At 38.6% G+C, this 57,671-nt stretch carries 50 protein-coding genes and 2 pseudogenes (1 of these 52 running past the window's edge); 39 read left to right on the plus strand and 13 right to left on the minus strand.

Annotation, left to right across the window (positions count from 1 at the left end; translation table 11 throughout):
• The 3 genes from L656_RS0102940 to L656_RS0102950 form a co-directional block, all read left to right on the plus strand.
• The coding region (locus L656_RS0102940; RefSeq protein WP_024598146.1) for an ATP-dependent DNA helicase at nt 1-1,309 on the plus strand (1,309 nt) is incomplete at its 5' end.
• A gap of 9 nt (nt 1,310-1,318) precedes the next feature.
• Nucleotides 1,319-2,020, plus strand: a complete 702-nt coding sequence (gene tsaB / locus L656_RS0102945; RefSeq protein ID WP_024598147.1) for a tRNA (adenosine(37)-N6)-threonylcarbamoyltransferase complex dimerization subunit type 1 TsaB — start codon at nt 1,319-1,321, stop codon at nt 2,018-2,020.
• A gap of 68 nt (nt 2,021-2,088) precedes the next feature.
• A complete protein-coding gene (locus tag L656_RS0102950; RefSeq protein ID WP_024598148.1) occupies nt 2,089-2,418 on the plus strand; it encodes a hypothetical protein in 330 nt (109 codons plus the stop codon).
• Nucleotides 2,419-2,513: 95 nt separating this feature from the next.
• On the opposite strand, the pseudogene L656_RS01000000121850 reads toward L656_RS0102950, so the two are convergent.
• Nucleotides 2,514-3,807: pseudogene (locus tag L656_RS01000000121850) on the minus strand (alkaline phosphatase).
• Between the two features lie 414 nt (nt 3,808-4,221).
• On the opposite strand from L656_RS01000000121850, the gene L656_RS0102960 reads away from it, so the two are divergent.
• The 3 genes from L656_RS0102960 to rnd all read left to right on the plus strand — a co-directional run bounded on the left by L656_RS0102960 (nt 4,222) and on the right by rnd (nt 8,023).
• Entirely contained in the window at nt 4,222-5,073 is an 852-nt protein-coding gene (locus L656_RS0102960; protein WP_024598149.1) for an alpha/beta hydrolase, read from the plus strand.
• Between the two features lie 115 nt (nt 5,074-5,188).
• Nucleotides 5,189-6,841, plus strand: coding sequence for a long-chain-fatty-acid--CoA ligase FadD (gene fadD, locus L656_RS0102965; protein WP_024598150.1), 1,653 nt, complete (start codon nt 5,189-5,191; stop codon nt 6,839-6,841).
• A 51-nt stretch (nt 6,842-6,892) separates the two neighbouring features.
• Nucleotides 6,893-8,023, plus strand: coding sequence for a ribonuclease D (rnd, locus tag L656_RS0102970; protein ID WP_024598151.1), 1,131 nt, complete (start codon nt 6,893-6,895; stop codon nt 8,021-8,023).
• 316 nt (nt 8,024-8,339) lie between these two features.
• Here rnd and minE read toward each other — a convergent pair whose 3' ends face one another.
• The 3 genes from minE to minC are packed head-to-tail and all read right to left on the minus strand — an operon-like array spanning nt 8,340 to nt 10,124.
• On the minus strand, nt 8,340-8,603 hold the full coding sequence (gene minE / locus L656_RS0102975) for a cell division topological specificity factor MinE (protein ID WP_004334706.1): 264 nt from the start codon (nt 8,601-8,603) through the stop codon (nt 8,340-8,342).
• A 1-nt stretch (nt 8,604) separates the two neighbouring features.
• Entirely contained in the window at nt 8,605-9,414 is an 810-nt protein-coding gene (gene minD / locus L656_RS0102980) for a septum site-determining protein MinD (RefSeq protein WP_007583272.1), read from the minus strand.
• Nucleotides 9,415-9,419: 5 nt separating this feature from the next.
• The gene (minC, locus tag L656_RS0102985; RefSeq protein ID WP_024598152.1) at nt 9,420-10,124 is read right to left on the minus strand and encodes a septum site-determining protein MinC; all 705 of its coding nucleotides are present in this window, start codon (nt 10,122-10,124) and stop codon (nt 9,420-9,422) included.
• Nucleotides 10,125-10,279: 155 nt separating this feature from the next.
• On the opposite strand from minC, the gene L656_RS0102990 reads away from it, so the two are divergent.
• Nucleotides 10,280-10,567 (plus strand): YcgL domain-containing protein, encoded by a 288-nt coding sequence (locus L656_RS0102990; RefSeq protein ID WP_024598153.1) that lies wholly within the window; start codon nt 10,280-10,282, stop codon nt 10,565-10,567.
• The gene (locus L656_RS0102995) at nt 10,560-11,576 is read left to right on the plus strand and encodes a lytic murein transglycosylase (protein WP_024598154.1); all 1,017 of its coding nucleotides are present in this window, start codon (nt 10,560-10,562) and stop codon (nt 11,574-11,576) included. The genes L656_RS0102990 and L656_RS0102995 overlap by 8 nt, the downstream gene beginning before the upstream one ends.
• Nucleotides 11,577-11,616: 40 nt before the next feature.
• Here the strand turns inward: L656_RS0102995 and L656_RS0103000 are convergent, their stop codons facing one another.
• Complete coding sequence (locus L656_RS0103000) at nt 11,617-12,162, minus strand: GbsR/MarR family transcriptional regulator (protein WP_024598155.1); 546 nt, start codon at nt 12,160-12,162, stop codon at nt 11,617-11,619.
• 203 nt (nt 12,163-12,365) lie between these two features.
• On the opposite strand from L656_RS0103000, the gene adhP reads away from it, so the two are divergent.
• Nucleotides 12,366-13,376 carry an alcohol dehydrogenase AdhP gene (adhP, locus tag L656_RS0103005; protein WP_024598156.1) on the plus strand — a complete coding sequence of 337 codons (1,011 nt, stop codon included), beginning with the start codon at nt 12,366-12,368 and terminating at the stop codon, nt 13,374-13,376.
• Between the two features lie 267 nt (nt 13,377-13,643).
• On the opposite strand, the gene L656_RS0103010 is transcribed toward adhP, so the two are convergent.
• Nucleotides 13,644-16,064 carry a TonB-dependent receptor gene (locus L656_RS0103010; RefSeq protein WP_024598157.1) on the minus strand — a complete coding sequence of 807 codons (2,421 nt, stop codon included), beginning with the start codon at nt 16,062-16,064 and terminating at the stop codon, nt 13,644-13,646.
• A gap of 247 nt (nt 16,065-16,311) precedes the next feature.
• Nucleotides 16,312-17,583 carry a Xaa-Pro dipeptidase gene (locus L656_RS0103015; RefSeq protein WP_024598158.1) on the minus strand — a complete coding sequence of 424 codons (1,272 nt, stop codon included), beginning with the start codon at nt 17,581-17,583 and terminating at the stop codon, nt 16,312-16,314.
• Between the two features lie 154 nt (nt 17,584-17,737).
• On the opposite strand from L656_RS0103015, the gene L656_RS0103020 reads away from it, so the two are divergent.
• The 20 genes and pseudogenes from L656_RS0103020 (at nt 17,738) to L656_RS1000000123420 (ending at nt 45,072) form a co-directional block, all read left to right on the plus strand.
• Nucleotides 17,738-19,579 (plus strand): DUF885 domain-containing protein, encoded by a 1,842-nt coding sequence (locus L656_RS0103020; RefSeq protein ID WP_024598159.1) that lies wholly within the window; start codon nt 17,738-17,740, stop codon nt 19,577-19,579.
• A 97-nt stretch (nt 19,580-19,676) separates the two neighbouring features.
• The gene (locus L656_RS0103030; protein WP_024598160.1) at nt 19,677-20,189 is read left to right on the plus strand and encodes a YcgN family cysteine cluster protein; all 513 of its coding nucleotides are present in this window, start codon (nt 19,677-19,679) and stop codon (nt 20,187-20,189) included.
• Nucleotides 20,189-20,707 (plus strand): RNA methyltransferase, encoded by a 519-nt coding sequence (locus L656_RS0103035; RefSeq protein ID WP_024598161.1) that lies wholly within the window; start codon nt 20,189-20,191, stop codon nt 20,705-20,707. Before L656_RS0103030 ends, L656_RS0103035 begins: the two co-directional genes overlap by 1 nt.
• A gap of 70 nt (nt 20,708-20,777) precedes the next feature.
• A complete protein-coding gene (locus L656_RS0103040) occupies nt 20,778-21,671 on the plus strand; it encodes a substrate-binding periplasmic protein (protein ID WP_024598162.1) in 894 nt (297 codons plus the stop codon).
• 85 nt (nt 21,672-21,756) lie between these two features.
• The gene (locus tag L656_RS0103045) at nt 21,757-23,013 is read left to right on the plus strand and encodes a sugar MFS transporter (RefSeq protein WP_024598163.1); all 1,257 of its coding nucleotides are present in this window, start codon (nt 21,757-21,759) and stop codon (nt 23,011-23,013) included.
• 257 nt (nt 23,014-23,270) lie between these two features.
• Nucleotides 23,271-25,156 (plus strand): annotated as a pseudogene (locus L656_RS01000000121855) (methyl-accepting chemotaxis protein).
• A gap of 5 nt (nt 25,157-25,161) precedes the next feature.
• A complete protein-coding gene (locus tag L656_RS0103055; protein WP_024598164.1) occupies nt 25,162-26,244 on the plus strand; it encodes a GGDEF domain-containing protein in 1,083 nt (360 codons plus the stop codon).
• A 13-nt stretch (nt 26,245-26,257) separates the two neighbouring features.
• Nucleotides 26,258-26,872: a DsbA family protein gene (locus tag L656_RS0103060; RefSeq protein WP_024598165.1), complete on the plus strand. Its 615-nt coding sequence runs from the start codon at nt 26,258-26,260 to the stop codon at nt 26,870-26,872.
• Nucleotides 26,873-27,113: 241 nt separating this feature from the next.
• Nucleotides 27,114-27,866 (plus strand): DUF3450 domain-containing protein, encoded by a 753-nt coding sequence (locus L656_RS0103070; protein ID WP_024598166.1) that lies wholly within the window; start codon nt 27,114-27,116, stop codon nt 27,864-27,866.
• Nucleotides 27,867-27,876: 10 nt separating this feature from the next.
• Nucleotides 27,877-29,256, plus strand: a complete 1,380-nt coding sequence (locus L656_RS0103075; RefSeq protein WP_024598167.1) for a MotA/TolQ/ExbB proton channel family protein — start codon at nt 27,877-27,879, stop codon at nt 29,254-29,256.
• Between the two features lie 3 nt (nt 29,257-29,259).
• Complete coding sequence (locus tag L656_RS0103080) at nt 29,260-29,787, plus strand: MotA/TolQ/ExbB proton channel family protein (protein WP_024591043.1); 528 nt, start codon at nt 29,260-29,262, stop codon at nt 29,785-29,787.
• Nucleotides 29,788-29,841: 54 nt separating this feature from the next.
• Complete coding sequence (locus L656_RS0103085; protein ID WP_024591042.1) at nt 29,842-30,252, plus strand: ExbD/TolR family protein; 411 nt, start codon at nt 29,842-29,844, stop codon at nt 30,250-30,252.
• Nucleotides 30,253-30,261: 9 nt separating this feature from the next.
• A complete protein-coding gene (locus L656_RS0103090) occupies nt 30,262-30,867 on the plus strand; it encodes an energy transducer TonB (RefSeq protein WP_024598168.1) in 606 nt (201 codons plus the stop codon).
• 45 nt (nt 30,868-30,912) lie between these two features.
• Entirely contained in the window at nt 30,913-32,241 is a 1,329-nt protein-coding gene (locus tag L656_RS0103095; protein WP_024598169.1) for a tetratricopeptide repeat protein, read from the plus strand.
• Between the two features lie 284 nt (nt 32,242-32,525).
• Nucleotides 32,526-36,614: a hypothetical protein gene (locus tag L656_RS0103100; protein WP_024598170.1), complete on the plus strand. Its 4,089-nt coding sequence runs from the start codon at nt 32,526-32,528 to the stop codon at nt 36,612-36,614.
• A 64-nt stretch (nt 36,615-36,678) separates the two neighbouring features.
• Complete coding sequence (locus L656_RS0103105) at nt 36,679-39,381, plus strand: TonB-dependent receptor domain-containing protein (protein WP_024598171.1); 2,703 nt, start codon at nt 36,679-36,681, stop codon at nt 39,379-39,381.
• An 817-nt stretch (nt 39,382-40,198) separates the two neighbouring features.
• A complete protein-coding gene (gene ltrA / locus L656_RS0103115) occupies nt 40,199-41,473 on the plus strand; it encodes a group II intron reverse transcriptase/maturase (RefSeq protein WP_024598172.1) in 1,275 nt (424 codons plus the stop codon).
• Between the two features lie 231 nt (nt 41,474-41,704).
• Entirely contained in the window at nt 41,705-42,844 is a 1,140-nt protein-coding gene (asd, locus tag L656_RS0103120; protein WP_024598173.1) for an aspartate-semialdehyde dehydrogenase, read from the plus strand.
• 339 nt (nt 42,845-43,183) lie between these two features.
• The gene (locus L656_RS1000000123415; RefSeq protein WP_241763415.1) at nt 43,184-43,885 is read left to right on the plus strand and encodes a hypothetical protein; all 702 of its coding nucleotides are present in this window, start codon (nt 43,184-43,186) and stop codon (nt 43,883-43,885) included.
• Nucleotides 43,886-43,926: 41 nt separating this feature from the next.
• On the plus strand, nt 43,927-45,072 hold the full coding sequence (locus L656_RS1000000123420; RefSeq protein ID WP_241763416.1) for a putative bifunctional diguanylate cyclase/phosphodiesterase: 1,146 nt from the start codon (nt 43,927-43,929) through the stop codon (nt 45,070-45,072).
• 233 nt (nt 45,073-45,305) lie between these two features.
• Here the strand turns inward: L656_RS1000000123420 and L656_RS0103130 are convergent, their stop codons facing one another.
• Nucleotides 45,306-46,481, minus strand: a complete 1,176-nt coding sequence (locus tag L656_RS0103130; protein ID WP_024598174.1) for a GGDEF domain-containing protein — start codon at nt 46,479-46,481, stop codon at nt 45,306-45,308.
• 489 nt (nt 46,482-46,970) lie between these two features.
• Between L656_RS0103130 and L656_RS0103140 the strand changes: the two genes are divergently transcribed.
• Nucleotides 46,971-48,095: a DUF748 domain-containing protein gene (locus L656_RS0103140; protein WP_024598175.1), complete on the plus strand. Its 1,125-nt coding sequence runs from the start codon at nt 46,971-46,973 to the stop codon at nt 48,093-48,095.
• An 87-nt stretch (nt 48,096-48,182) separates the two neighbouring features.
• On the opposite strand, the gene L656_RS0103145 is transcribed toward L656_RS0103140, so the two are convergent.
• The gene (locus L656_RS0103145; protein WP_007583228.1) at nt 48,183-48,992 is read right to left on the minus strand and encodes an ion transporter; all 810 of its coding nucleotides are present in this window, start codon (nt 48,990-48,992) and stop codon (nt 48,183-48,185) included.
• 100 nt (nt 48,993-49,092) lie between these two features.
• Here L656_RS0103145 and L656_RS0103150 point away from each other — a divergent pair, with 100 nt between their 5' ends.
• The 5 genes from L656_RS0103150 to L656_RS0103170 all read left to right on the plus strand — a co-directional run bounded on the left by L656_RS0103150 (nt 49,093) and on the right by L656_RS0103170 (nt 51,289).
• The gene (locus L656_RS0103150) at nt 49,093-49,305 is read left to right on the plus strand and encodes a hypothetical protein (protein ID WP_024598176.1); all 213 of its coding nucleotides are present in this window, start codon (nt 49,093-49,095) and stop codon (nt 49,303-49,305) included.
• Between the two features lie 15 nt (nt 49,306-49,320).
• Nucleotides 49,321-49,602: a hypothetical protein gene (locus tag L656_RS0103155; RefSeq protein ID WP_007583225.1), complete on the plus strand. Its 282-nt coding sequence runs from the start codon at nt 49,321-49,323 to the stop codon at nt 49,600-49,602.
• A 68-nt stretch (nt 49,603-49,670) separates the two neighbouring features.
• A complete protein-coding gene (locus L656_RS0103160; protein ID WP_007583223.1) occupies nt 49,671-49,862 on the plus strand; it encodes a YwbE family protein in 192 nt (63 codons plus the stop codon).
• Nucleotides 49,862-50,380, plus strand: a complete 519-nt coding sequence (locus L656_RS0103165) for a DUF4240 domain-containing protein (protein ID WP_024598177.1) — start codon at nt 49,862-49,864, stop codon at nt 50,378-50,380. Before L656_RS0103160 ends, L656_RS0103165 begins: the two co-directional genes overlap by 1 nt.
• 447 nt (nt 50,381-50,827) lie before the next feature.
• A complete protein-coding gene (locus L656_RS0103170) occupies nt 50,828-51,289 on the plus strand; it encodes a hypothetical protein (RefSeq protein WP_010552920.1) in 462 nt (153 codons plus the stop codon).
• A 20-nt stretch (nt 51,290-51,309) separates the two neighbouring features.
• Here L656_RS0103170 and L656_RS0103175 read toward each other — a convergent pair whose 3' ends face one another.
• From L656_RS0103175 to L656_RS0103185, 3 genes are all read right to left on the minus strand, one after another.
• Nucleotides 51,310-52,569, minus strand: a complete 1,260-nt coding sequence (locus L656_RS0103175; RefSeq protein ID WP_024598178.1) for a Y-family DNA polymerase — start codon at nt 52,567-52,569, stop codon at nt 51,310-51,312.
• On the minus strand, nt 52,557-52,970 hold the full coding sequence (locus L656_RS0103180; protein WP_004334808.1) for a S24 family peptidase: 414 nt from the start codon (nt 52,968-52,970) through the stop codon (nt 52,557-52,559). The genes L656_RS0103175 and L656_RS0103180 overlap by 13 nt, the downstream gene beginning before the upstream one ends.
• 81 nt (nt 52,971-53,051) lie before the next feature.
• Nucleotides 53,052-53,471: a MarR family winged helix-turn-helix transcriptional regulator gene (locus tag L656_RS0103185; protein ID WP_024597583.1), complete on the minus strand. Its 420-nt coding sequence runs from the start codon at nt 53,469-53,471 to the stop codon at nt 53,052-53,054.
• A gap of 204 nt (nt 53,472-53,675) precedes the next feature.
• On the opposite strand from L656_RS0103185, the gene L656_RS0103190 reads away from it, so the two are divergent.
• The 3 genes from L656_RS0103190 (at nt 53,676) to L656_RS0103200 (ending at nt 56,847) form a co-directional block, all read left to right on the plus strand.
• A complete protein-coding gene (locus L656_RS0103190) occupies nt 53,676-54,419 on the plus strand; it encodes a siderophore-interacting protein (protein WP_024597584.1) in 744 nt (247 codons plus the stop codon).
• Nucleotides 54,420-54,560: 141 nt separating this feature from the next.
• The gene (locus tag L656_RS0103195) at nt 54,561-55,550 is read left to right on the plus strand and encodes an LLM class flavin-dependent oxidoreductase (protein WP_024597585.1); all 990 of its coding nucleotides are present in this window, start codon (nt 54,561-54,563) and stop codon (nt 55,548-55,550) included.
• Nucleotides 55,551-55,833: 283 nt separating this feature from the next.
• Nucleotides 55,834-56,847 carry a patatin-like phospholipase family protein gene (locus L656_RS0103200; protein WP_024598179.1) on the plus strand — a complete coding sequence of 338 codons (1,014 nt, stop codon included), beginning with the start codon at nt 55,834-55,836 and terminating at the stop codon, nt 56,845-56,847.
• 200 nt (nt 56,848-57,047) lie between these two features.
• Here L656_RS0103200 and L656_RS0103205 read toward each other — a convergent pair whose 3' ends face one another.
• Nucleotides 57,048-57,479, minus strand: a complete 432-nt coding sequence (locus L656_RS0103205; RefSeq protein WP_024598180.1) for an Lrp/AsnC family transcriptional regulator — start codon at nt 57,477-57,479, stop codon at nt 57,048-57,050.
• Between the two features lie 172 nt (nt 57,480-57,651).
• Here L656_RS0103205 and L656_RS0103210 point away from each other — a divergent pair, with 172 nt between their 5' ends.
• Nucleotides 57,652-57,671, plus strand: partial view of an ornithine cyclodeaminase gene (locus L656_RS0103210; RefSeq protein WP_024598181.1) — the beginning only. 1,054 nt of this gene lie beyond the right edge of the window; only the first 20 of its 1,074 coding nucleotides appear in the window; the start codon lies at nt 57,652-57,654; its stop codon lies beyond the right edge, outside the window.

Genomic DNA, 57,671 nt, shown 5'->3' on the forward strand with positions numbered 1-57,671 from the left:
TTTGTTTTTTGCCGATATGGCTGTAAAAGAAAGTGGCTTTGCTGAGCTAATGCCAAAAGCAGATGCTTATATATTTGATGAAGCGCATCAGTTAAGTGAAATTGCCAGTGATTATTTTGGTGAGAGTGTAAGCACTAAAAAGCTGGTGGATTTAATCAATGATTTACGTGCTATATATAGAGCCGAAATACCCGATATGCTACAACTTGGTAAAAGTTTAAATAAGCTTGAGACGAGCGTTGCTGATTTACGATTGCAGTTTGGTGTTGATGGCAGTAGAGGCGATTGGCGAGAAAAGCTAAGCGATAAACAAATATGTGCGGCGCTCCACCGCGTCATTAGTGATTTAGACTTTGTCTATCAAGTACTCAAACTCTGTTTGGATAGAAGCGATAAAATAGAGCACCCGTTTGAGCGAGCATTGGCATTTAAAGGGCAGTTAGAACGGGTTTTTGATACGGCTCAAACTGGTTTTAGTTACTGGTATGAAACAACGCGCCGTTATTTAACTATTAATATAACACCATTAAATGTATCAGCTAAATTTGCTCAAATGATGCAAGACACAGGCGCAGGCTTTGTATTTACATCGGCAACACTTTCGGTCGACAACAAACTAGAGCACTTTAATGCAAGCCTTGGTTTAAAACCAAAGCAAAGCATGATGGTAGATAGTCCGTTTGATTACCCTAATCAGGCGCTGCTGTGTTTACCGCGTTACTTACCCGAATCGCACGCTGATAATATGCCGCACGCAATTGTAAAACTCACGCTTGAGCTTATAAAATCAGCACAAGGGCGTTGTTTTGTATTATTTACGAGCTATCGAATGATGCACTTGGTGGCCGAAGGGCTCACTACACAAATAGACTACCCAGTTTATATGCAGGGGCAAATGTCTAAGCGTATTATTTTAGAGAAATTTACCCGCCATGGTAATGCGGTATTACTCGGCACGGCTTCTTTTTGGGAAGGCGTTGATGTACGCGGCAGCACGTTAAGCTGTGTTATTATAGACAAATTGCCATTTGCAGCTCCTGACGATCCATTGCTACAAGCTAAAATGCAAGATTGCCAAATGCAGGGAAAAGACCCTTTTTCACACATACAATTACCGCAGGCTGTTATTGCGCTAAAACAAGGTGTAGGGCGTTTAATTCGAGATAGTAAAGACAAAGGCGTACTTGTAATATGCGATAATCGCTTAGTTACACGCCAATATGGCCAAGTATTTTTGAAAAGCTTACCGCCGATGCGCCGCACGCGAAGCTTAGAAGATGCCAATACATTTTTAAAACAAATTAACTAGAGTACTAAAATGATCAAAAGTAATATTCTTGCCCTTGATGCTTCAACAGAAGCACTTTCAATTGTTTTACATTTTCAGGGCCAAACGTTTCATCATTTTGAAGAATGTCCGCAGCAACATAGCCAAAAAATACTTCCACTTGTGGATGAGCTATTAACTAAAGCAAACTGTAAATTAAAAGACTTAGATGTCATTGGTTTTGGACAAGGCCCGGGCAGTTTTACTGGTGTACGTATTAGTGTAGCTATAGCGCAAGGTTTAGCGTATTCAACTAATTTGCCGCTTGTAGGTGTGTCTACTTTGGCTATTATGGCGCAACAAGCGTTTGAACAAAATGGTAGCCTTAGTGTTTACCCAAGCATAGATGCCCGCATGGGGGAGATATACTTTGCACATTACCAAGTGCAAAATAATCTAATGCTTTTAGTTAACCAAGAATGCGTTATAAAACCTGATTTACTAAATAATGACTATATAGCGACCACTGAGCCATCTGTAGCTGTGGGCACGGGCTTTAAAACCTATCCTGATGCGCTAAATGACTTTGAAAATGTGACAATTAATACTGATATTACATTGCCTGATGCGCGTTATATGTTAGCGCATGTTGAAGCCGCGCTTTTAGCGGGTGACGTTGTAAAAGCGAGTGACGCTCAACCTAAATATGTGCGAGATACGGTAACGTGGAAAAAGCTACCAGGGCGTGAGTAATCATATTATTTGCAAATTGGTTGTTTTTAAATCATAATTTTATGCAATATTAAGGTTGGAGACGCGTAATGACGCTGCCTATTGGTTCAGGTTTTTTTACCGGAGATATTCCGGGTAGGGTTAGCCCTGCTAAAGTTGTTACTAATAAACCACAGAGTTTATTAGACCAGCCGGCTGCTCAAAAAACGAATACCGATTATGTAAAAAGCAGTGTCGAGGGTGTCGAACTAGCTAATCAACTGTTTAAAAGCAGTGCTAAAAGCAATGAATACAGCCAAACAATTTACGATCAACCGACAGCTCAAGTAAGTAAAGCGATTTCTACTTATACTGAATTTGCTAATTTAGAACGCAGAGCCGAAGTACAAAATTTAATAGGCGTTGATATATATGCTTAAAGCTTAATTGAGCGTTTTAGATAAATACAGCGATAAAATTCAATAAAAAGCCCGAACATGTGTTCGGGCTTTTTGTGTTCAAAACGAGGTGAAACTTACTGCTCAATAAAGCCAATCAGCTTATCTGCAATATCAGTATTATTTTGTGAGCCGATAAATTGCTCACTGCCTTTGCCATAGGCAAATACTTGAACGTCTACAGCGGTGTGTCCGCCAGTTGTCCAGCCAGTAAAGCTTGCATCACTAATAATACTTTTAACAGCTAAATTAAGCGCTTTTTCGCCCATTTTTTTAGCTTGCTCAAGTTTGATTTTGTTTTCAGTTGTAAATTCAATATTGGTGTTAGCAGTCCATACTGGTTTTAAGTCTTTAGACTCCATAAGTCTGTCTGTTAACTTACTAGCCGTTGCCTTAACACCTTTAATTACGTCTGTTTCCCATTTAAATTGGCCATGCGAACCAATTGTTAAGCCGCCCGTTGAGTGATCGGCTGTAACTACAAGTATAGTGTCTTTATTTTTATCAACATACGCTTTTGCTTTTTCGATTGATTTAGCAAAGTCGTCCATTTCAGCCATCGCACACGCTATATCGTTAGAGTGACCACACCAATCAATTTGGCTGCCCTCAATCATCACAAAAAAGCCTTCTTCGTTCTGGTTATCTAGTAAACCAAGCGCTTTAGATGTTAACTGGGTAAGGCGAGTTGGATTCATATCAAGGGCAAATGGCAAGCCTTTGCTTGCATACAAACCTATGGCAGGNAGGTATTTGTGTAATTTGTCCCAGATTATTAATATCGTCACCGTATTGGTAACCTGCCGCTTTAAATTCTTCAACTAAATTACGGTCGTCACGAATAAAATATTTAGTACCGCCACCTAGCATTAAATCAACAGGTAATTTACCAGCAATCTTATTATCAATATAATCGTTGGCAATATCATCGTAGTTGTAACGAGATTCATTGTGAGCTGTAAAGCTAGCAGGTGTTGCATGGTTTATTTGTGACGTTACAACAAGCGCAGTTGTCATACCGCGCTCTTTTGCCATTTCAAGCATGGTTTTAACTGGCTTTTTATCTGTATCTACAGCAACTGCACCATTATAACTTTTATGGCCGCTACTAAGCGCTGTAGCACCCGCTGCGCTGTCTGTTACATAAGTATGGTCATCAGGGTAGGTGTGAGCCATGCCTTTTAAAATAGTGTCAAAAACCGTGCCTTCTACTTCTTTTGTTGCAGGGTCATCTTTAAAATAGCGATAAGCCGTGGTGTAAGCCGGACCCATGCCGTCACCAATCATATAAATTACATTTTTAGGTGCTGATTCTGCGTAAGCACCAGAAGCGGTGCATAAAAGTGCCAATAAGCTGATCTGTTTTTTCATGGTTGTACCTTATGAGTGTACCTTATTTAATAGCCGCTGATATTGTATACAGATAGGATGATAAATAAATGAATATCTGAGATATTTATAATTTATACTTTGATTTTATATACATAGAATTATAGTTAACGCTGTTAGTTCTATTTATTTAAATTATACTAGTTATAAGTTAAGTATATACAATGCCGTCACTTTTAAATTGTTCAAAATACATACAGAGCAAGCTTATTAAAAACGGTTAGTTTGTTGTTTTTATTTTAAGTTATTAATAATGTTATGTTTAATTATTATGCTTTGCTTATTTTGTCATCACGAAGATAATTAAATCGTGAATTTGGCACCATTTTCTAAGTTAGTGGTCTGACAACTTGTATGCTATAAATAATGATGCTCTAAATTAATAAAGGACTTACCGTGCAGCCATTTAATATTGAAACCAATAATTTAAATATCCATGGCTTAAAAGTAGGTTCAGGGAACGAAATAGTAATAGCGTTGCATGGGTGGTTAGACAACTGCCATAGCTTTATGCCAATGTTAAACAACGTTAACCCAAAGCACACGTGGTACTGTATTGACTTCGTTGGGCACGGTTTATCATCTTGGCGAAGTGATGATGCACACTATTATTTTGTTGATTATATTGATGATGTGTACCAACTTATAAATGCCCTTGGTGTTAAAAAAGTACATTTAGTAGGTCATTCCATGGGCGCTATGGTTGCAGGACTTTTTGCTAGCTGCTTTAGCGATTATGTAGAGTCTGTTACCTTTATTGAGGGAATTGGTTGTGTTACAACCCCTAGTGAAGGTGTGTGTGAACAGTTACAAAGTGCAGTACTAAATAGAGCGCGTTTAAAAAATAAAAAGTCGAGAATTTATAAGTCGAAAGAACTTATTTATGAAGCTCGTGCTCAAACAACCGATTTGAATAGCGAGCTTATTAAGCTCTTAATGCAACGAAATATTAAACAGGTTTCAGATGGTTTTGCGCTAACAACAGATCCAAAGCTCAAAAATCACTCAGGTTTTAGGTTTGATGAAGCGCAATGTATTGGTGCAATAAAAGATTTAATTGCACCATGTCAATTAATTTTAGGTAACGAAGGTTATTCGTTTGTAAAACAAAATTTGGCAAAGTATATTAGTTATTACAATAGCTTGAAGGTCATTAATGTAGATGGTGGGCATCATTGCCACATGCAAAGCAGTGAACACTGTTTTGAGCATATTCAAGACTTTATGCTGCAAAATGGTGCATGTTAATTGTAAATATGTGTTAAATGTGGGATTATTCCTGCATTAGAGTATTTGCTCAATTGTTAAAGCGCCTTACTTAGATTAAGGTTAATAAAAATATAATTATAAACAGGGGCTAAGAGTGGAAAAAATCTGGCTTAAGCGCTACCCAGAGGGTATGCCTGAAACAATCGATCCTGAGCATTACAACTCGTTACTCGAAGTGTTCGAAAAAAGTTTTAGTGACTACACCGATTTACCTGCATTTACGAATATGGGTAAAACGATGTCTTACGATGAAATAGATACAGCAACAAAAAAAGTTGCTTCCTATATTCAAAATGACTTAGGTCTCAAAAAAGGCGACAAAGTTGCCGTAATGATGCCTAACTTACTACAAACACCAGTCACAATTTTAGGTGTTTTACGTGCAGGTTGTGTCGTTGTTAATGTTAACCCTCTCTACACTGTGCGTGAATTAGAGCATCAGCTAAAAGACTCTGACACTACTGCTATTTTCATCCTAGCAAACTTTGCTGACACACTTGAAAAGTCACTTGCCCATACTGATGTTAAACATATTGTAGTAACGCAAGTAGGCGACATGGTAGGCGGGCTTAAAAAGCACATAGTTAATTTTGTTGTGAAGCACATTAAAAAAATGGTGCCAAAGTTCAACTTGCCTAACACAATTAAATTTTCAGACGTTTTAGCTGCAGATGAAGCTAAATATACACGTCCTGAAATGAGCTTGTCTGATCTTGCTTTTTTACAGTACACCGGTGGTACAACAGGTGTATCTAAAGGAGCAATGCTGAGCCATGGCAATATGGTTGGTAACCTTGAGCAAGTTTCAGGTTGTTTAGACAAAGTGTTAAACCGTGGTGAAGAAGTTGTTGTTACTGCACTGCCTCTTTATCATATATTTGCTTTAACAGCTAACTGCCTAACGTTTATGAAGTACGGCGGTTTAAACATATTAATTACAAACCCACGAGATATGCCAGGGTTTGTTAAAGAGCTGGGTCAACACAATTTCACAGCTATTACCGGTGTTAATACATTATTTAATGGTTTATTAAACACACCAGGTTTTGCTGAACTTGATTTTAGCCATTTAAAAATGTCTTTAGGCGGCGGTATGGCCGTTCAACGTCCTGTTGCTGAAAAATGGCAAAAAGTGACGGGGTCAAAACTGATGGAAGGTTATGGCCTTACAGAATGTTCTCCTTTAGTTACTATTAGCCCTTTTGACTTGAAAGCATATAATGGCTCTATTGGTTTACCTGCACCGAACACTGATATTAAATTAGTTTTAGATAATGGCGAAGAAGCCGCTAAAGGTGAACCTGGCGAGCTTTGTGTTAAAGGCCCGCAAGTCATGGTTGGCTATTACAAACGACCAGATGCAACCGCTGAATGTTTAAAAGATGGCTGGTTTGCTACAGGTGATATTGCGACTTATGATGACGAAGGTTTCTTCTTTATTGTAGATCGTAAAAAAGACATGATCATTGTATCTGGCTTTAATGTTTTCCCTAATGAGATTGAAGAAGTAGTGGCTATGCACGAAGGTGTGCTTGAAGTAGCAGCTATTGGTATTCCTCACGATGTAAGTGGTGAACAAGTTAAAGTTTTTGTTGTGAAAAAAGACCCTTCTTTAACTGAAAAAGATATAATAAGTCACTGTCGTGATAATTTAACTAATTACAAGGTCCCCAAACTGGTAGAGTTTAGGGATGAGTTACCTAAAACTAACGTAGGTAAGATACTCCGAAGAGCCTTGAAAGATTAGCAACCTATAAAAAAGCCGACATATGTCGGCTTTTTTATTGTAGGAGATTAAGTGCAATACCAATTGATCGAAACCCAAAATCAACTTAATACTTTTGTTGAACAAATAAAAAATAAGCCTATTTTAGCTATTGATACTGAGTTTATGCGTCGTCGCACTTTGTATCCAGAAGTTGCACTTATCCAAGTTTTTGATGGTGAGCATTTAGCGCTTATTGACCCATTAGCTGAACTTTCACTATTTGATTTTTGGGAAATACTTAAAGATCCTGCTGTTTTAAAAGTACTGCATTCTCCTTCTGAAGATATTGAAGTTTTTCAAAAATACGCAGGGTTCGTTCCAGCTCCATTATTTGATACACAATTTGCGTTGCAGTTACTCGGTGAAGGTAACTGTATGGGCTTTGCTCTTATGGTAAAAGAACTGCAAGGTATTGAAATAGATAAAAGCGAGTCACGCACTAACTGGCTGCAACGTCCGTTAACAAAAAAACAATTAGACTACGCTGCTGCTGATACTTTTTACTTATTACCGTGTTTTGAGCAGATCATCGACCGTATCAATGCGGCTGGTTTCTTTGACATTGTAATAAACGAAAGTGAATTGATTGCAAAAAAACGTGCATTTCAAACACCCGACGAGCTTTTATATAAAGATATTAAAAATGCATGGCAACTTAAACCGCACGAATTAGCGGTGTTAAAAGAGCTTGCTGTATGGCGAAGAAATAAAGCTATCAAGAAAAATTTGGCGCTTAATTTTGTGTTAAAAGAACATAACATGACTGAAATTGCCAAACGTGGTCCTTCAAGTTTAAACGCTCTACGTCAAATTCCAGGAGTTGAAGCAATTGAAGTTAATCGCTCTGGTGTAGACATAATAAAGTGTATTGAAGTTGCCAAAGCAGTTCCTGATGCTCAGCATCCTGATGTACTTAAGCGCTTAATTGATTTTCCTACTTATAAAAAAGTAGCAAAAGATATAAAACAAAAAATCACTAAAGTAGCTAAAGAGCACAATATACCTGAAGATGTTATGGCCTCTAAAAAGCAGGTAAATCAATTGATTAGTTGGAATTGGAAGCTAACTAATGAGCAAAAACAGAGTCATATAAAGCCAGATTTACTTAGTTCTTGGCGATATACCTATGTTAAAGACGCTTTAAAAGAATGGGATACTTAAGGCTAAATGTTTTCTTTAACTGTGTAATACTTATACCAATCCGCAATAATACTTAATCATTTTGCGGCGCTAAACGTGTCGTTACCTGTGTTAAAAAAATCTCTTTTAGAACAACTAAATAGCGATTTTTTTGCCTAGCTATCAACACGTTTTTCGATCCTCAAAATAGATCACTTAATTAAGCGAATTGGTATTATCTATAGTTTTTGTGTTACATAGTTAAAAAGTTTTAGTTGCACGAAGGGGATTAAAACGTAGGTATTTAGAAAGTTATTGCGAAAATAAAGAGGGCGCTTATAAAGCGCCCTTTCTTCAATTACTTCTTTTCTTCATCAGGTAGTGTAACGTTTAGCTCAAGTACGGCTAAATCGTCTTCGTTCTGATCAAACTGAACCTGAACTGCATCGGTACTTACGTTCACGTATTTACGGATCACATCTAAAATGTCTTGTTTTAATTGTGGTAAGTAATCCGGCGTTCCTCGTTGAGAACGCTCGTGCGCGACAATGATCTGCAATCGCTCTTTTGCTAGTGACGCACTGTTTTTCTTTTCTGAGCGGAAGTAGTCAAGTAAAGACACGTTAACCTCCAAAAATCCGTTTAAATAAGCCTTTTTTCTCAACGTCTAAGAAGCGAAAATCGACGGTTTCACCTAGTAAGCGGTTAATTGCATCAGAATAAGCTTGGCCTGCATCAGATTCTGTATCCAATATAACAGGTTGGCCTGAGTTTGAAGCACTTAATACAGCTTGCGATTCAGGAATAACACCTAATAGTGGGATTGACAAAATATCTTGCACATCTTCTACCGATAGCATTTCACCTTTTTCAACACGACTAGGATTATAGCGTGTTAATAGTAAGTGTTCTTTAATGTTTTCTAGGCCTTCTTCAGCACGTTTTGATTTGCTGTGTAAAATACCTAAAATACGATCCGAATCTCGAACTGACGACACTTCTGGATTTGTTGTCACAATTGCTTCGTCAGCAAAGTACATTGCCATCATAGCGCCAGCTTCTATACCTGCTGGTGAATCACATACAATGTAATCAAAGTCTTCTTTTAATTCGTTTAGTACGCGTTCAACACCTTCACGTGTTAATGCGTCTTTATCACGAGTTTGTGAAGCGGGTAGTAAAAATAATTTATCTACACGTTTATCTTTAATAAGCGCTTGGTTAAGGTTTGCCTCACCATTTATTACGTTTACAAAGTCATAAACAACACGGCGTTCACAACCCATAATTAAATCTAAGTTACGTAAACCAATATCAAAGTCGATAATAACTGTTTTATAGCCTTTTAACGCTAAGCCTGTGCCAATTGCAGCACTTGATGTTGTTTTACCAACACCGCCTTTACCAGAGGTAACGACAATTACTTTTGCCATGAGATTTATCCTTTAACCAAAGCTGAAATTTCTAATGATTCGTCTTTTTGTTGTATTTGCACCGCATTTCCCCAATGTTCACCTTGTAGTGAATCACTGATCCAGTAGTTACCATCTATTGAAACCAATTCGGCTTCAAGTTTTTGGCAAAAAATGTGTGCTTTTTTAAAACCTTTTGCGCCTGCAATAGCGCGACCGCGTAACGTGCCATAAATATGTACATTACCATCGGCAATTACTTCAGCGCCGTGACTTACTGCACCAAGTACTATTAAATCACGGTCTTTTGCATAAACTTGTTGGCCAGAACGAACGGTGCCGCTAATAATCTGAGCCGGCAAATGCACTGTTTTTTCTACAATAGACGTATTAGCCTCTTGTTTAACAGGTTCGCTCTTAACGTCTTGTGAATAGTTTAAAACAGATAAACCAGCCGCTTTAGCTTGGGCATGTTGTTCATCAGAACCATTACACACACCAACCGCATTAAAGCTCATACGTTCAATCAACGATTTTAAGTGCACAAAATCGAGTGGGCTGTTTTTAACTTCAAGTAAGTTAACAACAATAGGAGCACCCTCAAAAAATCTAGGTGCTTGGGCTATTTTTATATACAACTGTTCTGCTAGAAGGGCTATATCAGTACTATATAGGTGCAAAACTGATAACGTAAAAAGATTCCCTTTTAACTCAAAAATTTGGTCCGACATACACGCTCAATTGAATTGTCTGATTAAAAATCAATGTTAGATAAACGTAGGCTGAATAAGGCCTTTATTGAAATTTCTAATCTAAATTTTCTAACTTATTATTACTCTCATGTTATAGTGTGCGGCATTGTTAAGCAAGAATTTATAGGGTCATAATGCTCACTGCTGTATATAAAAGTAAGAAAAAAGCGGATACCTTCTTATTTGTTGAAAAAAGAGATGATTTTAGTAAAGTTCCGGAACCTTTAATGACCATGTTTGGTCAACCTCATTACGTTATGATCATAAACTTAGCAAAACGTGAACGTTTAGGTGGGGCCGATTTAGAAACTGTAAAAGCAGCATTATCAAATCCTGATAAAGGCTTCTATTTACAAATTCCACCGCCAGAGGAAAACTTGCTAAGCCAATTACGAAAAGAAAATGGAGTTGATAGTGATTAAAAAACTGACCGTTTTATTATGTGGAGTCTGCTTGAGCGGCTCTGTAATGGCTAAAACACAAGCCGAGTTTCAAACATATTTAACTAATTTAAAGCAAGAAGCTATAGCTAAAGGTTATGAAGCTAAGCTTATTGATGATGCCTTTGCAACAGCAACGTATAAAGAAAAAGTGGTGTCGGCTGATAAAAACCAGCCAGAAGTAAAAGAAACGCTTGAAACTTATTTACCAAAACGTGTACCACAATGGAAAATTGACCGCGCTCGCAAACTTTATGCAGAAAATAAAGATGTGCTTGAACGAGTTGCTAAAGAGTTTGGTGTACAAGCTCGTTTTATAGTGGCACTTTGGGGACTTGAAAGTAACTTTGGCACCATTCAAGGTGGTCACAATGTTATTTCTTCACTTGTTACACTTGCTTTTGATGGACGCCGAGAAGCGCTTTATAAACGCCAGCTTTGGGCTGCACTGGATATTTTAAAATCGGGCCACATTACCTTAGATAAATTTAAAGGGTCGTGGGCAGGTGCTATGGGGCAAACACAATTTATGCCTACATCGTTCAACGCTTATGCGATTGATTACAATAATGATGGTCGCAAAGATATTTGGACTACAAAGGAAGATGCTTTTGCCTCAATTGCTAATTATCTAAAGCAAGAAGGGTGGAACGACTCTCTTACGTGGGGTCGCCAAGTTCAATTACCTGAAAACTTTGACAGTAAATACGTTTTAGTACGCGGTACTAAAACACGTAAGCAGTGGTTAGAATATTGGAATGACTCAGAGCGCTCATTAGCTGATTGGCAAGCACTAGGAGTTCGTAAAGCTGATGGGTCTGATTTACCTAATGTAGACGTACGTGCTGCACTGGTTATGCCTGATGATATAAATGGCCGGATGTACTTAGCGTACGATAACTACAAAGTGTTTATGCACTGGAATCGCTCGTATTACTTCGCTACTAGCGTAGGTTATTTGTCGGATAGAATTGGTTATCCAAAAATCTAATTTTTAAAACGTGCATATAAATAAAGCCGCAATTGCGGCTTTATTCTTTTTTGAATATCTTATCTTTTAAGTCAATAACTTTACCAATTCCTGAACCTAGCTTCATCAGTTTATTAAGTTGCTCTGGCGTTAAACGTTGCAGCTCTGATGACCATTTAGTGACGGTTTCAAGTAGGTTATGAATTTCACCCATTTGTTTTTGGGCATAAAGTTCATCCTCGTTCACAGCTTCATCTAACAGGTTATCACGCAGCAAGCTTAAGGTAGGGTCAATCTCACGTTTTTTACGTTCTTCAAATACGCGATTAGCCATATCCCAAATATCACCAGCAGGGGCGTAGTACTCTTTTCGATCGCCAGGAATATGCTGCACTTTAATTAATTGCCACGATTGCAACTCTTTAATACCCATGCTTACATTACCGCGAGAAATACTAAGCGCATCTGCAATCTCATTTGCTGTCATAGGATTTTTAGTAATAATCAGCAAACCACACATTTGCCCAATTGTACGATTGAATCCCCAGCGGCTGCCCATCTCACCACAATGCATTACGAAGGCAAAATTCTTTTCGGATAAACTCATAGCTTAGTAACTTTCAGTAATTTCAGAAAGTAAATGCTAGCACGCTCATTTTGGATAGCAAGTTCTTAGCCAGTTAATAAATTATTTTTAACGACTAAAGTATGATTTAGATTAATATTTATACATCTATATTGGGGTATGTTGTACACAACAATACGTAAATAAATCCTTTTTTTTATTTTTTCAAATACGATGGAATGACTATGAAAGCTGCAATTAATAATGAATACAAAGGTAAATTACAAATAACAGATCTGCCAATTCCTGAGGTTGGAATAAACGACGTTTTAGTTAAAATAGCCGCTTGTGGTGTTTGTCATACCGATTTACATGCCTGTCATGGTGATTGGCCGGTAAAGCCAAAAATGCCATTAGTACCAGGGCATGAAGGTGTCGGTGTTATTGACAAAGTTGGTAGTAACATTAAGCACTTAAAAGTTGGCGACAGAGTTGGTGTGCCTTGGCTTTACAGCGCTTGTGGACACTGTGAGTTTTGCTTAGATGGTAAAGAAACACTGTGCTTATCGCAGCACAATACTGGCTATTCTATAGATGGTAGCTATGCAGAGTATTGTTTAGCACATGGCGATTACGTTGTAAAAATACCAGAAGGTCTTGGATTTTCAGAAGCTGCTCCGTTATTTTGCGCAGGTGTTACAACGTATAAAGCATTAAAAGTTTCCGGTGCTAAACCTGGGCAATGGGTAGCGATTGTTGGTGTGGGTGGTCTTGGGCATTTAGCCGTGCAATACGCTAAAGCAATGGGCTTTAATGTAATAGCTGTTGATACAGGTAAAGAAAAACTCGCGCTTGCTAAAGAGCTTGGCGCAGATATAACCCTCGATTTTAAAGAGGTGGTTCCTAGCGAAGCTATTTTTGAACAAGTAGGTGGCGCACATGGCGTTGTGTGTACTGCGGTGTCAAAAGCTGGGTTTGAACAAGCTTATAAAAGTGTTCGCCGTGGTGGTAAGTGTGTATTAGTGGGATTACCTCCAGAGGTTATGCCGCTTCCTATTTTTGATACTGTGCTTAATGGCGTGTCAGTAGTGGGATCTATCGTTGGTACGCGTAAAGATTTGCAAGAATGCTTGGAATTTGCCGCTCAAGGTAAAGTAAAAGCAATCATAGAAGAAAAACGCTTAGAGGATATTAACGAAATTTTTGACGATATGCTCAAAGGTGAAATTAACGGTCGCATAGTGGTTACTATTTAATTAAATAGCCATAGCAAAAAAGCACGGCTTGTGAAAATACAAACCGTGCTTTTTAAGTATTTAACTAACCTGACCTCTGGTTAAGAGATTTACCAACGTATTGAATTATAGCGATATTTAAATTTATTTTCTCTAGCCAGAGATTTTCAGTGAAAACAAGGCGAATTTACGCGTCAATAGCTGGCCTATTGCAAGTAAATTCAACGTAGTGAGCGCTGAAAATAGCTGCTTGAGATAGATTTATTATCCAGAGTTCAGGTTAACTAGTTAAAGCGTGTAACTAAAACTTAGTTTTGCATTACGCTCTTCGCCTGGCATGCCACCTAAAAACATAGCTTTTGAGTAATACTTTTTATTAAACAAGTTATTTAAGTTTAACTGCATATGCCATTTATCAGTGGTGTACGATACCGCTGTATCGTAAGTCGTGTAACTTGGTACATAACCATCAGGAATCGAGAACGAACTCGAATTAGTACTTCTGTTATCTACAAAGGTAATACCACCACTTATATTCACAGCTTCAGGTAAGTTAAACATATCTGCGTAGTAAGTTACCCATGTGCTTGCTGTTACGTAAGGCACACCTTTTTGGCGTGTATCATAACTGCTGCTATTAGGGTTACTCTTGTCACGTGCATCTTGATAAATACCGTTTACGTTAACTTTCCATTTATCATTTAAGTAAGCGTTTAAATCAAGTTCAATACCTGTTGTTTCTTCTTTACCATCATAATAGCTTTCAGGCACATTTGAGCCTGATGTTAACGCGTCATAAAGTGGATTTGCGTATTCTAAATTAGTACGAGAGCTTTCAAATATAACAACAGAAGCCAGTAGTTGATCATCAAACGCTTTGAATCTAAAACCTAAATCGTTACTTATTGATTCAGAATCTTCTCTGTCTGCTTCATTACCCGCAACAGAGCCTAATACACTGTATGCAGTACGACCTTTTGAATGATTTACAAATACAGATAAATCTTCAGATGGCTGGTATGTGACACCCAGGTTATACGTTAAGCCAGAATCTGATGTACTCGCTTCAGGTGTTGGCTCTGCGCGGCTCGAGCTATAGCGCTCATCTACACCAAAGTGCTCGTAAGTTTGCTCAATGCGGTTATATGCTACACCAATACGCGTTGTAAGCTCTTCAGTAAGATAACCAACATGTTGAATGCCTAAACCCCATGCTTGTACTTTTTTATTGTAGTCGCTGGTTTTAAGTGGATCGAAGTCATCAAAGTTGCCAGATGGCCAATTTGGTTCTCTTATATCGTAAATATATGGCAATGATCCTTGGTAGGTTACATCACCAGCATCGTTTGTGAGTACGTAATCTTGATCCCAAATTGAGAATTGTTTAAAACGAATATCTCTATCTTCGTAGTTGGCGTTAACAAGTAATTCGTTATCTACGTCGCCTAGCATAAAGTCATAACGTAAATCTAAAAAGTACTGCCACGATTTTTCATCTGCTTCTACTTGGCGGTATTCTTGGCGGCGTGCTGCATATGGATAAAGTACACCGTCTTCAACTAATGGAGCACGAGGGTCGTTATTAATAATTCCATCACGAGTAGAGTAAACGTAGTTATATGCACCTGTTTGGCGAGCAAAACTTGATGTGTAGTTACGGTACTGTAGTTGCTGGTTTAAAAACAAATCGTCAGTAATGTAATAGTTATGCGTTAATTTAAAACGCAGCTCCTCACCTTCGTTAGCATCAGCCATTGGCGAAATTATACCGTTTGTGCCAAAGCTATATGGCGTTAAGCCATCTGATGCTGATAATGAGTTAGCTAGCTGGTCGCGTTGTGCATCACTTAACTGTACGCCGCTTCCTGTCGGATCGTTTACTAAATCTGCACCGGTTACTTCACCCGCGCTTAAACCGTTTGCAGTTTCTGCGTTGTAAATACGAATAGGGTGACCGATAGAATCAACCGCTATTTCGTCTTTTATATAGGCTGAAGAAAGCATGATGTTTTGTTTGTCGTTAAGCACGTATTTAAGCGAGGTATAAATTTCGTCGCGATCTTCTTTTAAATCGCGAAAGCCGTCACTTGACGCTGTTTTAGCCATCACACGGTAGGCCAAATCATCTGTTATAGCGTTAGTGCTATCAAACGCTAATGAATAGCTATCCCACTGGCCAATCTCAGCCGATACTTTGTGTTTTTCTTCAAACTCTGGTTTTTTTTCAATTAGGTTAATTACGCCACCCGCACTACCAATGCCATATAAACCCGTTGCTGGGCCTTTTAAAACCTCAACAGATTCAACATTTGTAAGTGAACGAGTCGGGTTAAATGTATTACCTAGGCCTGCACCACCATACATACCATCGTAGGTATAGTTTGCATCTAAACCACGAATTACTAAGTTATCACCAATACCGTAGTTATTACCTGCTTGTGTTAAACCACTTACGTTTCTAACTAAATCTTGCAGGCTATCTACACCTTGAGATTCAATAAGTTCACGGTCAATAATAACAACCGGTGCAGGTGTTTCCATTAAAGACATGTCTGATTTAGTAGCAAGACCAGAGCTCATCACCACGCGGTTTTGTTTTTCGTATACGCTGATGCGTTCAATATCAGAGTCAGCTGTAGTATTTTGGGCAAATGCCATATTTGCATTTAAACAAGCAAGAGTAATAAGAGAGTACTTAAACGGTTTCATAGAGTGATAACTATTCGCGTTATTGAATTTTCGCGAATGATAATGGTTATTGTTTTTAAAGTGAATAAAAAGTTCACTTTTTTTGATTAAATAGAACTGTTTGGATGATTTATAATCAATGATGAAGTTTTATAAGGTTATATTGTTCCTTTTATGTGAATTAAGGGCTAGTAAGACTAAGTAATCTTAGCCTTACTAAACGAGAGAATTGTAATTTTCAAAGGTCAACACGCCTTAACGTTTACAATTAATCTTTATAAACAACACCGGCTTTCATTACAAAGGGGACTGACTCTAAGGTTTTAATATTTTTAAGAGGGTTTGCTTTTACAGCAATGATATCAGCTACAAATCCGGTTTTAATTTGTCCTAACTGAGCATCCATTTTTAATAACTTAGCGCTATTAATTGTGGATGCTTGAATGGCTTGCAGTTCTGTCATGCCAAATTCAACCATGCGGCTAAACTGTTTTGCATTATCTCCGTGCGGGTAAATTGCTGCATCGGTACCAAATACCATTTTAACGCCCGCTTTAACAGCCCGGCTAAAGCTATCACGTTGCTTTTTCGACACTTGGCGTTCTTTATTTAGATTTTCTTCGTCTACGCCGTTTTGCTCGCCATAAGTTAGTGTGTATTCGGTATTGTAAATATCCATAGAAAGCCAAGTACCGTGTTCTTTTGCAAGGGCTATGGCCTCGTCATCTAAAAAGCTGGCGTGCTCTACGCTATCAACACCTGCTTTAATAGCTGTTTTAATCCCGCTTGTACCGTGTGCATGAGCTGCAACTGGTAAATCACGCATATGGGCTTCATCAACAATGGCTTTCATTTCTTCAAAAGAATACTGCTGTGCACCTACTTTAGTCCCTTTTGAAAATACGCCACCTGTGGCGCAAAACTTAATAGCGTTTGCCCCGTATTTAATGTTTTCGCGTACTTTTATACGGGCAGCCCACGGACCGTCGGCAACACCGCTTGAAGTGTATTTAAGCTCAGGAGGTAGTCGGTTGTTATCACAGTGCCCACCAGTAATTCCAAGTGATGGCCCCGCAGCCCAAATACGAGGGCCAACTATGTCACCCGCATTTATACCGTCACGTACCGCTATAACGCTGTAACCTTCAGCGCCAACATTACGTAATGTTGTAAATCCGGCTTCTAATGTTTTTTTAGCAAAATAAGCGGCTTTAATCGCCATACGCGGTACTGACTGGCCTAAACGTTCGCTGCGTGGAACCGTAGGGTCGCTTGTTAAATGCACATGCATGTCCATTAAACCAGGCATAAGGGTTAAATCAGGTAGTTGAATATGTTTATCACCTTTAACCAGCGTTGGTTTTTTATTTTGTTCAATATTAGTGATCACGCCATCATCAATAGTAATCAAGGGCGATTTAATGAGTTTGCCATCTTCAACATCAACCATGGCTTTAGCCGATAGGTATGTTACGGCATGGGTATTAAAAGTGGTTAAGCAAAGTAAGGCAATAGAGGTGCTGAGTAGTTGTTTTTTCATTTTATTTTTCTTTTAAGTCATATTTGAATTAATAGAAATGTAACAAGCTCAGATAAAAGTGCAAATTTAATACGATGAACGCAATCTATCGTAATTACTTTATTAAGCACGGTTTAATGCGCATAATCAAAAAACGATATTAAAAAGGATTATCATGAAATCAATTAAATTAGCATTAGTTGCCAGTGGCGTTATGTTTGCTTTAAGTGGCTGTATGAATACTGGGCTTAGTACAAACACTAATACCAGTACGCAGCTAAACACAGTTAACGCATCGGCAGGTATTGTTTCAGAGCTTTCGGCAGAGCAACAACTCGATATACTTGTTGCACAGTATTACGATGAATCGCTCACATATAGCCCCATTAGCGCAACGTATAATGGTCGTAACGAGTTTAACGATCAATTTACGCCTGAGATTTCAAAAGAAAATAGAGCTAAAAAAGCGGCTTTTTATAAAAAATATCAACAGCGCTTAAACTTTATAGATAAAGCACAGTTAACAGGGCAATCGCTTTTAAGTTTTGAAATATTAGAGCGCGACCTTGCACTTAAATTAGAAGGCATGCAGTTTCCTGATTATTTATTACCAATTAACCAAATGGCAGGTGCGCATAACACCTTTGCAGGTTTTGGTTCAGGTCAAAGTGCTCAGCCGTTTAATACAGTTGAAGATTACACGGCTTTTATCTCGCGCAGCGAAGGTTTTGTAAAGTGGCTTGCCAGTGTAGAGCGCTCAATGGCGCAAGGCATTAAACTAGGTATTACGTTACCAAAACCACTTGCTGAAAAACTGCAGCCACAATTTGTGGCTCATGTAGTTAAAAATGCTGAAGACTCACTGTTTTGGGGACCAATTAAAAAATTACCAGAATCGTTTAGTGCACAGCAAAAGCAAAAAATTACAGCGCAGTATCGTCAATTGATTACGCAGCACTTAGTACCGGCTTATAAAAGCATGAGTGACTTTTTAGCTAATCAGTATATTCCTAATAGTCGAGAAAGCGTTGGTTATAGTGACTTACCAAACGGTAAAGCATGGTATGAATACCAAATTAAGAAAAACACGACGCTTAGTTTATCTGCAGATGAAATTCATGACATTGGATTAAGTGAAGTGTCGCGTATTTTAAGCGAAATGAAAAAAGTAAAAGAAACCGTAGGATTTAAAGGTGAGTTATCTGAATTTTTTGACCATTTACGTGATTCAGATGAATTTTACTACGACACGCCCGATGAGTTAATTGCGGCATATGAAAACGTTAAGAAAAAAATAGACGCACGTTTGCCTCTGCTTTTTAACATTGCACCCAAAGCACCTTACGTTGTAAAAGCAGTTGAAGCATACCGAGCGCAGTCGGCAGCAGGTGCATCATACGCATCTCCGGCACCTGATGGTTCTCGCCCTGGTATTTTTTATATCAATGCTTATAACTTAAAAGCGCAGCCTAAATTTTTACTCGAAACTTTATCGATTCATGAAGCAGCCCCAGGGCATCACTTTCAAATAGCACTTCAACAAGAAATAGAAGGCTTACCTGATTTTCGTAAATTTGGTGGTTACACTGTGTTTGCAGAAGGTTGGGCGCTTTACGCAGAAAGCTTAGGCAAAGAGCTAGGCTTATTTACCGACCCTTATATGTGGTACGGGCGTTTATCGGATGAGCAATTACGCGCAATGCGTTTAGTGCTTGATACTGGTTTTCATGCAAAAGGGTGGACGCGTCAACAAGGTATAGACTACATGCTTGCTAACTCATCTATGGCAAAGAGCGATGTAATTGCAGAGGTTGAGCGCTATATTGCATGGCCAGGACAAGCGCTTTCTTACAAGTTAGGGCAATTTAAAATTCAAGAATTACGTGATTTTTCTAAAAAAGAACTCGGTAATAAATTTGATATTAAAGCATTCCATACGCAAATATTAATTGATGGCGCATTGCCAATGCCAATCTTAGAGGAAAAAATTAAGCGTTGGGTTAAATCTCAAAGTTAATTTGTAGCGTAAAGCCAGTACTTTGAAAGGGTATTGGCTTTGCGCCATTTACAGCAATACGGTAGAATGCGCGCTCTTTAGGGGGCACGAGTAAACTATGTTTGATCAACAATTAGCAAATACACAATTTTGGCTTAAAAAAAGCTTAAGCGACATGAGTCAAAACGAATGGGAAGCCATTTGTGATGGATGCGGAAAATGTTGTTTAAATACGTTTATTGATAGCGAAGATGAAGACGAATTTACAGCTACCGATCAGTTACGTGAAGGTGAACAATTAATATTTACTAATATTGTATGCCAGTATCTTGATAACAACACCTGTGGTTGTAGCGAGTACGAAAACCGCCAAACGCTTGTTCCTTCTTGTGTAAAACTCACAAAAGAAAACCTTAAAGACATCTTTTTTATGCCACAAAGCTGCAGTTACCGTCGTCTACATGAAGGTCGTGGTTTGGCTTCTTGGCACCCATTATTAAATAGTGGCGATAAAACAAAGATGCATGAGCTAGGTATTTCTGTAAAAGACAAAACAGTAAAAGATTGTGATGTAAAGCTAGATGATTTTGATTTATACATTGCAGAGTGGCCAACAAAGGACGCTGATTAATGAATAAGTTAAAAGCGAGTATTGGTTTAATTAACCCTAAAAGCCCGACAAATGTTGGCGGTGTATTGCGTGCAGCAGGCTGTTATGACGCCAAACAAGTGTTTTTTACCGGTAATCGTTACTTAAATGCCAAAAAATTTCATACCGATACTAAGAACGCACTTGAGCGTATCCCTTTAACCGAAACTGATAGTTTAGAAGCGGTAAAACCAGAGGGTGCTACCGTTGTTGTCATTGAGCTTATTGAAGGGGCAACGCCACTTCCTGAGTTTAAGCATCCTGAAAATGCATTTTATGTATTTGGCCCCGAAGATGGCTCTGTACCAAAAGACGTTTTAAAGTGGTGTGATGAAGTGGTATATATTCCAACTATTGGCTGCATGAACTTAGCGGCTACCTGTAATGTTGTTTTGTACGATCGCTTAGCTAAATTAGGCGGCGTTGAGAGCAGCGATACAACAATTATAAGCTCACGTGATACGAATAATAAAATGAAATGGGAAAAAGCATCTAATTAAGATTTATTAGTGCAAAAGGTTTAGTTGTAACTAAACTTAAAAACATGATTAATCACAAATAGATTCTAAAATGCGCTGGTTTTATTTTATATTATTACTGACAAGTAGTAATTGTTTTGCTGAAACATCAGTTGAGTATTATCAAAATGGTACTCAACATGTTTTAACTGGACATTACCACAAATCAGGAGTGCTCTATGAAGCGAAAAATCCCAAACAAACACTCCATTTAGCCACACTCGATTGGCCTCCTTATATTGGTAATAATTTATGTAATAAAGGCTGGGTTTATCAATTTTCAATAGCTCTACTAAATAGTAAGGGCTACAGCGTATATATAGAATTTTTGCCTTGGGCAAGAGCTGTACGAAATGTAGAGCTAGGCAAAGCTGATATATTAATGCCTGAATATTTTATAGAAGATACAGCCCCCTCCGATTATGTTAATGGTAAAACACGTCGAGAATTACTCGGTTTATCAAATTCGTTTAAAGGTGGCGAAATTGCATTTTTAAAAAGGAAAGGCGATTCAGACCGTTTCACTGGAAACTTAAAATCGCTTAAAGGGCAAAAGATTGGTGTTGTTCGAGGGTATCAAAATACGCCTGAGTTTGATGCTATGATGGACAATGCTGAGTTTGAAGTTATTACCTCTGTTGATGATTTACAACTTGTTCAGCTTCTGGTTGCTAAACGTGTTGATTTGATTATAGGCGACCCTCAAGTTCTTAAATTCTCAGTGACTTACTCTTCTTTAACTAAACCTGAAAAACAATCTTTGCTTTCTTCCATTGAGCAAGAAAGCATTTCTTTGCAATACAATCCTTTATATTTTGCTATTAGTAAGCTTACACCTAAATGGCTTTTAGTCTTAGATGACATAAACGAAGGGCTTTATCAGTTCCATAATAGTGGTGAGATAGACCGTATTATCAATACGACCAATACTCAATGCAAACCATGAAATTGGAACGTTCCTTTGTTGCACTGACTAATTTATATATAAACATGTAGAATCGTTTTCAACTTGTTAATGGAGTGAAAACGACGTGAGTGAAATAAATACAAATCAATCATTCGCGGTCAACGAACAGCCAAATAAAAATTACCTGTTTCCACTGACTGCAATGACGACCCTATTTTTTTTATGGGGTTTTATTACTGTTTTAAACGATGTACTAATACCACGATTAAAAGGCGTATTTGATTTAAGCTTTTTTGAAGCGATGCTAGTACAGTTTTGCTTTTTTGGTGCTTATTTTATTGTTTCTATCCCTGCGGGTATTTTAGTTAAGCAGTTTGGTTACAAAAAAGGGATTTTAACCGGTTTAATTGTGGCTTCAATTGGCTGTATGTTGTTTTACCCTGCTGTTGTAGTACATGAGTATTGGCTATTTTTAGGCGCTTTATTTGTACTTGCCGCTGGTGTAACGGTACTTCAGGTTTCTGCTAACCCTTATGTTGCTGCTCTTGGGCCTGAAAAAACAGCTTCTTCTCGTTTAAATTTGGCACAAGCACTTAATGCGCTTGGTACTACTGTTGGGCCTTATGTAGGTGGTTTATTATTTTTTGGTACCGCAGGTAGTCTAGCCGCTTCTGCAGCAACTGCTGAGTCTGTAAAAGTTCCTTACTTAATGCTTGCTGGCGCCTTATTACTTATCGCTATTATATTTGCCTTTATAAAGCTTCCAGAAATTGAAGCCCATAAAGAAGAAAATAACGCTGAAGTAGAATCTCGTTCATTAACTCAAGCACCGCACTTAACTATGGGTGTACTTGCTATATTTTGTTATGTAGGCGGGGAGGTTGCCATCGGCAGCTTTTTAGTAAATTACTTTGGTGAGACACACATAGCAGGGCTTGAAGAGCATACCGCGGCCGCACTTATTAGTTATTATTGGGGCGGGGCAATGGTAGGGCGTTTTATTGGCTCTGTTTTATTACAAAAAATAGCGCCTTCTAAGGCTATCGCATTTAATGCATTTAGTATTATTGCGCTATTATTGATCACAATTTTTACTCAAGGTGACGTCGCTTTATATTCAGTATTGGCAATTGGTTTATTTAACTCAATTATGTTCCCGACTATATTTTCGGTTGCTATCGAGCGACTAGGATCATTGACTAGTAAGGGTTCTGGTTGGTTATGCTTAGCTATTGTAGGGGGGGCACTTGTACCATTACTGCAAGGGTTTATAGCTGACACAGTTAATATACAACAAAGCTTTTTTGTACCATTGGTGTGTTATGTATTTATAGCATGGTACGGATTAAATGTTGTTCGCTTAGCAAATAAGTGGAAATAACAGACTATACAAAAGTGACTGAATACGTATTCAGTCACTTATAAACCTATATTTAATAGGAACGTTCCACAAGTAATTAATATGAGTCATAACTTATTTCAATATTAGTCAGTTACCCCCTACAGCCTTTTGTTTTTTAATCCTTTATCCTTATTTTTATCTAATAATCTAGTCGCAAGCCTTATTTATTAGGACATTTTGCTAAATTTTTGCTAAAACTGTATGGATAATAAAGATAAATAATAAAAAGGATGTATATGCTTAACTCGTTGAAATTTACTTCCAAAGTGACTATTGCAGCCTCTTTAATTTTGGTTTTGGTGCTAGGGTTATTTACTTTTAATAACTACATTGCAATGCGCAAGCAAACAGAGCAGCAGTTAAGCCTAGTATTACAACAAAACTCAGAATCTGTTTCACAAAATATAGCGAGTTGGTTAAATGCAAAGTTGGCGATTGTTATATCAATAGCTAAAACCCACAAAGCTAATGATTCTAAAGCACTCACCCTTTCACAATTAAATACTGCAGAACTTGCCGGAAGCTTTAAAAATACCTATATCGGTAAATCCAGCGGCACGTTTATATTAAACGATCAATCTGTCGTTTTACCTGCTGATTTTGATGCGACCTCTCGGCCTTGGTACAAATTAGTCGAAAACAAATCAAATACCGCTTTTACAACTCCCTATATTGATGTAACAACTAACGAGCTTACAATCTCAGCGGTAGTACCCATTTTACAAAATGGGCAGTTTAGCGGCGTTGCAGGTGCCGATATTGATATGCAAACTGTAACTAAAATTATCAACGATATTGATTTTTTAGGTCTTGGTTATGGTTTTTTACTCGATAACAAAGGTCAAGTGTTAAGCCATCCTAATGCTAAGTTAAACTTAAAAAATACAGCAGATATTTTTGGTACTAATACGCCCTTGCAAAGTGAGTTTACCCAATACGAAATAAACGGAGAGTCTAAACTTATCTCGTTTACAAAAATTAGTGGCATTGAAAATGTAGATTGGTACCTAGGTGTTGTTATAGATAAAGATAAAGCGTATGTCAGCGTTTCTAACTTTGGCCAAACTGCGGCTGTTTTTATGGTGATAGGGATCATTGCTATCATTATTATGATGCAGCTTTTATTACGCTATTTAATGCAGCCTATGAACCGTTTAAATGATGCCATTAAAGATATAGCACAAGGCGAAGGCGATTTAACAAGGCGTCTAACCGTTGAAAATGATGATGAGTTTGGCGACTTAAGTCATTCATTTAATATTTTCATCGAAAAAATTCAGCATTCAATAGATCAAGTAAAAGAGTCCACTGAGCAATTAGATACAGCTATTGAGAGCTTGGTATCACAAACACATTCATCACTGTCTATGTATGATGATCAAAGTAAACGAACCGATAGCGTTGCAGCGGCTATTAATCAGTTTTCAGCTACATCAATGGATATTTCAAGTAATGCAGAGAGTGCTTCGCAGCTTGCTAAAAATGCAGATGAGCACTCAACACAAAACCAAGAAGCATTAAGCCACAGTGTTGCAACCATCCACCAGCTTTCAGCTAATATGGAGAAAGCTCAGCAAACTATAAACAGTTTAAATACACACACAACCAGTATTGGGCAAGTGCTTGAAGTTATTAAAGGTGTAAGCGAGCAAACTAATCTATTGGCACTCAATGCAGCAATAGAANTAGAGCAGGAGAGGCAGGACGCGGTTTTGCCGTTGTAGCAGATGAAGTACGCCAATTAGCACACCGCACTCAACAATCAACGCAAGAAATTGAAGACACGGTGAGCCAGTTACAAAAAGGCTCAAACCTTGCTGTAGAGCTTATGAAAACAAGCCTTCAAGACAGTGAAAAAAGCGTACAACAAGCAGATGCCGTCGGCAATTTAATGAGTCATGTTATTCAAGCTATTAAGCAAATTAACGATGCAAATCATTCTGTGGCCAGTGCAACAGATGAGCAAAACCAAGTTGTTAAGTTATTAGATACTGATATTCAAACAATTAGTGCGCTTTCTATACAAGGCAAGGCTAACTTAAATGACACGCTTAACGAATGTACCAAACTAAAACAGCAGTTTAGTGCCTTAGAAAATATGGTTCAAAAGTTTAAAGTATAAAATTAATGACTAAAAAAAATGTGAATAAACCAAATTGGCTCAGTCTAATAAATATCGACAGTGTTTATAGCTCAGACATGCAACGCAAAGCGTTTTCTTTATTTACCATGATTGGGATATCAATTGTGGTGATTGCTGTACTCGTGTTTTTGAATTATAAGGTTTACTCACCGATACTCACCGCTTCATTAATTATCGTTAACATTACAAATATAAGCTGTTCTATCTACTTTATAAAAACAGGTAATCTTCAAGTAGTGGCATTAATAAGTATGAGCATTGTGTGCATGATGTTTGTTGCACTTGTTTATACCGGTGGTAAAGACAACACCGCGCTATATTGGCTAATGTTTTATCCAGTAGTAACGTTTGCATCTTTAGGGGTCAGACTAGGTGCTTGGTTAGGTTTTACTTTACTGTTTTCTTGTATTGTTATTTTATACGGCCCTGACTTTGGTCAAGTTAGCTATGGCGATGTAGAAAAAACACGATTTATAGCGTCATTTTTTATGGTGTTTTTATTCTCATTTATTGGTGAGTATTTTAGACATAAAAGCCACATGGCTATTGCCGATATTACGCTAGAGCAAAAACAACATGCGTACACAGATCCCCTTACTGGCATGGCAAACAGACGCTTTATTACCTCTCATTTTTTAAAGCTTGCCCAAACACGCCCAGATCAGTACTTACCTTTTTCAATTTTGTTAATTGATTTAGATAACTTCAAATCTTTAAACGATACGCATGGTCACGACTTCGGTGATACGGTATTGATTGAATTTACCAAGCTCCTTGAATCTCAGTTTTTGGCAACTGCGTTAAAAGCGCGTTATGGTGGTGAGGAGTTTGTTGTTATTTTACCGCAGGTTACTGTTCCTACAGCCACTGTAATTGCAAACAAATTTCGAGAGGCTGTCGCAGGGCACGTTATATTTACCGATGATAAGCAGCGTATTTCGATCACCTGTAGTATTGGTATTTCCCAAGTAAATAAAGTAACTGATTATGATGATTCATTAAAACAAGCAGATGAAGCTCTTTATAGTGCAAAGGCTGCTGGTCGTAATAGAGTCGTCTCGAACTAGTTGAAGGATTAATATGTCTCAAAGTAAATTAATATATGTTCATGACCCTATGTGTAGTTGGTGCTGGGGTTACTCACCAACCTGGCTTAAGCTAAAATCAGAGCTTGCTGGTAAAGTAGCAATTGAATATAAAGTAGGTGGATTAGCACCTGATAGCCAAGACCCAATGCCACAAAATATGAAAGAGATGCTTGAGGGTACTTGGCATAAAATTTCAGCGCAGTTAGGTACCCAATTTAATTATGATTTTTGGCGTAATTGCCAACCTAGGCGTTCAACGTATCCCGCATGTAGAGCCGCACTTATAGCGCGTAAAACAGATAAAGAAGTTGAAATGGTGGCTGCAATTCAACATGCTTATTACTTAAACGCGCAAAACCCGTCTGATGAAAGTACATTAATTAGTTTGGCTGAAAAAGTTGGCTTAGATAAAAATGAGTTTACTGCGCAGCTAGCATCAAGTGAGCTTAATGATGAACTTAAAGAAGAGTTGTCTTTCGTTCGTACGTTACCTATTCAAGGGTTTCCCTCACTCGTGCTTATAAAAGACAATAAAGCACACCCAATAGAAATTAATTATACCGATTGGCACTATTCCCTTAATCAAATTAATTCAATTTTAAAATAACCCAGCTTGTTTATAGGGCATTTGGTTAACAAATGCTCTTATCATCTTAAAAATCTCCTCGTAAGTCTTAATTGTTACCATTGTCATAAAAGCGACTTTTTTGCGCAACATCCTTGTCATGTTACATCTATAAACTCCTGCTCATTGAAATTATTAAGTCATAAATTATTTATATAACAAAATTTATGACCTAAGAAAACAAACTAGCAAATCCGCTAACTAACGAGTAAAGGTGTATGCGATGAAAGGCGTTAAACCATTAATCTTAGCTGGTATTGTGGCCGCAAGTGCAGCAGTACACGCAAACGATTTAGATAAGGTTATTGATAAAAGCAGTGAAATTAATAAATCAGCTGCGCAATCACAAACAAAAATAGACATGATTGCAGATTCAATGCAAGGGCGTTTACAGCAGTTTAAAACCCTCAATAAAGAAATTGACGGTTTAGCTGTTTACAACGCTCAGCTAACTAAACAGTTAAATAATCAAATAGAAGAGATGGAATCTTTAAACCTGTCAATGGATCAGGTTTCTATTATTGAACGTCAAATTACACCTTTAATGATGCGTATGATCACAGGCCTTGAGCAGTTTGTATCACTCGACGTGCCATTTCTACAAGACGAGCGTGCAAAACGTTTAGCCTCATTAAAAACCATGATGGATCGCGCTGATATCGCCTCAAGCGAGAAATTTCGCCGTGTTTTGGAAGCTTATCAAGTGGAAGTTGATTACGGGCGTACCATTGAAGCATATACCGCTCTATTAGAAGTCAGTGGTAAAGAGCGAGAAGTAGACTTTTTACGCATTGGTCGTTTAGAGCTTATTTATTTAACGCGCGATGGCAAGCAAGCAGGTAGTTGGGATACAGACACAAAAACGTTTGTAGCGCTTCCTGACTCTACTATAAGCCAAATTAACAAAGGTCTTCGCATAGCGCGTAAGCAACTTGCCCCAGATATGTTAACTCTGCCAGTACACGCAGCAGAATAAGAGGTTAAAAATGAAATTGTTTACTCAAATGACAAAAAAGGCTCTTTTTGCTGCAAGCCTTACACTAAGCCTAGGTTTTACAGGTAATAGTATCGCGGCAGAGTCAATGAATCTTGACTCGTTACTTAAATCAATTGAAGACGGGAAATCGGTTCAAAGCGCACAAAACAAGCAACGAGAGCAAGAATTTACCTCGCGTCAAAACGAACAAGTGCAAATGCTAAAAGATACACAAGCAAAACGCAGTCAAATGCTTGGTGAATCAGAGCGATTAGAAACACAGTTTGAAGAAAACGAAGTTAAGCTTGCTAATTTAACTGACACTTTATCAAAGCGTATGGGATCACTTAAAGAATTATATGGTGTTCTTCAGCAAGTTGCTGGTGATTCAAGCAATAAATTTGCAACATCGGTTGTATCGGCAGAAATTCCGGGGCGAAGTGCTTTTATGGACGATCTCGCTCAAAAAATGGGTTCAACATCAAAGCTTGCTTCAATCGACGATATTGAAAAAGTGTGGTACGAGCTGCAACGCGAAATGACCGAGCAAGGCAAAGTAAGTCGCTTTAATACTACGGTTATAGTCGAAGGTGGTAATAAAGCACAGCAAGAAGTTGTTCGCGTAGGTGCTTTTAACCTTGTATCGGGCGGTAAGTATTTAGAATACAACCCAGGTACGAATACACTAAGCGAACTAACTCGCCAACCAGTATCGCGTTACACATCAACAGCGGGCGATTTACAAGACGCTAAGACAGGTGTTGTGCAATTTGCACTTGACCCAACAGGTGGTTCAATTTTAGGTTTACTCGTTCAAGCCCCAGATACAGCAGAGCAAGTACATCAAGGTGGCGCTGTTGGTTACGTAATCTTAGGTGTAGGTTTACTTGCATTATTAATTGCAATTGAGCGTTTTGTATCGCTATTACTTGTTGGTGGGAAAATTCGCCGCCAGCTAAAAGACAGCGTAGCGAGAGATGACAATCCACTAGGTCGTGTTATGAAAGTTAAAGACGACTACCCAAATGTTGCCTACGACACGTTAGAGCTTAAATTAAGCGAAGCTATTTTACGCGAAATGCCAAAAATTACGCGTAACTTAACACTTATCAAAATTATATCGGTAGTTGCACCGCTATTAGGTTTACTTGGTACGGTAACCGGTATGATCAATACCTTCCAAGCAATTACACTATTTGGTACTGGCGACCCTAAATTAATGGCGGGTGGTATTTCTCAAGCATTAGTAACAACCGTATTAGGCTTAGTTGTTGCAATACCAACCGTATTTATTTACACGCTACTTAATACTCGCTCAAAAGGTTTACTGCTTATATTACAAGAGCAAAGCGCCGGTATTATTGCAGAGCGTAGTGAGAAAGGAGAATAAGCCATGGTGCTATTGATTGACTCAATCAATGCTATCCGTGATTTTCTCGACACTGGTGGCCAAGTTCTCTTGGTCATTGGGGTGTTAATCTTCGCGATGTGGTTATTGATACTCGAGCGATTTATTTATTTTTTTAATGGTTTTCGTGGTTATAAAAAAGACGCTAAAAGCACATGGAGTTCTCGCTGTGAGCGTAACAGCTGGAATGCAGAGCAAATTCGTCAAGCGATGATCTCGCGTGCAAGTATGCGCCTAAATACTAATTTACCGCTTATTAACGTAATGGTTGCGTTATGCCCGTTACTTGGCTTATTGGGCACAGTAACAGGAATGATTGAAGTATTTGATGTGATGGCAATTACAGGCACAGGCAGTGCGCGCTCAATGGCATCGGGTGTATCTAAAGCAACTATTCCAACAATGGCGGGTATGGTAGGTGCGTTATCGGGTGTATTTGCATCAACGTATTTACAACGCAAAGCCAAGCGAGAAGTAGAGCTACTACAAGACAGCATGGTTTTAGACCATTAAGCAAAATTTTGATAAGCGGCCCATTTAAAGCCGTTCATCCTAGGAGAATAAAAAATGAGAGCCCCTTTAGGTAATTTAATGCAAGAAGACGAAGCTGAAGAAATAAACATGACACCTATGTTAGATGTTGTATTTATCATGCTTATTTTCTTTATTGTTACAGCGTCGTTTGTAAAAGAATCGGGTATTGACGTAAACCGCCCTGAAGCAGCAACAGCTGTTAAAAAAGAACGTGCAAACATATTAGTGGCGATTTCTGACACGGGTGAAATTTGGATTAACAAACGTCAAATTGATATACGTGCAGTGCAAGCCAATATTGAGCGTTTAAAAGCTGAAAACCCGCAAGGTAGTGTTGTTATTCAAGCTGACAAAAAATCAACAACCGATACTTTAATAAAAGTAATGGATGCAGCACGCGCAGCAGGCGTGTTTGATGTGTCGATTGCGGCTCAAGAAGCATAAGGGCAGGCAATGCGTTATTTAGTAGCATTAGTAATAGCCGGTGTAGTGACCTTTATGTTGTTTTTAGGCATGCAGGCACTTATTACTGGTGGCGAAGGTGTAATGAGTGAACCCGCCAAGGGTAATGTTCTTGATTTTGTAAGGCTTAAAAAAGAAGAAAGCGTGCAAAAAAAAGAACGCAAACCACAAAAACCACCAACGCCTAAAGAGCCACCTCCGCCAATGGAATCGCCGCAAATGCAAAATAGCGACGCGACTGCGAACGCTAATAACTTCGACTTTGGCGCCAATGTGGATGCAGATGTAAATTTAGCCGGTGGTTTAGCGCTTGAAACAAGTGATGGTGAGTATTTACCTATTGTTAAAGTGGCGCCTGTTTATCCTCGTCGCGCATTATCACGTGGCATTGAAGGCTACGTTATTGTTGAATTTACAGTAACTAAGCAAGGTACGGTGCGAGACCCACAAGTGATTAAAGCAGAGCCTGAGTCTCTCTTTGATATAGCGGCGATGGATGCAGCCCTTAAATTTAAATATAAACCGCGCGTAGTAAATGGTGAAGCCGTTGAAGTTGCGGGTGTTCAGAACAAAATATCTTTCCAAATTAGCGGTTAATTTAGTAATTAACCACGAGTAAACGGACAGAAATGCGAGGCGATTATGAAATTACTACCTACAGCTAAATTTTTAAAATTAACACTATTTTGTACTGCTGCAGTAAGTACAAGTATAGTTGCACCAAGTGCCCTAAGCCTAATGCCAGGGTTAAATGTAGCTACGGCATATGCAGAGCAAGAGCAAAAAACAAAACGTGTCCCAGCGCTACGTGAAAAGGTTTATAGTCAACTGGCTCGTGCCCAAAAACTTGCTGACGATGGCGATGTTAAAGGCGGACTTGAAGCGCTCGATAGCATTAAAGAACGAGCCTCGAGTATGAATTCGTACGAAGTTGCAATGATGCATAATTTTTATGGATTTATTTATTACAACGAAAACGATTTACCAAAAGCGATAGCTTCGTTTGAAAAGGTCGTAGCAGAGGAGGCCATTCCTGAATCGCTTCGTTTAAGTACTACCTTTAGTTTGGCGCAACTAGCTATGGCTAATAGTGATTACACTAAAGTTATCGCATTTTTAGATGACTGGGACAGTATTAACACTAAGCCTAAAACAGAAGGCTATTACTTGCTAAGGGCTCAAACATACTATCAGTTAAAGGATTATAAAAAAGGGCTTGAGTATATCTCCCAAGTTATCTCCTTAAGTGATAGCGAAGGTAAAACCCCTAAGGAAAACTGGTTAGTACTACAGCGTGCCATGTACTACTCACTTAATCAAACTGACAAAGTTGTTGAAGTACTTGAGCGCATGGTAAAGCTTTATAACAAACCTGAGTACTGGGTACAATTATCGGGTATGTATGGCGAAACTGGGCAAGAAAAAAAGCAGCTAGCAATTATTGAGGCGGCTTACCAGCAAGGTTTTTTAACGTCTAAATCTGATCTACGCCAATTAGCGCAAGTGTATTTATATAACGGTTTGGCTTACAAAGCAGGCGTTGTAATGAGTAAAGCGATTAAAGAAGGTGTCGCAGAGCAAAACGCTAAAAACTATGCCTTTATAGCTGAGGCGATGATCCAAGCAAAAGAAGACGAAAAATCAATAGAATACTTTGTAAAAGCAGCTGATTTATCATCCAGTGGTAAGTATGACCAACGCTTAGCTGAAGTGTATGTTAACACTGAGCAATACGAGGAAGCGGCCGACGCAGCGCGTAAAGCACTTGATAAAGGCTCACTTGATTTTGAATCAAATGCATTTGTTGCCTTGGGTATGGCTCAGTACAACTTACAAAATTTTGATGCATCAATTTTAGCGTTCGAACAGGCAGAAAAACATAAAAAATCACAGCGTTTAGCACAACAATGGATTAAATATGTAAAGCGCGAGAAAGTGCATGCAGAAACATTAAGAACGGCACTGCTTTAAGCTTTAGTAATAACGTTTAAAAATAATTTCATAATCGCAAATCCAAACCACACTATTTTTAGTGTGGTTTTTTTATGTTTTTAATAAATTAACTACTTGAATTTTATGCAAATAACTTTGTCATCTTATGTTTATTAAAGTGTAACTGTAATGTCATATAGCTACCGTAAGGTAGGCGCTGCTGATAACTCAAGTGACCTTAAAGCATTACTTAATGTTTTAAGGTGACTTGAGTTTATTTAAAGCACTTAACAAAATAATTAAATACTTTAACGGAGTGAACAATGAAATTATCTGACTTATTTAAAGTTAGTTTGATTGCAACTGCAATATCATTAGCGGGTTGTGGTGGTGACTTAGTAGTATCTGAAGGCGACACAACAATAAATGAAGGCGACACAGTTACTAATGTTGTTGAAGGTGGCAGTGATACAGTAGATGAAACATCATCGCGTGATGATTCTCAAAATGGAACTACGGGTTTTCCTGCTGATATCGACAATGCACTTGTTCAAGGCTTAGCAACGGATGTCTCAAGTGAATTTCCAGCAATAACAGATAAACCAGTGTATCGCTTAAGTGCTGATACAACATTGATTGCTGATGTTTCATTAACTAATGATGCACATTGGATTGTGAGTGGTCGTACTGCTGTGGGTAATGACCGTGCAGATAGTACAACGCTTTATATTCAGCAAGGTACAACGATTATTGGTGAGTCAGGTGATGACTTTTTAGTTGTGCGTCGAGGTTCACAAATTGAATCAGTAGGCACTGCAAGCCAGCCAATTACGATGACATCAATTCAAGATGTTACGGGTAGCGAGACAGCAATTGGCCAATGGGGTGGTTTGGTATTACTTGGTAATGCACCTGCAAACTCATGTGGAGACCAACAAGGTGAAGCAACAGCAGACGAACTTGCTAACTGTGGCGTGTCAGCTGAAGGTGATGCAGGTCAGTTCGGTGGAAATATCAGTGATGATAATTCAGGTACTCTAAAATATGTACTTGTTAAGCAAGCAGGTAAAACGCTTGGTAATGGTGATGAGTTAAATGGTATTACATTTGCCGGTGTTGGCTCTGCAACTACGGTTGATTATATCCAGGTTCATGAAAACCTTGATGACGGTATCGAGTTTTTTGGTGGTACGGTTAATGTAAGTAATGTAGTGCTGACTAACATTGGTGATGATTCACTTGATTGGTCTTTTGGTTGGACGGGTTCGGCTACTAATGTTTACATTCAACAAGCCGCTAACGTAGGCGATAACGCTATTGAAGCTGATAACTCTGAGTTTGATTCAAGCGCCACGCCATTAACACTGCCTACTATATCTAACGTAACAATCGTCGGTGCAGAAGGTAATAATGGTATTCGTCTACGCGCTGGTACTGCGGGCGCTCTTAAAAATGTATTTGTAACGGGTCCTGCTACTTACGAAAACTGTTTACGTGTAGGGTCTGATTCAGTTCCTCGCGCTGAAGATGGCACACTAACGATTGTAAACTCTATTGTGGCGTGTCAAACAACGGCAAATAATTTTGGTAGTGAAGTAATTAACGGTGGCGACGTACAATCTTGGTTTGAAGGACAAGATGGTAACCAAGTACTTACGCCTGCAGAGCTTATGCTTGCTGATGACGGTTACACGCCACTTGCTGGTTCACCGCTTATCGCAAATGGTCAAATTGGTGCTTTTGATGGTTCAACTAATTGGATGGAAGGTTGGACTGTCGGTATTAATGGCGGCTTCCCTACTGATATTGATAACGCGCTTGCACAAGGCTTAGCATTAGATGTTTCTAGTGAATTTCCAGCAATTACAGATAAACCAGTATACCGTTTAACTGAAGATACAACGTTCACAGCAGATGTAACGCTTACTAACGATGCACATTGGATTTTAAATGGTCGTACTGCAGTTGGTAATGACCGTGCAGATGCAACTATATTATATGTTCAAGCGGGTACAACGCTAATTGGTGAAACAGGTGATGACTTTTTAGTTGTACGTCGTGGTTCACAAATTAATGCCAATGGTAATGCAACTGCGCCAATCACTATGACATCTATTCAAGATGTAACAGGCGCTGAAACAACGATTGGTCAATGGGGCGGCTTAGTATTATTAGGTAATGCACCCGCTAACTCGTGTGGCGATCAAACCGGTGAAACGACAGCTGAAGAATTAGCTAACTGTGGTGTATCAGCTGAGGGTGACGCTGGTCAGTTTGGTGGTGATATTATCGATGATAACTCAGGTGTTCTTCGTTATATTGTTGTTAAACATGCAGGTAAAACGCTGGGTAATGGCGATGAACTTAACGGTATCTCATTTGCAGGTGTTGGTTCACAAACGAAAGTTGAATACATTCAAATTCACCAAAACCTAGATGATGGTGTTGAGTTTTTTGGTGGCACAGTTAATGTTCGTAACATTGTACTAACTGATATTGGCGACGATGCATTCGATTGGTCATTTGGTTGGTCGGGTCGTGCACAAAATATCTATATTCAACAAAGTTCAGTTGAGGGTGATAACGCAATAGAAGCTGATAACTCAGAATTCGATTCAAATGCGACACCATTGACTAAACCACTAATTTCTAACGTAACAATTGTAGGTGCTGATGGTACTAACGGTGTTCGTTTACGTGCAGGGACAGCGGGCGTTCTACGAAATGTTGTTATAACGGGCCCTGAAGGTTACTCAAACTGTTTACGTGTAGGCTCAGACTCTGCTGCTAATGCAGAATCGGGTGAGTTGTCTATCGAAAACTCAGCTGTTGCATGTAGTGAAGATAATAACTTTGGTTCACAAGCAATTGGTAGTGGCAATGTGCAGTCTTGGTTTGAAGGTCAAACGGGCAACTTAACGCTTACGGCTTCAGCACTTAATTTAGCGACAGACGGCTTTACACCAAAATCGGGTTCACCTTTATTAGGTGCTGGTGGGGATTCATCTGAGCTTGACTCGTTCTTTACCAAAACAGATTACATCGGCGCATTCGATGGCGATAATAATTGGATGGATGGTTGGACAGTTGCTATTACACCAAGCTTTCCTGACGATATTGCTAATGCATTAGCACAAGGACTTGCAACAGATGTTTCTGCTAGCTTCCCTACAATTACAGACAAACCTGTATATCAATTAACCTCTGATGTTGTATTTACATCTGATGTAACACTGACTAACGATGCGCATTGGATTTTAAAAGGACGTACAGCCGTTGGTAATGACCGCGCTGACAACACAACACTTTATGTTCAGTTTGGTACAACATTAATTGGTGAGTCGGGTGATGACTTCTTAGTTGTTCGCCGTGGTTCTAAAATTGAAGCGGTAGGCAGTGTAAATCAACCAATTACTATGACGTCAATCCAGGATATGACGGGAGGCGAAACTACGATTGGTCAATGGGGCGGTTTAGTATTATTGGGTAATGCACCTGCTAACTCATGTGGCGACCAACAAGGTGAAGCTACCGCAGAAGAACTTGCCAGTTGTGGTGTGTCTGCTGAAGGTGACGCAGGCCAGTTCGGTGGTAATGACCCTGAAGATAATTCAGGTACGCTAAAGTATGTTGCAGTTAAGCAAGCGGGTAAAACGCTGGGTAATGGCGATGAACTTAACGGTATTACACTTGCGGGTGTTGGTCGTCAGACTGAACTAGATTACATTCACGTTCATGAAAATCTAGACGATGGTGTTGAATTTTTTGGTGGTACTGCAAATATTAGTCACCTTGTTTTAACAAGCATAGGCGATGATTCACTTGATTGGTCGTTCGGTTGGACGGGTAAAGCGCAATATGTACTGATTAAACAATCAGACTCTGAGGGCGACAATGCAATTGAAGCTGATAACTCTGAGTTTGATTCAAGTGCAACGCCACTAACAATGCCAACTATCTCTAACGTAACAATTATTGGTAATGTTGGTGTAAATGGTATCCGCTTACGTGCAGGTACTGCGGGTATGCTTAAAAACGTAGTGGTTACAGGTGGTGCAGACTATTCAAACTGTTTACGAGTAGGCTCTGATTCAGCGCCGCGAGCAGAGGACGGTACATTAACTGTTACTCACTCCATCGTTGCGTGTGAAACCGCTAACAACTTTGGTACCCAAGCAATTGGTACAGGTAATGTTGAATCTTGGTTCTTAGGACAAACAGGTAATTCAGTTCAAGTAGCCGCTGACCTTGGGCTAGCAGATAATGGCTATATGCCAACTGCTGAGTCGTTATTACTTGGTAATGGCTTTGATTCATCAAGCTTAGATAGTTACTTTGATTCTGTAGATTACATTGGTGCGATGGATGCACAAACAGACTGGACAGCAGGTTGGGTAAAAGTAGGCCTTTAACCCAAACCACATTATAGCCGAGCGAAAGCTCGGCTAATGTCTTGTTTTGTTTCGGAGTATAAAAATGAAATCTTTTAAACCCTCTACACTTGCTTTATCAAAGTTAAACTACGCTGTAATGGCTGCGTTACTTGGTTTATCAGTAAATACAGCTACGGCTGCTGAGCAGCAAGTAGAAGAGCAAGAAATAGAAGAAGTTGTTGCTGTAGGGCAACGATTAAAGGGCAGTGCGGGTGCTGTACTGCAAGAACGTCAAAACCAAGCGTTTGTTGCTGATATTATGGGTGCAGACCAAATATCACGTACTGGTGATGGCGATGCTGCCTCTGCACTTCGCCGTGTTACTGGTTTAACGTTAGTCGATGGCAAATTTATTTATGTGCGTGGTTTAGGTGAACGCTATTCTAGTACTCAGCTAAATAGCATGTATGTACCAAGCCCTGATCCTACTCGCTCAGTGGTTCCTTTGGATTTATTTCCATCTGAAATTATTGAAAGCTTGAGTGTACAAAAGTCATTTTCACCGGATATGCCAGCTCATTTTGGTGGTGGTAATGTAAATATTCGCACTAAATCAATTCCTTCTGACTTTTTATTAAAAGTACAAGTGGGTACATCGTACAATACTTCTAATAGCGATACCGGTTACTTTTACAGTGGCGGTGATGATGACTGGATGGGTCGAGATGATGGTTCGCGAGCATTATCGGATGTGTTTACTACTGCGCTTACCAGTGATGCTGGTCTTGAGGGCAATATAAACACTACGTTAGCTGAGCGTAAAAACCTGATTCAATCGCTTGATTGGGATGTAGGTATTTCAGAAAAGGATGTTGACCCTGCTATGAACTTCTCTATTGCCTTAGGTGATAGATTTGAAAGTGAGGTCGGTACTTTTGGTGTGCTTGCAGCCGTATCTTACGATAACGAGTGGGAAGTAGTTCAAGAGCAAAGCGGCTCAAGCCTTGGTAGCTTAGGCTGTGAAGACAAATGTTTTGCCCAGTATTACGATGGTACATCGACTGAGCAAAATGTACGTTGGAGCGGCACATTAAATTTAGGATATGAGTTAAACTCAAACCATAAGTTTGAGCTTACTAATATTGCACTTCATGACATGAGTGACCGCGTACGTAACCGCGATTACTTTGATGCAAATGAAACCGAAGAAGGTGTCACCGAATTACGCCGAGTAGATATTACGTACGAAGAGCGCGAAATGTTTTCGACTCAGCTTAAGGGGACGCACAACTTTCCAGAGCTAAATAATTTATTTTTTGATTGGTATGGCGGTTTAAGTCGAGCAAACCGTAATGCACCAGGTGGTTTAGATGTTGTTTATCAGCAAAACTTAGTTGATGGCGTGCTTGAATCTGAACAACTGCAAGATGTGGCTGCAACAAATATCACCCGTGAGTATCAAGTATTACACGACGATGTTGAAACATTTGGTTGGAATATGGGTATGCCTTTTTATGGTGACGGCTATGAGCTTGAGTTAAAAATAGGCGGCGATTATTCAGAGAAAAAACGTGATGCAAGTAATGTGAAGTTTGGCATTACGCACCGTGGTATAAGCGATGAGTACTCGTTCGGCTCTAACGTAAGCGATATTTTTGCTGATGAAAACACGGCGAATGACGCTTTTTATGCAAGTGTAACAGGCTCAGGTATTTTTGATGACGGCACCACTGATGGTGATAAGTACAGTGCAGCGCATAAATTAGATGCTTATTATTTTATGGCGGATTACTTCTATCAAAACACTTGGCGTTTTACTGGTGGCGTTCGATGGGAAGATTTTTCTCAAGTATCAGTCGGTTATGAAGCGCATACTAATTTCTTTGAAAATACGTTACAAGAAATCCAAGATGTAGCTATTAATGAAGATAACTTTTTTCCTTCTTTAGCTGTTACGTACATCATGGATGAAGAAATGCAATTTCGCTTAAATTTAAGTGAAACAACCATTCGTCCTGATCTACGTGATGTAAGCTCTTCTTTCTTTGTTGACCCGTTAACTGAGTTTCTGGTGAGAGGATCACCTAGTTTACAAAGTTCTAATTTAAAAAATGTAGATTTTAGGTTTGAATGGTATATGCCATCAGGTAATAACCTTTCTGTTGCATTGTTTTATAAAGACATTGAAAACCCAATTGAAATGGTTGAGCTTGCGGGCGTAGGTGGTGCATCTCCACAGTTATTAACAGCAAATGCTCAGTCGGGTAAATTGTCGGGTATTGAAGTTGATTTTTTAACTGACTTTGGCTTTATAAATAAAGATTGGTCTTCAGCATTTTTGTCAGGCAACGTTACGCTATCTGACTCAAGTGTTAATTTGGGGATTAATGATTCAGACGGTGTTGACTCACTGTTTGAAACACAGCTTAAAGAAGCCCTTGAGGCCGATACGGTATCGAATATTGTAACTAACAATGAGCGTCGTTTAGTTGGTCATTCTGAGTGGGTTGCAAACTTACAAATGGGCTATGACTCGAATGATGGGTTTCATTCTACTTCATTAATTTATAATGTGTTTGGTCCTCGTATAATTGTACCTGGTACACGTGGAAATGAAGATGCAGAAGAAAAGTCGTTTCACTCAGTTGATTTAGTTTATTCTTACTTCCCTAACTTTAACTCTAAAGTTAATTTTAAGGTTAAGAATATGCTTGGCCAAGAAAAAGAAATTGAACAAGAAGGTCTTACCCTTTGGGGACAAGACACCGGCACTGAGTTTAGTTTAAGTTATAGCTATGAGTTTTAAGCTTTATTTAAAATAAAACTCAAGGAATGAAATAGTAAACTTCACTATCTATTAGCTCTGTATTTTAATACAGAGCTTTTTTGTTTGCCCAGCGAAGCTGGCAAACCCGATAGGCTGAAAGATGCCTTATCACCCTGACTAAGGGGAAGATAATCTGAATGGCAAGGGCGTCACTGGCCAACGGTGGGGTCTGAAGGAAGCCATAAGAAGTTAGAGGTACACAACTAACCGTAACCTGTTTCGGCAGTATTGGTGGGTCAGCGTGCAAAATAGCGCAACGCCCTATACTTAGTCAGACCAATACTGTGCTTGAGGGTGGGATTTCTAACAGGGAGCCAGTGCAGTAACTGGGGAAGCCTGGCATCTAAACTTAGTGTAAATAAGTGGCCTAAACTCAAGGGGAAACCCAAGGTTTAACGTCGGTGTGAGGTGGCAGATGAACCCGTAGTAGTGAGTAAGGCTAGGCCGATGAAAGCCAGTAATGGTGTGGAGGACAAAACCAAGCCGACTATCAACAGAATGTTTGATAGGGTCAATTTTAATCAAAAGTTTTAATTGATTGCGAAGGGGGGAAGTATTCTTTAAGTGTATGAAAATCAGGAGTATCGACGTATAGGCTCACATGTATTTCGACGGAAATAGGCAAGAGATGACGGCTAAGCAGGAATGTGGACGCTGAGAACTGAAGGCCGAGCATGGGAGTAATGAGCGACCACTTAGGCAGATTGCCATTCGGCTAGCACACCTAATGTCCTCATGAAGAACACCACTATACATCAATGTGAAACGACAGACATACCGTAAGCAAAGGCAATTGATGACAGTTTACTACAGCTTGTATGGGCAATTATTAGATATTAATAACCTGTACAAGGGATTCAAAAAAGTGAAAGCAGCGAAAGGAGCGGCCGGAATAGATAGGCAGTCCATAGCCGCGTTCGCCTTGAATTTAGAAGAAAACTTGAAACAACTGCAAGGTGAACTGCAAAGCAAGCAGTATCGCGCACAGCCAGTCAAACGGATAGAAATACCGAAAGATGATGGTGGTGTGAGACTGCTGGGAATTCCAACAGTTCGCGACCGCATAGTACAACAAACACTATTGAACATTCTCCAACCGCTCTTCGACATCGACTTTCACCCATCAAGTTATGGGTACAGGCCGAAACGAAGTTGTCATGACGCCATCAGCAAAGCCACGGTATTTATTCGTAAATATCACCGTGAGTGGGTGGTTGATATGGATCTGTCGAAGTGTTTTGACCTGCTTGATCATGCTTTGATAATTAGCAGTGTTAGACGCAAAGTGACGGACAGTAGTATTTTAAAGCTGATTAATCAGTTCTTAAAAAGCGGGGTAATGATAGGCGAACACTGGGAGGCTAGTACGATAGGAAGCCCACAAGGTGGCGTAATTAGCCCGTTATTGGCGAATATCTACCTAGATGCTTTCGATCAAGAAATGAAAAAGCGTAATCACCGAATAGTGAGGTATGCAGATGATATCTTGATTTTGTGCAGCACAGAAAAAGCAGCGCAAGAAGCACTTAAGGCATCCACCCAAATACTAGAGCGAGACTTGAAATTAACCGTGAACCAAAAGAAAACCCATATTGCTCATAGCAGCAAAGGTGTGAAGTTTTTGGGAGTAGAGATCGGTAGCCAGTGGACACGGATACAAGCATCAAAACTCATCGTGTTTAAACAAAAAGTGAAGCAATTAACAAAACGTAACGGCGGCATAAATTTAGCAGAAGTAATAAAGCGGCTAAATCCAGTTGTGCGCGGTTTTGTAAATTATTTTAGTATAGCCAATTGTAAGCGAGAGCTAAAAGCCTTGGCAGGTTGGATCAGACGAAGACTAAGGGCAATACAGCTGAGGTTGTGGAAGAAGCCATCAAGGCTACATCGACGACTAAAGCAGTTAGGGAAAAAGCCACCGTTTAAGTTCATAAAGATGAACTCGTGGCGTAACTCACTAAGCCCTTTATCTTGTGTATCGATGCCAAACCAATGGTTTGAGGAGCTTGGTTTATATCCAATAGAAAAAGTGAATGCGGGATGGCTTGCTTTATCAGCGTTTAGGAAATAAGTTGATAAAATGTGAAGGGTACAGGAGCCGTATACGAGGTCCGTACGTACGGTTCTGTGAGAGGGATGAGGCATAAGCCTCACCCTACTCGATGTGTTTATGCTCAGTATGAAAAATATTTAAGTTCTGTTTTATTCACTAGTTTTAGCCGTCTACGAGTGTTAGTTTAGCGTTAATGAAAATTAAATCTCACGCAATGAATTTAATTTTTAATGTATTAAGGCATCTTTTATGAATCAAACAGTGGAACAAACAATGAAAAAAGTAGGATTAGTCGGTTGGCGTGGCATGGTTGGCTCTGTGTTATTAGAACGTATGCAGCAGCAAAGTGATTTTGCCCATATCGACACCACCTTTTTCACCACCTCACAAGCGGGTCAACTAGGCCCAGATATAGCAGGCGACGCAAAACCATTACTAGATGCAAGTGACATTAGCGAACTTGCTAAAATGGATATTATTGTTACTTGCCAAGGCGGTGACTACACCAATGCGGTATATCCAAAACTTCGAGAGTCGGGTTGGGATGGTTACTGGATTGATGCAGCTTCAGCGCTGCGTATGAGTGAGGACAGCATTATAATGCTTGATCCCGTAAACAAAGATGTTATTGAACAAGGCTTAGAGCAAGGCGTTAAAACCTTTGTGGGCGGTAACTGTACTGTATCGCTGATGCTACTTGCATTAGGTGGTTTATTTGAGCAAGACCTAATTGAATGGGTAAGCCCAATGACTTACCAAGCGGCGTCGGGCGCTGGTGCACGAAATATGAAAGAGCTTATTGCACAAATGGGCGCTATTCATGCAAGTGTTGCAGATAAACTAGATAACCCAAGCTCTGCTATTTTAGAAATTGATAAAATAGTAAGTGAAACAATGGCGTCAAAAGACTTACCACAAGACCAATTTGGTGTGCCATTAGCGGGCAGTTTAATCCCGTGGATTGACGTACCTATGCCAAGCGGTCAGTCTAAAGAAGAATGGAAAGCGCAAGTTGAAGCGAACAAAATTTTAGGTTCTTCAAAGCAACCAGTGCCTATTGACGGTTTATGTGTACGTATTGGCGCTATGCGTTGTCATTCACAAGCGATGACCATTAAATTACGTGAAGATATTAGCGTAGAAAAAATTGAAGAAATTTTAGCGTCTCATAACGAGTGGGTTAAGGTTATTCCTAACGAGCGTGAAATTAGCGCAACAGACTTAACACCCGTTAAAGTAACAGGCACTTTAACAATTCCTGTTGGCCGTATTCGTAAATTAGCGATGGGGCCAAAATACATCAGCGCATTTACAGTAGGCGATCAGCTTTTGTGGGGAGCGGCAGAGCCACTTCGTCGTATGCTACGCATAATTGTTGATGGTGAGTAATACCAATTCGCAATAATACTTAATCAATTTGAGGGGTTAAATCTGACGCTAACTACGTTAAATATTTCTGATATAGAACAACTAAATAACGAAATCTTTGCCTTGTTATCGACACGATTTTTCTTCCCTCAAAATAGATCACTTAATTAAGCGAATTGGTATAATATATAATTAGTATTAACAAAAGGGGTTGGCAATTTGCCAGCCCTTTTTAGTTTAATGGCTTATAAAACCGCTTAAGAGGCTTAAACAATACTTTTTTATGAATGTTCACTGTTGTTTATTATTGAACTTAAGTAAACTGTTTACATTGTGCAACAGCCTATTCAAGTAACATTAATGACCTCTCATATAAATAACTTTGCCAATAAGCGATTAGCATTTGTTAGCTCCTATTTTAGTTCTGCAATTGCTATAAACACGGTTGTTTCTTGTTTTCTTATTTTTAGCAGTATTAACCACAGCGCCTCGCAAGAAAAAATTTACTGGCTTTTTACGTTATCATTTATTTCATTACTTCGAATAGCCAGCCATGTATTTGTTAACAACACCCATGCTTTTAAATATCATCTGTATTTTATAGGTTTATTATTAACAGCCGTAACTTGGGCTGCTTTCCCCATTTTGTTTTATGAAAATATGCCAATGCAGGAGAAGTTTGTATCACTCGTTGTTTTTAGCTCCCTTGCTGGTGGCGGTGTAAATGTTTTAGCTTCTGATATTCGTTCCTCCTTGTCGTATATAACCTGTTTACTGGTTCCTTTTAGTATTTTATTACTTTTACAGCCTATTGAAGATGAGAATGTACTAGGTATTTTAGGGCTCGTTTTATGGTTTATTTTGTGTTTTGTTACCGCTGTACGTTCTGCTAAAGATGTAAAGTCATCAATTAATGATGAACTTAAGTTAGATCAATTTATTGAAAACTTAGAAAACGAAGTGCAACTTCGTACCGAACAAATAATCCTTTTAGAGCAAAAAGATAATTTAACTAAATTGTTTAACAGGGGAGCTTTGTTTCTAATGTTGAACTTGATTTAGCCAATCAAAATGATGATATTAAAGCCGTTTTATTTTTAGATATGGATGACTTTAAAATCATCAACGATAAATACGGTCACGATTTTGGTGACTTTGTTCTGGCCCAAACAGGTAAACGATTAGTTGAAACACAAACTCAGGGCGATTTTATTGCTTGTCGTTGGGGAGGGGATGAGTTTATTTTTTATTCTCGTAGTAACACCGAAGACGAACTTTTTGACTGTGTTTTTAGATTAGTTAAAACTTTAACGAAAACAGTAAGCATGGATAGCTATCAAGTAAACCCTTCTTTTAAGGTTGGGCTGTATTTTACGCGTGAAAACTTTAATCTTGAAGACGCGATTAAATACGCTGATGTTGCTATGTATGAAGGTAAGAAAAGCCGTAATGAAATATCGGTATTTGACGAGCGAATGCATGAATCGCTTAAAAGAGAAGAAGTACTTCGCAGCTCAATTAAAGAGTGCGTAGAAAAAGGTGACTTTCATCTGTGTTATCAACCTATTGTTGATATAAGTACAAATGAAATAACCACGTTTGAAGTACTACTTCGTTGGCAGTTTAATGATGAATTTATTCCCCCTTCAGAATTTATAGATATTGCAGAGCGATATGGGAAAATTAATATATTAGGTGAATTTGTACTAGAGCAAGCCATCGCGAGTTTAAGTAAGTTAAACGCTGTGAATAGTAAGATTGGATTGTCGATTAATGTGTCGGTGTTGCAACTAGAAAACCATAATTTTTTAGATTTTTTAGTTGCTCTTCTAAATAGATATGCTGTTAAACCATACAATGTGCATTTAGAAATAACAGAAACAGTGATGATTAAAAATTTACCGTATTTGTCAAAAGTGATTACGGCCATAAAAAATACCGGTGTGCGTATCTCTATTGATGATTTTGGTACTGGGTTTTCTTCTATATCGGTTTTAAAAGAGCTATCAGTTGATTACATTAAAATAGATAAATCTTATATTGATAATATTTGTGAGTGCTCAAAAGACAAAAGTATTGTATCTGCGGTAACTAACATGTCGCATATGATTGGTTGCCAAGTAATAGCGGAGGGCGTAGAAAACCCCGCTCAGCTAACGTTATTACAAAGCTTACAAATTGATAAGTATCAAGGTTTTATATTCAGTAAACCAGTTAGATTTGCCGATGCGCTTAAACTTATTAGTTAGAGCGCTGGCTTTTCAGGCACAAAGTTTGTTTTATCTAGGTTCGATTTAAGCGTGCCGTGCGTTTCTGGCTCGCTGCGAGCGGTAACTTCTTTTGTGTTATTCTATTAGCTTACATTCATATGAAAATAACTTAAAACGGAGCAGTCCGCCTCGTTTTTTTAATGCTATTTGCCTAAAGATGCTGCCGAAAATTCAACCTAAAAAGATAGGTAGGCCTTAGTAATAATGAACTTTTATTGACTTAATTCGCTTATATGAACTACCTGATTACGCCCTCCATTTTTAGCATGATAGAGTGCTTTATCTGCCTCATTTATTGCGCTTTCAATTGCGCTTTCAATTGCGGTTTTATTGCATTTAATATTTATTACGCCAAAACTTGCCGTAACATTAATTATTTTATCATTAAAATGAATCGGACTACTGGCGAGTGCGTTTCTTAGTTTTTCGGGGAATGCTTTAGCTGTAGGCTCGTCGTTACGTGCTATTAATAAGGTAAATTCTTCGCCACCAATTCGGCCAAACAAATCATCTGGATTTATGCAGTCTTGCATTATTTTCGCCGCTTCTACTAACACCACATCACCTCCTGCATGTCCAAACTCATCGTTTATTTTTTTAAATTTATCTATATCCCAATAAATTAAGCTTACGTACTTATAATTATTAAGTTTATCTTTTAGTTGCTCTTGGCTTTTATTATAAAACCCACGCCTATTTAAGCAGCCCGTAAGTACATCAGTCATTGCAAGATGGTTCATTTTTTCGGCTAAATCAGACGCCATTATGAATATCATAAATACGGCCATGCCGACATGAGCAGCAGGGACAGTCATAAAATTAATTAATGTATATAGCGCTATATATTCTTCATTCACTTGGCTGCCTTGCAGTAATGCTATGCTTGCTGCAACAAATAAAAGTAATCCACATAGCGAATAAGTGATACTAGCGCCTATTTCAGCAGGGAGTGATTTTTGCTTATGCCTGAAAATAATAACCGCACTTAGTATCAGTAAGATCACATCGTAATACACATACAACGACATAAATAAGCCAACATGCACATTTATGACTGTAAAATAATAAACAGCAGCAAGAGTTACTATTGCCGAGATGATTAAATAGCGAATTTTTATACTCGAATTTACCCTAATGCAATGCCCCCATGTACCAAGTAGCACAGAGCCTACTGAGAAGCTGCTTCCTAACATCCAATATAGTGTATGAGAGTCAAATAATGGTTCTGCTAATATTGTTGCCCATTGGCATGCCGAGAGTGCGAATGCGATTGTCCAAAGCATGGCATATTGCTTTTTACCTAACGTAAACCACGACATTAAAAATATGACAGACCAAATAACACTGGTTAAAAATAGGGTAACTAATATATAAAAAACAGGGTTCATGTATTTTTATTCTTGTTTGCGTTAATTTTACTTTAGTAGATGAAAGCGGTTTATTCGGATCAATGCAGGTTATTAGTTGGCAAAACTATAGATAGATAAGCATGGGAATCACTTCATTAAGCGGTGTATTTGAATAGTGGTATATCCTTTGCTGTAGTGATTGTAGTTTAAAGTTTTAAGCTTATATGGCTTTGCTCTATCTGTAATTTTATACCTAACAGGTACTTAAGTTACAAATATTAGTAATTTTTACACGTTTATTTATGTACTTAATTAAAAAGTTTAACTAATTAGAGCCTGTTTATCTTTCGAGGTTAAATGTGCAGCTGTACGTTTGGTTTTTAGGCAAGGTTGAGTCTATGTTGTGTGGTTGTTCTTCATAAATAGGCGATAACGCAGCATTAATGCCAAACATACGCAGCCCCTAAATAGAACAAATTTTAATCCTTAAAGGTCAATAGGCCCTGGTTTTTAGCAAAGGAAGTTAGAATGCATTTTTCATTTACAACATTTCACGCCAAATATTTTAAAGGTGTAATAGCGCTGATTGTATTGCTTATATTAATGCGAATAGCTGCGCCTTATGTAGTTCAATACTACGTAAATTATCAGCTAAAACATACGCAAGGTGTTACGGGGCATGTTGGTGATGTAGATTTGTTTTTATATCGCGGTGCCTATGCAATTGACGACGTTGAAATTTACGCTGTTGATGCAACTTCAGCTCCGAAGCCTTTACTGAGTATTCAAACTCTTGATTTTTCACTCGCGTGGTCAGCCCTTTTAAAGGGCAATTTAGTAACAAACATGGCCTTTACGCGTCCTGAAATAGTTATTTACGATAAAGACCCCAATGCTTCTGAGCAAAATAAACAAGTAAAAGACGAAACTACCTGGGTAGGGCTCGCCAATAATTTAGTACTGTTCTCTATTGATACCTTAACAATTGAGCAAGGCAAATTAACTTTAGTTAACTCAACTAATAGTGGTGAAAAACCCACTTTTATATCAAATATTAACGCTCGAATTGAAAATATAACCAACGCGCAGAACCTATCAAAAACACTAGTGACTACTCTAAGCGTAGAAGGTGCATTAATGGGGGAGGCCGGATTAAAGCTTGATGGCAAATTAGATCCCTTTAGCAAACAAGCCAATTTTGATTTTAACGCAGAGGTACAGCGTTTCTCTGTTAAAAACCTCGATACTGTATTTAAGGTATACACGCCTTTTGATATTGAAGCGGGTGGCATTGATGGCGCTATGGAACTTGTAGCTAAAGACAATAACTTAAATGGTTATGTAAAAGCGGGCGTTCAAAACTTGAGTGTGTTCTCGTGGCGCGAAGATATAGAAAAAGATGACGACGGCATATTTACGGCCATATTTGAAGGCAGTGTTGATTTACTGGGCTCTATACTCGAAAACGATGAGTCAAAACTTGTTGCTGCACGTATTCCTATAGAGGGACAACTAGATAATACGGATGTTTCGACTTTTCAAGCTGTGATTTCGGTATTAGAAAACGCATTTTTTGATGCGTTTAAAATGAAAGTAGATAACGTTATTTCTTTTGAAGATACGGATGAAAAACCTGATAACGAGGAAAATTAAAGCTCTTTGGTAATTCTATTTCAATTAGATCTTTAAATTGCACCCACTTTTTAAACTTTAAGTGGGTGCTTTAGTACTCTTATCAGATTAGTTTTTGCGGTTACTCAATAGCTCTTTAAGCTCAGCAATTTGGGATTGTAGTTCGTTTACTTGCCCTTGCGTTGCAGGTAATGAGCTGTCGTCTGCGAGCTCTTCTCGCGCTTTGCGGTGCTCCTCACTCATAACTTCTAAAATGGCACCTACCATCATATTTAAAAATACAAATGCGGTTAAAAATATAAACGTAAGGTAATAAATCCAGCTTAATTCGTACACCGCCATTGTTTCGTACATTATGTCGGTCCAATCTTCAAATGTTGCCACCCTAAACAAGGTAAGCATTGAGATTGATACGTCTTGCCAAAGTACGGGGTTTATTTCCGCAAACATCATGCTGCCCATTGCAGCGTATATATAAAAAATAACAAACATTAATAGGGCTATATAACCCATTTGTGGAATGGCTTTAAGCAATGAATTAACTAATAAGCGCAGCTCTGGGATCATCGATACCAATCGCAGTACTCTAAATATGCGAAGTAGACGAGCAATTAACATAGTAGAGCCAGCAGCAGGATATAAACTGCCCAATACTATGATGGTGTCGAATATGTTCCATCCTTTAGAAAAAAAGTGTTTTATGCCTTTACTTGCAATAAAGCGTATTACTAGTTCAATTAAAAAGAATGCGGTAATGCCAACGTCCATCCAATTTAGAGCAAGCTCTACGGTAGGATGTAATGAGTAAGTGTGCGCACCTACTGTCAGGGCAGAAACAATAATTACAGCTATAACAAATGATTGAAATATCTTGCTTTTGTCTATACGCTGAAACAACTTTTGTAACTGCGACATCATAGAAATAGATCCTTTGGAGATTAAGATTTTATGGCGCTAATATACAATAATATTGTAATAATTTAACGCTTTTTCGATATAGAAAGTGTAAGGAAATTTAATGTTTATCAATAAACTAAAAAGTAGCGCATTACTTATTGTTGGATTATGTGTTTTAGCTGGTTGTAGCTCTGACGCGCGTTTTCATGAAGTTCAATCGGCGCGCCTTGATGAGTGTAACTATAAAGCCGACAAAGAATATTACGAATGCCTAGATAAACAATACTCTAACTACGAAGAGTTTAAAAAACAGCAACAAGCCCAGACTAAATAAGTAACCTTTATATTTATGACTAAAACTCAAAAGCAGCGCGATAAGCACATTAGACTAGCACTTACTAATGCATGCGAGGCAATAAAAGAAAGCGTAATTGGTTTTGATTATCTAACGCATACCATTGATTTAAATAACGAGGCTAATACGTTAAAAGTACAGTGCTATTTTAATGATGATATAGCCCTTGAAAGTGCAAAACCGCAACTTAACGAATTAACAAATATAATACTCAAAGAGCTTACGAGTATTAAGTTGAACGCAAAACCAGCACATATTTCATTTTCCGCCAATTAACAGAGCTTTTGTTGGTTTGATAGCACATGGACGTTATAATTAGATAAATTATTTTTAGGGTTTAAATTATGGCTGTTCCTACGCGTTCGCAAATTTCACCAGGTACCACAGTAAATATTGTATTAAAAGAAGATCAACGCAGCGGCACATTAACTGAGGGTGTTGTTGAGCGCCTTTTAACAAAATCACCCAATCACCCACACGGTATTAAAGTACGTTTAGAAGATGGTCAAGTTGGCCGAGTAAAAGAGATTTTATAATGGCAGCGTTAACAGAACAGGCTTTTTGGGAATTAGTAACAACGCCTGATTTAGGGCTCGATCCGCAAAGTGTGAGCGATAACCTAAAAACTAAACTTAATGATTTAAGCGATCAACACCTTATTGATTTTGATAAGCATTTTGGCATACATATGCGCAAGTGTTTTACCTGGGATTTGTTTGGTGCCGCTTTTGTTATGGCTGGATGTAACGACGATTACGGTTTTAGCGAATTTAGATGTTGGTTAATTTCTCGTGGGAAAACAGTATTTGAAAACGCTTTAGAAAATGCTGATTCGTTAGCGCAGTGTACACCTGTTTATTACTTAAACGAGCAGCCTTATCCGTACATTGATGAGTATGATTTAATAGCCGGTTTATTATTTGAAGAACGCAGCGAAGACGAATTACCGTTTATCCCATCTGGCAGTGATGAACCTAAAGGTAAACGTTTTAAAGACAAACCTAAGTTTTTAAAGCAAAGCTACCCTTTATTATTTGCAAAGTACTGGCAATAAAATAAATACCAATTCGTATAACGAGTTAAACAATCTAATGAGTTCAATTTACCCTTACAATTAAGCGCATTGGTATAAATCGTTTTGTTGTTTAAGTACGTATTAAATAAAGTGCTTAACAACAAAATGGTTTGTAATGAGTATCTAGGGCATGTTTACCTTTGGTAGTTGAATTTGTTCAATCCAAGAAGGATTTAATCGCGGCGCGAGATTTGTAAACTAGTGGGCTCGACAACTGCTCCTGCGTTATTCTAATGGCTTACATCCATGTAAGAATAATAAAAACCGAGCAAAGCTTCCGCGTCCTACTCACGGGCTTGCTCCTGTAATACGACTTCTCTCCTTTTATAGTAAATCTCTGTTATAGTTGTTAAAAGTTATAAAAGCTAAGTGATTAGGCATTTTGCTATTATTTAACACGCTGACTCACGAGGATATACCCACGAAATGAAATATTTAACACTCGCTTTATTAACTGTCGCTTTTACAAGTGCAAATGCTTTTTCTGAGCCGAGCAATAAAACACGATTTATACCGTTTTTAAAGTCAAAATTGGGGGCATACGAAGTTGTGTCGACCAATTCAGGGTTATGCGTTAATAGCGATTTGAGTTTAACAGACGAAAGTGATTTAAGTGCAGGTTTTAAACTTGGAGAGCAAATTGTATTTGGATCGCTCCACAATGGTACTCGCACTATTAAAAAACCAAACTTTTGTTTTATAACCAGTACGCTTAAATACAAAAGTGATGGCCTTGAAAACGGTTTAAGAATGAGCCGTTGTGAAAACCCTGCAAACGAAAAAACAATCAGTCAAAGTATCAAATTTTTAGCTGATAACACACTAAAATACACGTTAAGCGAACCTAGTGTAGAGTGCACATTTAAAAAAGCAGACGAGAGCAAATAAAGCATCTACTAAGTAGTAAATCATTCGCAGTATATTTTAGGAATATCGCGCCAACGTGTAGTGTACTGCGGCGATAAAAAATCACGGTTCATGTGCCATCGGTCATTTAATTTACTGCTTGCAAGGCTTAGCATCCCTTTTCCGTATCGATTATTGATTGTATCTAGGCATTGCATAAGCTTTGGATTATCAGGGCTTTTATTAAATAAGTCATTTTGCTGAAACTGTTCTGATATTAGCTCTACCGCACCCACACCACATTTATAAAACCGTATACCGGGTTGGTAAATCTTATTAAATACCTCAGATACAGCATTAGCCATCACGCAGGTGTCGTTAGTGGGTGAGGGGAACTTATACACAAAAGACTTTTTATAATATCTATTTTCGTGCGCGCCACTGGCTGCAAAAATATAAAGCTGGTGAGTGAGCGAGTGTTGCGCTCTTAATTTATTAGCCACTGTAGTTACATGGTTAATTAGCGCTGTTTTAAGTGCTGTTGGCTCACATATGCGCTCTCCAAAACTACGGGTTGAATAAATCTCCCGCTTATCTTGTCGTACATCATCCCAGTTTAAACATGTTATCCCGTTAAGCTCGCTTACTGTGCGTTCAACAACCACACTAAATGCACGGCGCATTGCTCTAGGGTTTTGCTGAGCAAGATCCCAGGCGGTGTGTATATTCATTATTTTAAGTTTTTTAGCTAGCCGGCGGCCTATTCCCCACACATCTTCGCAGCTCATTCTTTGTAAAATAGCTTGGCGAGTTTGTTCGCTATTTATTACTGCAACACCATTAAAACCACTGAGCTTTTTAGCGGCATGGTTAGCGGCTTTTGCTAAAGTAGGGGTCGGGCCAAAACCTACACCTACAGGAAGCTTTGTTTCGCGCCATACTGTGCGCCTTATTGTATGACCGTATTCATGCCAGTCTTTAATTAATGATGTGTAGCCATCAAAGTGCAAAAACGATTCATCAATACTGTATATGTGCTGTGTATCGCAAAAGCGAGCGATGATATTCATCATTTTGTCGCTTAAATCAGCATAAAGCTCGTAATTGCTAGAGCGAATAACAACGTTGTTTTGCTCAAGTAAATGCTTAACTTTAAAGTACGGGCCAAATTTAGGAATATTTAAGCGCCGAGCAATAGGGCAAATAGCGCATACACAGCCATCGTTATTGGTAAGTACAACCACGGGTTTTGATCGAATAGCAGGGTCGAATACTTTTTCGGCGCTGGCATAAAACGACACAGCATCAACTAAGGCATACATTTTAGTAACTCTGGGCTTTGCCTGTGCATTCTTATTGATAGCGTTACTACGCCTTCGAGCTGAAACTCGTCTGCAGAGGTTAGTTGTACAGGCTTATGTAAAGAAGAAGCTGAAAGCAGCCGCGCATTGGTTTTATCAAGCAGCTTGCATACAAAAAGACCATTTAAGTTAGCAACAATAACGTCACCATTTTCTGCAGGCTCTGCACGGTCGATAACTAATAAGTCCCCTTCAAAAATTCCGACTTCTTGCATAGAGTTACCCGATGCTAGGCCAATAAAGGTAGCATTTGGGTGCTTTATTAAAAGCTCATCAAGGGTTACACCTAGCTCGGTGTACTGCGCTGCGGGCGATTCAAAACCACACACGCCTGCTTCTATATAAATGGGAATGACAAACATAACACAACCTAAAACGCATATACTGTATAAGTGTACAGTATATGCGTTTTGTGTAAGTTATGCCAAGAAATGTATAACCGATCAATCCATATTTTTGATCATTTGCTGTGCGATATCTAAAAAGTCTTTGATTTGCTGAGGTTTTAAGTTTTTACACATTTGATTATTTATTTTCTGCTCTGAGGCTAATAACTTATCAAAAAGAACTTTGCCTTGCTCTGTGAGCGACAAAATAAAGCAGCGCTTATCGTGCTCACTTGCCTGTTTATTTATTAAATTTAAGCCAATAAGATCTTTAATTAAACGTGCTATTTGCGCTTTGTCGCGCTGCGTTTTAGTAACAATATCGTTAGCCGTACAGTTATTTACGTTCGCGATAATATGTATGCAGCGTACGTGCATAGCATTTATACCAAGTTCGCCTGCGTTAATTGCTTCACGAATTGTGACGCGGTAATTTTGCATCAATTCAAACAGCGTATTTGATAAAGGTGTATTCATAAAACTCTCAATGTAGTTGACAAAGTCAATTAACTTGTTATAGTTGATTTTATCAACCAATGGGGCGTTGTGCAATGTCTGCTTTTATAGCAGCTAATTATTATACCAATCTGCTTATATATGGGGTTTATTTAATTTGTTAAATTGATCAAAGATTTATGCAAGTTGGTATTAAAGTCCAAGTTTTGTAAAACGAGGTAATGCATGGGTAAACAAATTCGCAAAGCTAACATATTAAGTACGCAGCAAATCACACCACACCTACAACGCATTGTTGTAGGCTCTGATGATTTTAACGACTTAACCTCACAGCACATTGGTAACTATGTAAAAGTACTGATCCCAAAAAATGGTGAAGTAGATTTTAACTTAAAAACAGCGTGTATGCGATCTTACACAATAAGGCATGTAGATGCACAAACAGGCGCGTTAACACTGGATTTTGTTATAAATATGCACCAAGGTCCGGCAACTGACTGGGCTAAAATTGCAAAAGTAGGTGATGAGGTAGGTATTGCAGGCCCAGGCCCTAAAAAGCTAGATAATTATGGGCATTCGCATTATGTGTTGCTAGGGGATTTAACATCGGTAAATGCAATAAAGGGGTATGCGCAGCAATTACCTTTAACTTCAAAAATTGATGCTTTTGTACATGCGCCCACTGAGCAAGACATTATTGATTTAGAAACAAGCCGCGATATTAATTGGCTTGTTACCGACAACGCTGACGAAGTGCTACTAAGCGCGCTTCAAAATTTGCACATTACAGCAGAGCCTCCCATTGTATTTATGGCATTGGAAGCTGGGCTTGTGCGTAAAGCAAAGACATTGTTAACAGAGCAATTTAATATACCACGCGGTAATATTGTTTCCTCAGGGTATTGGAAAAAAGGCGTGGATTCAGAAGGCTATAAAAAGCTGCGCCAACGTGATGCACAGCTTGCTTGAATACCTTAGAGCAAAATAACATATACCTATTTTGCTCTAATACCACTGCGTAACTTGAATTGACCTAATAGAAGACCCATTTAAGTGTTTTATGCTAGTGATGTAATACATTGTTAGCATGCATTTTTAGGAGCTGCTATTTTGTTAAATTCCATTCCTTTTTCGTTATTAGAACTTGCCCCCATGATCAAAGGGGACAGCGTTACTAACACTCTTCATAAAAGTACTAAATACGCTCAACGTGCAGATGAGCTTGGCTTTAACCGTTTTTGGCTTGCTGAGCATCATAATATGCCAGGTATAATTTGTGCGGCCACTTCAATTTTGGTTGGTCACATTGCAGGTAATACCAAAAAGATACGCGTTGGGTCAGGCGGTATTATGCTGCCAAACCACTCCCCATTAGTTGTTGCTGAACAATTTGGTACATTAGAGAGCTTATATCCAGGGCGAATAGATTTAGGGCTAGGGCGTGCCCCAGGTAGCGATCCTGTAACGAGTCGTGCATTAAACAACGATATGAGCCGCGCAGAAAATTTCCCAGGTGAGGTAACTGAACTGCAAACATTGTTAGGTCCTTACAATGGTACGCACCTTATACGTGCTATACCGGGGGAGGACACAAACGTTCCGATTTGGTTATTAGGCTCGAGTTTATTTAGCGCGCAACTAGCGGCGCAAAAAGGGTTACCGTATGTATTTGCAGGGCATTTTGCACCGCGCTTTGTGCACGATGCAATAGCGTTGTATAAGCGCGAATTTAAAGCATCAAGCGTACTTGATAAGCCATACGTAATGCTTGCACTGCCTTTAGTGGCTGCAGATACCGACGATGAAGCGCAATATTTATCGACTACTTCTAAGCAACGTGTACTCGAACTTATACGCGGTAATGAGCTGTGGCTAAAACCGCCTGTTGAAAGCATGGACGGGTTGTGGAGCGAACAAGAACGCGCTCATGTAGAGAACTTTTTAAGTCTAAGCGTAGTAGGCGGACATGTAAGTATTAAACACAAGTTAGAGATGATAGCTAAACAGCTAGAAGTGGATGAGTTTATATTTACCAATGATGTATTCGATAGTGAAAAACGCCACCGTGCACTCGAAATTTTAATGGAAATAAAACACTAAAATATAGTTAGTTAAGCAAGCGTACACTCTGGGCTTGTTAATATACAGACATCATCAAAAGTTAAACTTTTTTAACTCATTTTATTAACTTTAAGTGATGTCTGTATTTGTTATTTAAATATTCAAAGTAAATTTGATTGCTATTTTTAGTAAATATTTTGCTTTATATACCGTTCTGTTTTTTCAATTGAACTGATTTAAACAATCAATTTTAAGATATCACTTTTGTTTTTTATAATGTAGCTATTAAACCAGACATCATAAAATTAAAGGCAGGTACACCGTGAACTCTCTAAACACCGCAACAGCTAATTCAGTTAACAAAACAGCGCAGCCAAAAGTTGCTCTGATTGCTGAAGGTGGCGGGCAGCGAGGGATATTCACAGCTGGCGTACTTGATGCTTGGTTAGAGCAAAGCTATGACCCTTTTGATTTATTCATTGGTACTTCAGCGGGTTCGCAAAACTTAACTAGCTACTTAGCGCGCCAAAAAGGCTACGCTAAACGCCTGATCAGAGGGCTTTCGCGTAATAAGCGTTTTTTTCAGCTTGGTCGTGGATTAGTGGGTAAGCATATAGTTGATTTAGATTGGTACTTTGACAAAACCACTGAAGTAAACAGAGCTATAGATTTCAAAACAGCGAAAACTAGTTTAGGTGAGCGTGAACTACTTATAACAGCCACAAATGCACGAGATAGAAAAGCTTATTACTTATCGCCTACAGGTGATAGTGGTCAATGGCGTGATCTGTTAAAGGCTTCTAGCGCACTTCCGTTTTTATACAAACAAGGTGTAAAGTTAACACCTTGGTTAAACGCAAAAGCAGCGAATGAAACACATATTGTTGAAGAGCAAGCACAGAGCGATTTTTATCTAGACGGCGGTTTAGCCGCTCCACTCCCCGTGCGTGAGGCTTACAACCGAGGTGCTCGTAAAATTGTTGTAATAAGAACGGTTGACGCTAATTTTCAAGCGCAATCTGCATGGGTGCAAAAGCTAAGAACATTTGCTATAGCATCAGGCTATTGTCCAAAAACATTGGACTACTTGATACAGCACGAGAAAGCGTATTTAGATGAGCTTGAGTTTATTGCAAATCCACCAAGTGATGTGGAAATAATACAAATTTTTGCAGACGAAAAACTACATAGCAAATTATTAGGTAGTTCAAATAACGATTTACGTTTTGATCATAAATTAGGCTTAGCTGCAGGTCGCTCTTATTTAGCGCAGCAAAGCCAATTTGAGATCAGCAATACGCATAACTACTCACAAAGCGAGTATCGTTACAATTAAGCAAATTGGATACCCAAATCATGAATAATACTGCGACTTAAAGTTGCAGTAATATTTATTTAAATGCCTTTTATTTAAATGACACCCACCCTAATTTGTACATTTATTGACCCCTGGATTCTAATTGGAAGTGCCTTGTGAATACTTAAAACATTATAAATGGGTGTCATTTAAGTATTCTTTTAAATATTAAAAATAACTTAAGTTGATGAGAGTAATATGCTCGTTTCACTATTTAAAATACCGTCTATTTCTCTTACTTGCCTAAGTACGCCATCAAACTCACTTAAATTCGCGGCCTGTATCTCTGCTACCAAATCCCAAGCACCATTGGTAGTGTGCAATTTTGTAAGTTCGGGTATACCACGCATAGTTTTAATAACTTGAGAAGTTGATTTACCAATCACTTCCACCATCATAATTGCACGAACGGCTTCGGTTTCTATGTGTTCATGCACTCTTATAGTAAACCCCAAAATAGCGCCTGAACTCACTAATCGATCTAATCTATTTTGCACTGTCCCGCGTGATACATTTAAAGAACCGGCTAAAGCTGAAACCGAAGCGCGGCCGTCTTTTCGTAATTCAGCTATTAAAGCATTATCAAGAGAGTCATAAATATAAGGAGTCATAAATCAAACCTTTAAAAGAAGTTACTGACCAAAATACATAAATTGTACATAACTGCATAGCAAAATGATAAAAATTAGTACTATTTGTGTAATTAATTGCCATATTAAATAGCATGAAGCCTCGCTAAACTTGTTTTAAATTAACTAATACATTTATTCAAGAGGTTTTATCATGAGTCATTTTATAGCACA

This window comes from Pseudoalteromonas sp. TAE56, assembly GCF_000497955.1.
Classification (GTDB): Bacteria; Pseudomonadota; Gammaproteobacteria; order Enterobacterales; family Alteromonadaceae; genus Pseudoalteromonas.

Coding starts and splice junctions, on each gene's coding strand:
- L656_RS0103175 (WP_024598178.1), bottom strand. CDS start 52,569: ATGTATGCCTTAGTTGATGCTGTGTCGTTTTATGCCAGCGCCGAAAAA.
- L656_RS0102950 (WP_024598148.1), top strand. CDS start 2,089: ATGACGCTGCCTATTGGTTCAGGTTTTTTTACCGGAGATATTCCGGGT.
- L656_RS0103180 (WP_004334808.1), bottom strand. CDS start 52,970: ATGTTTGTCATTCCCATTTATATAGAAGCAGGCGTGTGTGGTTTTGAA.
- L656_RS1000000123420 (WP_241763416.1), top strand. CDS start 43,927: ATGGATGACTTTAAAATCATCAACGATAAATACGGTCACGATTTTGGT.
- L656_RS0103140 (WP_024598175.1), top strand. CDS start 46,971: ATGCATTTTTCATTTACAACATTTCACGCCAAATATTTTAAAGGTGTA.
- L656_RS0103085 (WP_024591042.1), top strand. CDS start 29,842: ATGAGAGCCCCTTTAGGTAATTTAATGCAAGAAGACGAAGCTGAAGAA.
- minC (WP_024598152.1), bottom strand. CDS start 10,124: ATGTCGGACCAAATTTTTGAGTTAAAAGGGAATCTTTTTACGTTATCA.
- L656_RS0103075 (WP_024598167.1), top strand. CDS start 27,877: ATGAAATTGTTTACTCAAATGACAAAAAAGGCTCTTTTTGCTGCAAGC.
- L656_RS0103155 (WP_007583225.1), top strand. CDS start 49,321: ATGACTAAAACTCAAAAGCAGCGCGATAAGCACATTAGACTAGCACTT.
- L656_RS0103030 (WP_024598160.1), top strand. CDS start 19,677: ATGTTTGATCAACAATTAGCAAATACACAATTTTGGCTTAAAAAAAGC.
- asd (WP_024598173.1), top strand. CDS start 41,705: ATGAATCAAACAGTGGAACAAACAATGAAAAAAGTAGGATTAGTCGGT.
- L656_RS0103105 (WP_024598171.1), top strand. CDS start 36,679: ATGAAATCTTTTAAACCCTCTACACTTGCTTTATCAAAGTTAAACTAC.
- L656_RS0103145 (WP_007583228.1), bottom strand. CDS start 48,992: ATGATGTCGCAGTTACAAAAGTTGTTTCAGCGTATAGACAAAAGCAAG.
- L656_RS0103165 (WP_024598177.1), top strand. CDS start 49,862: ATGGCAGCGTTAACAGAACAGGCTTTTTGGGAATTAGTAACAACGCCT.
- ltrA (WP_024598172.1), top strand. CDS start 40,199: ATGACAGTTTACTACAGCTTGTATGGGCAATTATTAGATATTAATAAC.
- L656_RS1000000123415 (WP_241763415.1), top strand. CDS start 43,184: ATGACCTCTCATATAAATAACTTTGCCAATAAGCGATTAGCATTTGTT.
- L656_RS0102990 (WP_024598153.1), top strand. CDS start 10,280: ATGCTCACTGCTGTATATAAAAGTAAGAAAAAAGCGGATACCTTCTTA.
- L656_RS0103035 (WP_024598161.1), top strand. CDS start 20,189: ATGAATAAGTTAAAAGCGAGTATTGGTTTAATTAACCCTAAAAGCCCG.
- L656_RS0103130 (WP_024598174.1), bottom strand. CDS start 46,481: ATGAACCCTGTTTTTTATATATTAGTTACCCTATTTTTAACCAGTGTT.
- L656_RS0103160 (WP_007583223.1), top strand. CDS start 49,671: ATGGCTGTTCCTACGCGTTCGCAAATTTCACCAGGTACCACAGTAAAT.
- L656_RS0103090 (WP_024598168.1), top strand. CDS start 30,262: ATGCGTTATTTAGTAGCATTAGTAATAGCCGGTGTAGTGACCTTTATG.
- L656_RS0103190 (WP_024597584.1), top strand. CDS start 53,676: ATGGGTAAACAAATTCGCAAAGCTAACATATTAAGTACGCAGCAAATC.
- L656_RS0103100 (WP_024598170.1), top strand. CDS start 32,526: ATGAAATTATCTGACTTATTTAAAGTTAGTTTGATTGCAACTGCAATA.
- L656_RS0103095 (WP_024598169.1), top strand. CDS start 30,913: ATGAAATTACTACCTACAGCTAAATTTTTAAAATTAACACTATTTTGT.
- L656_RS0103020 (WP_024598159.1), top strand. CDS start 17,738: ATGAAATCAATTAAATTAGCATTAGTTGCCAGTGGCGTTATGTTTGCT.
- minD (WP_007583272.1), bottom strand. CDS start 9,414: ATGGCAAAAGTAATTGTCGTTACCTCTGGTAAAGGCGGTGTTGGTAAA.
- L656_RS0103185 (WP_024597583.1), bottom strand. CDS start 53,471: ATGAATACACCTTTATCAAATACGCTGTTTGAATTGATGCAAAATTAC.
- L656_RS0103205 (WP_024598180.1), bottom strand. CDS start 57,479: ATGACTCCTTATATTTATGACTCTCTTGATAATGCTTTAATAGCTGAA.
- L656_RS0103000 (WP_024598155.1), bottom strand. CDS start 12,162: ATGAGTTTATCCGAAAAGAATTTTGCCTTCGTAATGCATTGTGGTGAG.
- L656_RS0103060 (WP_024598165.1), top strand. CDS start 26,258: ATGTCTCAAAGTAAATTAATATATGTTCATGACCCTATGTGTAGTTGG.
- L656_RS0103010 (WP_024598157.1), bottom strand. CDS start 16,064: ATGAAACCGTTTAAGTACTCTCTTATTACTCTTGCTTGTTTAAATGCA.
- adhP (WP_024598156.1), top strand. CDS start 12,366: ATGAAAGCTGCAATTAATAATGAATACAAAGGTAAATTACAAATAACA.
- L656_RS0103080 (WP_024591043.1), top strand. CDS start 29,260: ATGGTGCTATTGATTGACTCAATCAATGCTATCCGTGATTTTCTCGAC.
- L656_RS0103040 (WP_024598162.1), top strand. CDS start 20,778: ATGCGCTGGTTTTATTTTATATTATTACTGACAAGTAGTAATTGTTTT.
- L656_RS0103055 (WP_024598164.1), top strand. CDS start 25,162: ATGACTAAAAAAAATGTGAATAAACCAAATTGGCTCAGTCTAATAAAT.
- L656_RS0103170 (WP_010552920.1), top strand. CDS start 50,828: ATGAAATATTTAACACTCGCTTTATTAACTGTCGCTTTTACAAGTGCA.
- tsaB (WP_024598147.1), top strand. CDS start 1,319: ATGATCAAAAGTAATATTCTTGCCCTTGATGCTTCAACAGAAGCACTT.
- L656_RS0103150 (WP_024598176.1), top strand. CDS start 49,093: ATGTTTATCAATAAACTAAAAAGTAGCGCATTACTTATTGTTGGATTA.
- L656_RS0103015 (WP_024598158.1), bottom strand. CDS start 17,583: ATGAAAAAACAACTACTCAGCACCTCTATTGCCTTACTTTGCTTAACC.
- L656_RS0103070 (WP_024598166.1), top strand. CDS start 27,114: ATGAAAGGCGTTAAACCATTAATCTTAGCTGGTATTGTGGCCGCAAGT.